Origin of the sequence: Streptomyces tateyamensis, assembly GCF_003205575.1 — a bacterium.
Taxonomy (GTDB): domain Bacteria; phylum Actinomycetota; class Actinomycetes; order Streptomycetales; family Streptomycetaceae; genus Kitasatospora; species Kitasatospora tateyamensis.
In genome coordinates this window covers 1-44806 of record NZ_PYBW01000110.1, presented here as the reverse complement: position 1 = coordinate 44806, position 44806 = coordinate 1, and the positions used below count along the sequence as shown (strand labels likewise).

Below are 44806 nucleotides of genomic sequence, written 5' to 3'. Positions count from 1 at the left end.
CTGCGAAGAACAAGGGATGGGGGCGGGGCGCAACCGGAGCGGCAACTCGCGGCGGTGGATCCTGACCGCCGTGGAGGAGAGCCTGCGCCGGCTGGACACCGAGTGGATCGACCTCTACCAGGTCCACCGGCCGGACCACACCACCGACATCGAGGAGACCCTGTCGGTGATGGGGGACCTGGTGCGGGCCGGGAAGATCCGCAGCTTCGGGATCTCCACCTTCCCGGCCCACGAGATCGTCGAGGCCCAGCACACCGCCGAGCGGCGGATGCTGGCCCGGCCGCGGACCGAGCAGCAGCCCTACTCGCTGTTGGCCCGGGGCGTGGAGGCCGGGGTGCTGCCGGTCTGCCGCCGGTACGGGATGGGCGTGCTGACCTGGAGTCCGCTGGCCTCCGGCTACCTGAGCGGGCGTTACCGGGCCGGGGCGCCGGTGGACCTGAGCCGGGGTCGGGCCGCGCTCACCCCCGCACGGTTCGATCCGGCGATCCCGCAGAACGCGGCCAAGCTGGCGGCCGCCGAACAACTGGCCCAGCTGGCCGAGGAACTGGGCTGCACACTGCCCGAACTGGCCGTCGCCTTCCCGCTGGTGCACCCCGCGGTGACCTCGGTGATCATCGGGCCGCGCACCCCCGAGCAGCTGGCCGGCCTGCTGAAGGGCGGTGAACTCGCGCTGGACGAAGCGGTGCTGGACCGGATCGACGAGATCGTGCCGCCCGGCACCGACCTCTACCCGCCGGACGGCGTCTGGCGGCCGCAGTCGCTGCTGGACCCCGCGCAGCGGCGCCGCCCGGTGGCCGAGCGGAGCTGACCGGGACGGCGCGGCCAGGACAGGAGCAACGGCCCGGTGGCCGAGCGCGCGGGAGGCGCTCGGCCACCGGCCGCCGGGGCGGGTCAGCCCGTCGTGGTGGTGCTGCCGCCGGCCGGGGCGGTCAGGTCGTAGACCGTGGCGCTGCCGACCGTCTTCGCGGTGAAGTGCGAGGCGACCCAACTGGCGATCTGCGAGCTGTCCGAGGAGCCGCCCTGGGAGGCGCCGAAGCCGCCGCCGCCGACGAAGTAGTGGATCTTCCCCTGCTGCACGTACTGCTGGAAGCCGGCCAGGCTGAGCGAGGGGTCGGAGCCGTTGAAGCCGCCCAGCGCCATGACCGGGACGCCGGAGGCGAGCTGGTAGCCGGCCGCGTTCTGCGAGCCGATCCCGGCGGCCGCCCAGGTGTAGTGGGAGGCGTCGGCCTTGATCAGGTCGGCGAGCTCGGTGCTGACCTTGGCGCCGTCGATCAGGCCGCCCATGCCGCCGCCCGTGCCGCCGCCCGTGCCGCCGCCCATGCCGCCGCCCGTGCCGCCGCCGGGGAAGCCACCCGAGCCGGTGCCACCACCCGGGAAGCCCCCGGCGCCGCCCGCACCCCTGCCGCCGCCCGGGAACCCGCCCCGCAGGCCCCCGCCGCCCTTGAGGTTGCCGCGGGTGAAGCCGCCCGGCCGGAACCCGCCGGGCCCGCCGTCGCCGCCGGACACCCGTGGCCCGGCCGTCGGGATCGACCCGGTGTGGGCCGTGGACACGGTGTCCAGCGCGTACGCGGTCGGCCCGCCCAGCGCCGCCGCCAGCGCGACCAGACCGGCCACCGCCGCCAGCCGCCCGCCGGCCCGCCCGGCCACCCGGCCTGCCGCCACCAGGGCGGCGGCCGCCAGCAGGCCGCCGACCAGCACCGCCCAGCGCAGCCACGGCAGGAACTGCGAGCTGCGGCCCAGCAGCACCCAGGCCCAGAGAGCGGTGACCGCGACCACCACGGCCAGCAACGCCGCGTACGGCAGCCGGCGCCGGGCCCGCCAGAGCCCGTCCACGCCCATCCCGACCAGCGCCGCCACGGCCGGGGCCAGCGCCACCGTGTAGTACTGGTGGAAGATGCCGGACATGTAACTGAACGTCAGGCCGGTGGCCAGCAGCCAGCTCCCCCAGACCAGGAAGGCGGTGCGGGCCGAGTCGGTGCGGGCGTACCGCCGGGTCGCCCAGAGCCCGAGGACCAGCAGCAGCAGAGCGGTCGGCAGCAGCCAGGCGATCTGGCCGCCGATGTCGCCCCCGAACAGTCGGGTGATCCCGGTGCTGCCCCAGCCGCCACCGCCGCGGCCGCCGCCACCCGGGCCGCCGCCCGGGGCGAAGCCGCCCTGCGCGCCGCCGCCCAGTGCCTCCACCGCCCGACCGGCGAGCCCGCCGGCCCGGCCGCCGCCGCCCACGCTGCCGGTCTCGTCACCGGTCAGCCGGCCGAAGCCGTTGTAGCCGAAGGTGAGCGAGAGGAAGCTGTCGTCCTGCGAGCCGCCGACGTACGGGCGGTCCTTGGCCGGTACCAGCTGCACGATCGCGACCCACCACCCGCCCGCCAGCGCCATCGCCAGTCCGGCCGCCAGCAGCTGGCGCACCCGGCGCCACACCCCGGTGGGCGCGACCACCAGGTAGACCAGTGCGAAACCGGGCAGCACCAGGAAGGCCTGCAGCGTCTTGGTGAGGAAGGCGAAGCCGAGCAGGGCCCCGCACCAGAGCAGCCAGCGGGTGCCGGCCCGCTCGGTGGCCCGGACCAGGGCGTAGGCGGCCAGCGTCATCAGCAGCACCAGCAGCGCGTCCGGGTTGTTGAACCGGAACATCAGCGCCGCCACCGGGGTCAGCGCCAGCACCGCGCCGGCCACCAGGCCGCCCACTGCCGAGAACCGCCGGCGCACCGTCGCGTAGACGGCGGCCACCGTGGCCACGCCCATCAGGACCTCGGGTAGCAGCACGCTGAACGAGCTGAGCCCGAAGAGGCGGGCGGACATCTCCATCGGCCACAGCGACATCGGCGGCTTGTCCACCGTGATGAAGTTGGCCGCGTCCGAGGAGCCGTAGAAGAAGGCCTTCCAACTCTGGCTGCCGGCCTGCACCGCCGCCGAGTAGAAGGCGTTGGCCCAGCCGGAGGAGGTCAGGTTCCAGCAGTAGAGGACCGCGGTGAGCAGCAGCAGCGCCCAGAGCGCGGGCCGGGCCCAGGCCGGGTCGTCGGGTCGGCCGCGCCAGGCCCGTCCGGGCAGCGTCCGCAGCCGGCCGGCCCAGCTGCCCGGGCCCTTGGGGCCTGTCGCCGGCAGCCCGGCGGGCGGGAAGATCGGCTCCGGAGCTGCCGGGGCGAGCGGCTCCGGGGGCGGGAAGTGCGCGGCCTCGGGCCACGGCACGCTGCTCTCGGGAACGGAACTGGTCGAGGTCATGCCCCATACGCTCGGGCGGGTGCCTGAGAGAGCGATGAACCCCGGCTGTGAGCGCTCTGTGATCTCCCGGGCCGGTCGGCTGACGCGGGGTCAGGCGGCGGCCGGCGGCAGCGCGAACTGCTTGCCGAGCCACTCCAGCGCGGGCGGGATCTCCCGGTTCCAGGTGTGGAAGTTGTGGCCGCCGCTGTCCAGCGTGATGGTGGAGAGCCTGGTGGGGGCCTTGAACGAGGCGATCATCTGCTGGGTCGCCGGGTAGTTGTCCTCGTCGCGGCTGGTGGCCAGCAGCAGCGAGACGGGGGCCGGCGGGGCGTTGCGCAGCCGCCAGAGCAGGTCGTTCTCCTGCTTGAGCTTCGGGTCGCCGCCGAACAGGTCGCCGGTGGTCGGGTCGTTGGAGGCGCTGTAGTCGGCCGAGAGCGAGACCGCGGCGCCGTAGGACTGCGGCTTGCGCAGGGCGAACTTCAGCGCGCAGTAGCCGCCGGTGGAGTCGCCGAGCGCGGCGTGCGCGGTGGCCTGCGGAGCGATCCGGTAGCCGGTGGCCAGCGCGCGCGGCAGGTCCTCGGTGAAGAAGGTCTCCACCTGCGGGCCGCCGGGCACGTCCATGCACTCGGTGTCCCGGTTGGCGACCGGGCTGGGCCGCATCATCACCAGCACGGTCGGTGGCAGCTGCTTGGCCTCGATCGCCTTGAGGGTGCTGGCCGGCCACTGCATGAGCGAGATCAGCTTCTCGGCCGAGCCGGGGTAGCCGGAGAGCACCAGGGCCATCGGGAACTGGTGGCCGGCGTACTCGGGCTGGAAGTACTGCGGCGGCAGGTAGACGTAGCCGTCGCTGCTCAGCCCGGAGGCGGCACCGGTGAGGCGGACCTGCTGGATCACGCCGGAGCGCTCCTTGGCCGAGCCCTGCGAGCTGTAGACCTTCTGCTCGCCGGTGACCGAGAGCGCGTTGCTCGGCTTGTGGTCCACCACGGTGCCCGGGCCGCCCGCGGTGCCCAGCAGGTCGGTCCAGGTGGTGTAGAAGCCGAAGTAGGAGTTGGCCACCAGGGCCATCGCCACCAGTACCAGCGCCTGGGTGCCGAAGAACGCGCCGAGCCGGGCGAGCAGCGCCTTCCAGCCCTTCCCGCCCAGGCGCGGCCAGAGCCACATGGTGGCCGCGAAGGCCAGCACGGCGAGCAGGCAGGCGACGATCTGCAGCGGGATTCCGGTCAAGGCGAGCACCCGGTGATCCTAGTTGACCTGGGAGGAAGCTGAGAGCCGCCCCCGGCTCCGGGCGCCGGGTACGCAGTTGACCCGGGTGCGCCCGCTGCGGGACGCTGACTGCGCACGCGCACCACGAAACAGCGCCTGGGGGGCTTGAGTTGCTCATGGGGAACCACGACACGGGGAACCGCCGCACCACCGCGCAGCACCGCCGGCTGGCCGGCACCGCGCTGCTGGCCGGGGCGGTGCTGGTGGTCAGCGCCTGCAGTTCGGGCCCGCACCACACGGTCGGCTCCGGCAAGGACTCGATCGGCACCGTGATCACGCCCAGCCCGACGCCGACCCCGTACGGGGAGAGCCTGAACACCCTGGTCGGGCCGGTCAACGACGCGCTGGCCCAACTGCCCAAGGCCGGCAGCCTGAGCGAGGTGAAGACCGCACTGGACGACGTGCAGCGGGCGGCCACCTCCGCGGCCACCGGGCTGCAGGGGCTCAACCCGCCGTCCGGCGCGGGGGACGCGAACCGGCAGCTCTACGTGGCGATGGACACCCTGGCCACCAACTACTCCACGGTGAGCGGCGACATCGACGGCAACAAGGTCTGCGCCACCTCCTCGGCGCTGGCCGAGGCCGGCGGTGTGCAGGGGCTCAAGGACGTGCAGACCGCGGTGACCGCGCTGGCCGCCGCCGGGTACACCGCGACCTTCTCGGCGCCGCAGACCGGCCAGCTGCAGCACCGGGCGCTGGACAACGGCCACAAGATCCGCGAGGGCCAGACCAACGGCGACGGCGAGCTGACCGTGGACAACGGCGGCGGCAGCGTGGACGCGGTGCTGACGCTGACCCAGAGCGGCCAGGCGGCCTACTCGTTCTACGTGGTCAAGGGAGAGACCGCCAAGATCACCGGGATCCGGGACGGGAAGTACGACGTGTACTTCGCGGGCGGCTTCGACTGGGACGACGGCACCAAGAAGTTCACCCAGAGCTGCGCGTTCACCAAGTTCGACGACGGGCTGGACTTCACCACCACCTCCAGCACCTACTCCACCTGGACCCTCACCCTCAAGCCCGCCATCGGCGGCAACGCGAGCACCAGCACCGTTCCGCCGGACCAGTACCCGGTGCCGTAGCGCACCCCGGCCCGCTGCGGGCAGGTCCCCGACCGACGGTCGGGGACCTGCCCGCAGCTGTTTCACGAGTCGGCAATCAGGATGTAGTTGCGAATGACTTGCAACTACATAAGGATGTAGCGGTTCCCACCGACGGACCGAAAGCAGAGTCAGATGAGCGGCACCACCCGGTGGACCAGTCGGCTGACCCGGGAGGAGTGGCTGCGCCTGGCCGGCATGGGCGGCTTCGTGCTCGCCCTGCACGTGGTCGGCTGGTTCACCCTGCTCGCCGTGATCGCACCGCACCACTACTCGATCGGCAACCAGGCCTTCGGCGCCGGACTCGGCCTGACCGCCTATACGCTCGGCATGCGCCACGCCTTCGACGCCGACCACATCGCCGCCATCGACAACACCACCCGCAAGCTGATGGGGCAGGGCAAGCGCCCGCTCTCGGTGGGCTTCTGGTTCTCGCTCGGCCACTCCTCGATCGTCTTCGGCCTGTGCGCGCTGCTGGCCTTCGGCGTGCGCCAACTGGCCACCTCGGTGGAGGCCGACGACTCGGCCCTGCACCGGACGACCAGCCTGATCGGCACCACCGTCTCCGGGGTGTTCCTGCTGCTGATCGGCCTGATCAACCTGGGCGCCTTCCACGGCATCCTGCGGGTGTTCCGCACGATGCGCGGCGGCGCCTACGACGAGGCCGAGCTGGAGCAGCAGCTGGACAAGCGCGGCTTCCTCAACCGGATCCTGGGCCGGGTGACCCGGGCGGTCACCAAGCCGTGGCACATGTACCCGGTGGGCCTGCTGTTCGGCCTCGGCTTCGACACCGCCACCGAGGTCTCGCTGCTGGTGCTGGCCGGCGGCGCCGCCGCCTTCTCGCTGCCCTGGTACGCGCTGCTGGTGCTGCCCGTGCTGTTCGCGGCAGGGATGAGCCTGCTGGACACCATCGACGGCTCGTTCATGAACTTCGCCTACGAGTGGGCCTTCGCCAAGCCGGTCCGCAAGATCTACTACAACCTCACGGTGACCGGGCTCTCGGTGCTGGTCGCGCTGGTGATCGGGCTGATCGAGCTGACCGGGCTGCTGGCCGACCGGCTGGAGATCACCGGCGGCCCGATCGGGTGGGTCGCCTCGCTGGACCTGAACAACGTGGGCTTCGCGATCGTGGGCCTGTTCGTGGTCACCTGGGCCGGGGCGCTGGCCTTCTGGAAGTTCGGCCGGGTGGAGCAGAAGTGGTCGGCCGGGCTGCCCGAGGGCGAGTGAGCCGACGGGACGCCGGCAGCTGAGCCGACGGGCCGGCGGGGGTGCCCCCGCCGGCCCGTCGGCTCCTGCGGCGGTCAGCAGCCGAGCTGCGGCGCCAGCCAGTCGGCGTGGTCGCTGTTGTTGCCGTCACCGCCGTCGGTGACCACCAGGTGCACCTCGTCGGCTCCGGTCAGGTCGGCGGTCAGGTGCCTGACCCCGCTCGCCGGGGTGACCGGGCCGGAGTCGGCCACCTTCACGCCGTCCGCCCAGACCTGGAAGTCCACCGAGCCGCGCCCGCGGGTCTCGTCGTCGAGGCCCAGGTCGGTACTGAACGAGTGGCAGGAACCGCCCAGGTAGTAGGCGATGTCGCTGGGCGCGTTGGTGCCCAGGCCCTTGGCGTAGCCGGTGCCGTGCACGGTCAGCGGGCCGCCGTCGCGGGTGTAGTCCTCGCCGACGCTCATGTCCTTCTCCACCGGACCCCAGCCGTTGCCGGCCGAGGACCAGACGAGGTCGGAGACCTGGTGCGGGCCGGCCGCCGGACCGGAGCCGCAGGCGATCCTCGCCCCGGCCCAGTCGGCGTGGTCCCAGGTGTTGGCGCCGGCCCCCGGCAGCACGACCAGGCGCAGCTGCTGGGCCCCGGACAGGTCGGCGGTCAGCCGCCTGGCCGGGTCGCTGCCGGTCAGCACGCCGCTGTCGGCGACCTTGACGCCGTCGCGGAAGACCTGGAACTGCGCCGAGCCGTTGCCGCCGGTCTCGTCGTCCAGGCCAACCTCGGTGACCAGGTCCTTGCAGGCGCCGCCGAGCAGGAAGGAGACGTCACTGGTCGCGTGCACGCCCAGCCCCTTGTCGTACCGGGTGCCGCGGAGGGCCAGGGTGCGGCCGTCCCGCGGGTGCCAGTCACCCACGCTCTGGTCGCGCTCCACCGGGCCCCAGCCGTTGGTCTCGGTGGCGAAGGACAGGTCGCTCAGGTAGTCGATCCCGGTGGCCGGCTGCACCGGGCGGTTCGGGGTGACCCGGACCATCACGGTGCCGTGGCCGGGCACGGTGGCGCTGACCGTGTCCGTGGCGTGGCTGGTCTGCTTGGACCAGAGGTCCTTGACCGTGTAGTCGGTGGCCCCGGCCAGGCCCAGCTGGGCCGTGCCGGCGCTGATCGTCGCGTCGTAGGAGCCCTCGTTGGTCAGGGTCACCGCGCGGCCGCCGTCGGCCAGCGGCTTGGACATGACGACCAGTCCGTCGGCGTTGGAGACCACCGAGCCCTGCTTGCCCAGCGGGTCCTGGTCGACCGCGATCACGTCGGTGTTGGTCAGGATGGCCAGGGTCTCGGGCGCCGCGGTGCGCAGGTCGGTGCCGATCATCAGCGGGGCGGCCATCTCGGACCAGAGGCTGAAGTGGGTCCGGTACTCGGTGCCCGTCATCCCGCCGTTGCCGACCTCCAGCATGTCGGGGTCGTTGAAGCCCCCGGGCTTGGCGTACGGCGCCAGGCCCATGTTGGCGGTGGCCCGGGAGATCATCGACCACCAGTTGTCGCTGATGTCGCCGGTGGTGCGCCAGGAGTTGCCGACCCGCGGCGCCCAGGTCCACGGCGAGGTGGAGCCCCACTCGCAGATGCTGTACAGGATCGGGCGGCCGGTGGCCTTGAGTGCCTCGCCCATCGTCCGGTACCGGGCCTGGGCGTCCTGGCCCTGGTTGTTGCAGTTGTCGTACTTGAGGTAGTCCACGCCCCAGGAGGCCCACAGGTTGGCGTCCTGCTGCTCGTGTCCGAGCCCGCCGGGGAAGCCCTGCACGTCGCAGGTGTGGGTGCCGGCGCTGGAGTACAGGCCGAACTTGAGGCCCTTGCCGTGCACGTAGTCGGCCAGCGCCTTGATCCCGTGCGGGAAGCGGACCGGGTCGGGGACCAGGTTGCCACCGGCGTCCCGGTCGGGCAGCGCCCAGCAGTCGTCCAGGTTGACGTACTGGTAGCCGGCCGCCTTGAGGCCCTTGCTGACGAACAGGTCGGCGATGCCCTCGATCATCGCCTCGTTGAACTGGGTGCCGCAGTGCGTCGAGTTCCAGTTGTTGAAGCCCATCTGCGGGGTCAGGTCGAGCCCGTTGTCGACGGCCAGCGCGGGTGGGGCGGCGGCCAGTTGCAGACCGACCGCGAGCGCGCCGCCACCGGTGAACAGGGCCAGTGCGGTGGTGGCGGCCGTTGAGCCGCGGGTCATTCTGCGGCGCAGTGGAACGTCCATGGGGGTCCTCTCCAGCGGGAGGTCGGGGTGACGAACGAACAGAATCGAACGGATCCGAATGGAACATCACATATGACAGTGCGGTTCTGTTGGAGTGTCAAGAGATTGACGCGTAGTCGCCGAAGCCCGAGGATCACCGGAGGACCCCGCACCACCTCCGAGGAGCCCCGATGGCAGTGGACGCCGACGTGATCGTGATCGGCGCCGGCCTGGCGGGGCTGGTCGCCACCGCGGAACTGGCCGAGGCCGGCCGCCGGGTGATCCTGCTCGACCAGGAGCCCGCCGCCTCGCTCGGCGGTCAGGCGCACTGGTCCTTCGGCGGCCTCTTCCTGGTCGACTCGCCCGAGCAGCGCCGGCTGCGGATCCGCGACTCGCCCGAGCTGGCCTGGCAGGACTGGCTCGGCACGGCCGGCTTCGACCGCCCGGAGGACCGCTGGCCGCGGGCCTGGGCCGAGGCCTACGTGGACTTCGCGGCCGGCGAGAAGCGGGCCTGGCTGCGGGCCCAGGGGGTGCGGTTCTTCCCGGTGGTCGGCTGGGCCGAGCGCGGCGGGCTGCTGGCCAGCGGCCCGGGCAACTCGGTCCCGCGCTTCCACATCACCTGGGGCACCGGACCCGGGCTGGTCGAGCCGTTCGGCCGCCGGGTGCGGGCGGCGGTGGCCAAGGGCCTGGTCGAGCTGCGGTTCCGACACCGGGTCACCGAACTGGCCGCCACCGCCGGGGTCACCGACACGGTCCGCGGCGAGCTGCTGGTGCCCAGCGCGGTGCGGCGCGGCGCGGCCAGCTCGCGGGAGGTCGAGGGCGCCTTCGAGCTGCGGGCGCAGGCCGTGCTGATCGCCTCCGGCGGGATCGGCGGCAACCACGAACTGGTCCGCCAGGCCTGGCCGGCCCGGCTGGGCACCCCGCCGGCCAAGCTGCTCAGCGGCGTGCCCGCGCACGTGGACGGGCTGATGCAGCAGGCGGCCGGCCGGGCCGGCGGCCACCTGATCAACGGTGACCGGATGTGGCACTACACCGAGGGCATCGAGAACTGGGACCCGATCTGGGCCATGCACGGCATCCGGATCCTGCCCGGCCCGTCCTCGCTCTGGCTGGACGCCCGTGGCAACCGGCTGCCGGTCCCGCTCTTCCCCGGCTTCGACACCCTGGGCACGCTGGAACACATCATGACGACGGGTCACGACCACACCTGGTTCGTGCTCACCCAGAAGATCATCGAGAAGGAGTTCGCCCTCTCCGGCTCCGAGCAGAACCCGGACCTGACCGGCCGCAGCGTGCGCCAGGTGCTCGGCCGCGCGCTGCCCGGCGCGCCCGGGCCGGTGGAGGCGTTCAAGAAGCACGGGGCGGACTTCGTGGTGGCCGACACACTGACCGAGCTGGTGGCCGGGATGAACGCGCTGACCACTCGTGACGGGGCCGGGGAGCCGCTGATCGAGGAGGCCGCGCTGCGCCGCGAGATCGAGGCCCGGGACCGCGAGGTGGCCAACCCCTTCACCAAGGACCTGCAGCTGACCGCGATCCACGGGGCCCGCCGCTACCTGGGCGACAAGCTGATCCGCACCGCCGCCCCGCACCGGCTGCTCGATCCCAAGGCCGGGCCGCTGATCGCGGTGCGGCTCAACATCCTGACCCGCAAGTCGCTGGGCGGCCTGGAGACCGACCTGGACGGGCGGGTGCTGCGGGCCGACGGCTCGGTGCTGGCGGGGGTGTACGCGGCGGGCGAGGTGGCCGGCTTCGGCGGTGGCGGGGTGCACGGCTACCGCTCGCTGGAGGGCACCTTCCTGGGCGGCTGCCTCTTCTCCGGACGGGTGGCCGGGCGGGCGCTCGCGGCGGCCACCGGCTGACCGTGCCGGCCGGTGCCGGCGCCGCCGCGGTCACCGGCTGACGCCGGGTGAGGGAGAATCGCTGGTGAGGGGCCGTCCGGTCCCGCGCGGTGAACGAAGAGTCAGGACTGGAAGATGCGGCAGCTGCCCCCGGAACCGGAGATCGAGCACCTGGTCACGGCGGGGGACCCGGATCCGGACGGCCGGCCGGTGGAGAGCAACGTCTGGATCATCGCCAACGAGGACGAGGCGGTGGTGATCGATCCGGCGCACGACGCCGAGCTGATCGCGGACCGGCTGGGTGACCGTCAGGTGCTGGCGATCCTGTGCACCCGGGCCGAGCCGGACCAGGTCGAGGCGGTGCTGTCGCTGGCGGCGATCACCGGTGCCCCCATCCACCTGCACCCGGCCGACCTGTTCCGCTGGCCGGCCGACGACCGGCCGGACGAGGAGCTGCGCGACGGCCAGCGCCTGGTGGTCGGCGGCCTGTACCTGCACGTCCGGCACACCCCGGGGGTCACTCCGGGCAGCGTGAGCATCTACCTGCCGGCGCTGGACGCCGTCTTCACCGGGCAGACGCTGGATGCGGACGGGCCGGGGGCCGGGGCCGACCCGCAGACCGTCCGGGACCGGCTGCTCGACCTGCCGCCGGACACGGCGGTGCACGCGGGGCACGGGCCGAGCAGCACCATCGGTGAGCTGGTCGCCCGGGTCTGAGGCCGCGGGTGAGTCACCCCGGCCCGGGAGGGATCCCGGTCCGGGGATGACACGGTGTCAGAGCGCGGCGAGGGCCTCGGTCAGGGTGTCGGTGTTCTGGAAGGTGAGCCCGGCCAGCGCGATGTGGCGCCAGCGGACCGTGCCGTCGCCGTCCAGGATGAAGACCGAGCGGCGCAGGCCTAGGCCCGGGACGGCGATGCCGAAGGCCTTGGCCACGGTGCGGTCCGGGTCGGCGAGCAACGGGAAGCGCAGGTCGTAGCGGCGGGCGAAGCCCTCGTGGCTGTCCAGGTCCTGCGGGCTGACCGCCCAGACGGCTGCGCCGAGGTCGCGGAACCGGTCCAGGTCCGAGGTGTAGGAGCAGAGCTGCTTGGTGCAGACCGCGGTGTTGTCGCCGGGGTAGAAGACCAGCACCAGCGGGTGGCCCTTGGCATCGGCGAGCCGGTAGTCGCGGCGCTCGGCGCCGTCCTCGCCCAGCAGCAGACCGGGCAGCGTGAAGTCCGGGGCCGGGGCGCCGAGCTCGGGGGACTTGGCCATGGTGCGGTCCTTCCGGGAAGGGGAGCGGCCGACTGGGCGGCTGCTAGACAGAACGTTCGTTCTCCCTTGGGGATGGTAGTACGGTCGACCTTGTGAGTACACCTTCCGCCGCCCGTGACCGGGTGCTCGACACGGCCACCCGGCTGTTCTACGCCGAGGGCATCCACGCGGTGGGGGTGGACCGGATCGTCACCGAGGCCGGGGTCACCAGGGCCACCTTCTACCGGCACTTCCCGAGCAAGGAGGAGCTGGTCCGCAGCTACGTCGAGCACTGGGACGCCGGCGTGCGGGCCCAGGTGGCGGCGGCCTTCCCGGGGCTGACCGCGGACCGGGCGCTGGAGCTGTTCGTGACCAGGCTCGGCGAGGAGATGTGCCGGCCGGGCTTCCGCGGCTGCCCGTTCATCAACGCGGCCGCCGAGTACCCGGACGCCGCCAGCCCCGTGGCGCAGGCGATCGCGGCGCACCGGGCCTGGCTGCGCGCGCTGTTCGTGCGGGTGCTCGCGGAGCTGGGGGTGGGCGAGCCGGAGCAGCGGGCCGGGATGCTGATGCTGCTGCGGGACGGCGCGATGGTGGGCGCGGCGCTCGGCGAGCCGGCGGTGGTGGCCGGTCAGCTGGCGGCGGCGGTCCGGGCGGTGGCAGCGGCCTGAGCAGACGTCAGCGGCGCGGGCCGTACATGATCACGCCGACCCCGGCCAGGCAGACCAGCGCGCCGAGCACGTCGTAGCGGGTCGGCCGGAAGCCGTCCACCAGTACGCCCCAGGCCAGCGACCCGGCCACGAAGACCCCGCCGTACGCCGCCAGCACCCGGCCGAAGTGGCTGTCCGGCTGCAGGGTGGCCACGAACCCGTACGCACCCAGCGCCACCATCCCCGCCCCGATCCAGCCCCACCCCCGGTGCTCCCGCACCCCTTGCCAGACCAGCCAGGCCCCGCCGATCTCCAGCAGGGCGGCGAGCAGGAAGAGCAGGGCGGAGCGGGCGACGGTCATGGTCCGGATCCTAGGGCCTGTCTTCCAGCGGTTCCTGATCGGTCACCCGTCATACTGGCGAACGCCCGTTCGTGTTGGATCGATCCACTAGGGGACGTTCACGTGCTGCACGCTTCGCTCCGGCGCGGCCGGATTCGCGGTCGTACCGCCTTTCTGACGGCTTCGGCCGCCGTACTCGCACTGGCCGGCCTGCTGCCGGCGGCCGGGCCGGTCGCCGCGGACACGCTGACCGCGGTGAGTTACAGCCAGGCGCCGACGACGCATCAGCTCTATCCGCGCGACCCGGCCGCGAACACCGCCGTGGTGCGGGTGGCCGGCCAGGTGACGCAGGGTCAGCCGAGCGCGATGCGACTGGACGTGACCAGGGACGGCTCGCCGTTCTCCAGCACCACCGTCCCGGTGGCCGGCACCGGCGCCGCGTTCTCCTTCGCCCCGACCATCACCGCGGGCCTGACCGCCTACACCTTCTCGCTCTACGCGGTCGGCAGCACCACCGTGCTGCAGAACAGCTGGACCGACGTCGTCGCAGGCGACGTCTACCTGGACGACGGGCAGTCCAACGGCGCGGCCCGCCAGCGCTACGACGGCGCCGCGGACAACAGCAGCGCCCCGGACCAGTCGCCCTGGGTGCGGACCTTCGGCTCCTCCACCGCTGACAGCGCGGCCTCCGCCGCGGACAACACCTGGCGGCAGGCCACGGGCGACGGCTACCAGGACGCCGGGGTGGTGGGCCAGTACGCGGTGCGGATGGGCAGGCGGATCGTGGACACCTACGGCGTCCCGGTGGCGGTCCTGCAGGGCAGCCAGGACGGCATGCCGATCGACGTCTTCAAGCCCAACCCGGCCAACCACGCTGACACCAGCACCAACTACGGCCGACTGCTCAGCCGGGCGCAGCGGGCCGGGGTGCAGAACCAGGTGCGCGGCATCTTCTGGTACCAGGGCGAGTCGGACAACAACGACGTGGCGGCCCAGACGTCCGGCTTCGGCACCGTGCTGACCGCCTGGCAGCAGGACTACCCCGGCCTGCAGCATGTCTACCCGCACCAGATCCGCAACGGCTGCATGCCGTACGGCTCCACCACCTTCCAGCGCTCCTACCAGGAGCGGGACGCCCAGCGCGGCTACAGCGACCTGCCCGGGGTGACGCTGCTGAGCACCGACGGAGTGGACCGCCAGGGCCTGGACGCGATGCCCAACAACAACTGCCACTTCTACTACCGCGGCGGCTACCAGGCGCTGGCCGACCACGACTTCGCCACCGTCGCGTACGACCTGTACGGCGGCAGCGCCACCGCGGCCACCCCGCCGAGCCCGGCCACCGCCTGGTTCTCCGCCGCCGACCACAGCCGGATCTCCATCGCGCTGCGCAACAGCACCGACCGGCTGAACCTGCCCTGCGGTCCGGCCGACGACTTCCTGGTCAACGGCAGCACGGCCAAGGTCAGTTCGGTGGCCGTCCAGCCCGGAATGGTGGTGCTGCAGCTGAGCGGGCCGGCCACCGGGGCCACCGGGGTCAGCTACCTGGGCCACGACGGTCCGGGGAACTGGATCACCAACGACAACGGCGCCGGCCTGCTGGCCTTCTACAACCTGGCGTTCACGGCCGACCAGCCTGCCGCGATGCCCGCGCCCGCCCGGACCTGCCCGCCGCTGCGCAGCTCCGTGCTGACGGCGGCCGGGGACTTCAACGGCGACGGCCGGACGGACCTGGCGGTCGTCGGCGACACCAACGACCTGCGGCTCTACCCCGGCAATGCCGACGGCACCCTGAATATCGGCCCGGGCGCCCAGATGTGGCCGCTCGGCGGGCTCTGGCAGGGCTTCAAGGCGATTGCGGCCGGTGACTTCAACGGTGACGGCAGGGCCGACCTGGCCGGCATCGACGCCAACAACGACCTGCGCCTGTACACCGGCGACGGCCAGGGCCACCTGAACGGCGGCGCGCTGATGTGGCCGGGCGGCGGGCTCTGGCAGGGCTTCAAGGCGATCGTTGCCGGTGACTTCAACGGTGACGGCAAGGCCGACATCGCGGGCATCGACGCCAACAACGACCTGCGCCTCTACCTGGGCAACGGCGACGGCACGCTGAACACCGGCACGGGCGGCTGGAAGATGCTGGCGGGCAACGGGAACTGGGTCAACTTCCACGGGCTCGCGGCGGGCGACTTCAACGGCGACGGCAAGGCCGACATCGCGGGCATCGATGCCAACAACGACATGCGGCTGTACGCCGGTAACGGCGACGGGACGATCAACACCTCGTCAGGCGGCCTGATGTGGCCCGGCGGCGGCCAGTGGGGCGGCTTCGGGGCGATCACGGCCGGCGACTTCGACCACGACGGCAAGGCCGACATCGCGGGCATCGACGCCAACAACGACCTGCGGCTGTACACCGGCCTCGGGAACGGCACGCTGAACACCGGATCGATGGGGATGCTCTGGGGCGGCGCCGGGCGGTGGGGCGGCAGCTGACGCTCGGTCACCCGAGGGTGCGGCGGGCCTGACCGGGGCCCGCCGCACCCTCGGTTCAGCGCCGGGCGCCGCTGGTGAGCAGGGTGGTGAGGAGCTGCGCGGCGGAGGTGCCGAGGCCGTTCGGGCCGGGGATCCGGAAGACGGGACCGGCGGTACCGGCGGTATTGGGCGCACCGGCGGCGGCCGCGGCCACCCGGGCCCGGTGGGCGGCGGGCTGGTACTCGAACTCGGAGTCGTGGTACCGGGCCACGCTCCGGTGCCAGACGTGGATGCCGCTCATCCAGTTCCGCAGATCGCCCACGTAGGCGTCGAGTTCCGCGCACTGCTCCGGGGTGAGGTCGAAGTCCCGGTAGAGCTGGGGGAGTTCGAGTGCCGTCAGGTGTTCGAACTGGCGCATCCGGGAGGTCTGCAGGTCGGTCACCACCCGCAGCGCGTGCTCCAGGTCGCAGCCGAGGAAGTTCTGCACCACCAGCACGGCGTTGTGCAGCTCGCCCTCGAACTGCACCTCCTTGCGGTAGGAGTGCAGGTCGTTGATCAGCCAGGCGTAGTCCGCGGCCGCCTGCTCCATCGCCTTGACGGTGCCGCTCGCCCAGACCTCGGCGGGCGTGGAGCGCCGGCGGCCGAGCCTGGTCAGGCTCAGGGTCATCTCCGACCCGAAGGTGTCGCGCCGCATCTCGATGTAGTCCACCGGGTCGGGGATCCGGTTCTCGGCGCGGTTGGCGATCTCCCAGACCCAGCTCTCCAGCATCCGGTGGATCCCTGCGGCGAAGGGCTCGCGCTCCGCCGGCCCCATCGGCCCGGCGGTGCGGGCCCACAGCTCGGCCAGGCCCTGCTCCAGCAGGGTGACCGGCTGCGGGACGGCGGTGACCTCGGTGGTCGGGGTGAACCGGGCCAGCCGGTCCACGCAGGCGCGGGCCCCGGCCAGGTCGGCGGGGTGGCCGTAGGCGATCGGGAACCAGTCGTCGGCGTAGGTGCCCCAGATCAGCCACTCGGCGGAGAGCTCCAACTCCTCCGGCGTGGCGTCCGGAGCGATGCCCGCCGAGCAGAGCGCCAGGTCGGCGGTGGCGAGCTTGCGCTCGTCCCAGACGCCCGAATCCGCCAGTCCGGGGCGGAAGTCGAGGTAGCCGCGGGCTCGGGCCCAGGCGGCGCTGGCGCGCCGGGCCCCTTCGAGGTGGGGGCTGAGCGCCGGGGTGAAGGGCTGGTACATGGCCGGCACCCGGTACTCGGGCACCGGCTGGTAGGGGACGTGGCTGAAGCTGCGCAGCACCTGGGGGTCGATCAGCCGGCGCAGGTCGGCGGCGGAGGTCCCGAGGCCTGCCGGGACCGCCGAGAAGGACGAACCTCGGCTGCCGACTCGGTCGTTCATGTAGCGGCTGGAGCGCATGTGCCACTCGTGGCCGCCGGACTGCCAGTCCTGCAGGCCCTTGGCGTAGGCCAGCACCCGGGCCATCTCCGGTGCGCTGAGCCGGTGTTCGGCGAAGAGCGGGGGCAGCTCGGTGAAGAAGGTGTTCTCGAACTGGTGCAGGCGGCTGGTGAGCAGCTCGTTGACCGCGTCGGCGGCCTGCTGGGTGGAGTAGTCGAGGAAGGTCTCCAGCACCAGCACGCCGTTGCTCAGCTCGCCCTCGGAACCGACCTCGCGCTGGTAGGAGAACAGGTCGTTGCGCAGGTGGACGCCGTCCGAGAAGGTGTCGCGCAGCACCCGCAGCGGGCGGCTGCGCGCCACCGAGGCGGGCACCTCGGCGCGCGCGGCGTACTCCACCAGACCGGCCGACCAGGGGGCGCCGCCGACCTTGCGGCGCATCTCGATGTACTCCACCGGGTTGGCGATCCGGCCCTCGTTGATGTTGGAGAGCTCCCAGAGCGACTCGTTGAGCAGGTGCTCGGTGGACTCGCGGAACCGGGCCCGCCAGTCCATCGACATGTGCGGCACGGTGCGGGCCCACAGGTCGGCGAGGCCGGCCTCGACCGGGTTGGTCGGCTCGGGGAAGCCGGCGGACCCGTCCTGCGGGGTCCACTCCATCGGCATGAAGAGCGGCAGCCGGTCCAGGTAGGCCTTGCCGCCGACCCGGTCCAGCGACCGCTTGAAGGTCTCCAGGAAGTGGTCGTCGAAGAAGAAGACCCAGACGTACCAGTCGGTGACCAGATCCAGCGCGGTGCTGTCGCACTCCGGGTGGGTGTAGGCGCACAGCAGCGCGTAGTCGTGGTCCTCCAGGTCCTGGAGGTCCCAGATGCCGGAGCCCTCCAGCATGCCCATCTCGCGCGCCCACACCCGGGTGTGCGCCCGGGCCGCCTCCAGGTGCGGGTTGAGCCGGGCCGGGTGCGGCAGGTAGAAGTCCGGCAACTGGAACGGTTGCGTGGTCACGGGAGCCCCCCAGGCATGAGTCGACCGTCGATCTTCCTCAGTCTCAGTGGAAGATCGACGGCCGGTAAGCCGCGTACGGCAGCGCGGGGGAGGCGTGCGCCTACGGGTGCGCAGGATCTTTCGAGTGAATGTCCGTCAGCCCCGGCCGGAGCAGGCGCTACTGACGGTAGGTCGCCAGGAAGCGGCCGATCCGGCTGATCGCCGTCTCCAGGTCCTGGGCGCGGGGCAGCGTGACAAAGCGGAAGTGGTCCGGGCGGGGCCAGTTGAAGCCGGTGCCCTGGACGATGTGGATCTTCTCGCGGAGCAGCAGGTCCAGGACGAACTGCTCGTCGTCGTGGATCCGGTGCACCGCCGGGTCCAGCTTGGCGAAGGCGTACAGCGCCCCCTTCGGCTTGACGCAGCTCACCCCCGGCAGCTCGTTGAGCGCCCGCCAGACCACGTCACGCTGCTCGGTCAGCCGGCCGTTCGGCAGCGTGAGGTCGTGGATCGACTGGTGGCCGCCGAGTGCCGCCTGTACCGCGTACTGGGCCGGCACGTTGGGGCACAGCCGCATGCCGGCCAGCATGGTCAGGCCCTCCAGGTAGTCCCTGGCGTGCTCCTTCGGGCCGGAGACCACCAGCCAGCCGCTGCGGAAGCCGGCCACCCGGTAGGCCTTGGAGAGGCCGTTGAAGGTGAGGGTGAGCACGTCGTCGGCGAGTGCGGCCAGGCAGTGGTGCTCGACGCCGTCGTAGAGGATCTTGTCGTAGATCTCGTCGGCCAGCACCATCAGCCCGTGCCGGCGGGCCAGGTCCAGGATCCCGGTGAGCAGCTCCTTCGGGTACACCGCGCCGGTGGGGTTGTTCGGGTTGATCACCACGATCGCCTTGGTGCGGTCCGTGATCTTGGCGGCGATGTCGTCGAGGTCCGGGTACCAGTCGGCCTGCTCGTCGCAGAGGTAGTGCACCGCCCTGCCGCCGGCCAGCCGGACCACCGCCGTCCACAGCGGGAAGTCCGGGGCCGGGACGAGCACCTCGTCGCCGTCGTCCACCAGGGCCTGGACGGACATCTGGATCAGCTCGGAGGCGCCGTTGCCGAGGTAGACGTCGTCCACGCCGACGCCGGTGACGCCGCGCTGCTGGTAGTACTGGACCACCGCGCGGCGGGCCGGCAGGATCCCGCGCGAGTCGCTGTAGCCGTGCGCGTTCGGCAGGTTGCGGATGATGTCCTGGAGGATCTCCTCCGGGGCCTCGAAGCCGAACGGGGCCGGGTTGCCGGTGTTCAGGCGCAGCACGCTGTGGCCGGCCTCCTCCAGGGCGTTCGCCTGGTCGACCACCGGGCCGCGGATCTCGTAGCACACGCCCGCGAGTTTGCTGGACTGCCGAAACTCCACTGCTGCCTCCCGGCCCGAACCGTGTGTGCTCTTGCTTTGTTCTACCAAGTAGCTGCTTGGAAAGTCCAACCTATTGGCTATGCTGATGGCATGTCACGCCGAAGCTACGACCAGTACTGCGCGATCGCCCGGGCCCTGGACGCGGTGGGAGAGCGGTGGAGCCTCCTGATCGTCCGTGAACTGCTCGGCGGGCCGCGCCGGTACACCGACCTGCACGCCGATCTGCCCGGGGTCAGCACGGACATCCTGGCCGCCCGGCTCAAGCAGCTGGAGGCGGAGGGGGTGGTGGCCCGGCGCCGGCTGGAGCGGCCGGCCAACGCCACGGTCTACGAGCTGACGGCGTGGGGCGAGGAACTGCGCCAGGTGGTGGCGGCGCTGGGGGACTGGGGGCTGGGCGCCCTGGGCGAGCAGCGGCCCACCGACGCGGTGCGCGAGCACTGGGTCACGGGTGCGGGCGCCACCCTGCACTGAGGTGCGCCGAACCCGCGGGTAGCATCGGTCCGCCATGACTACCTTCACCAGCTACGTGGCCCTCGGCGACTCCTTCACCGAGGGGATGTGCGACGAGCTCCTGCCCGACGGCCACTACCGGGGCTGGGCCGACCGCCTCGCCGCGGCCCTCGCCCGGGAAGTCGCCCCCGCCGACTTCCGCTACGCCAACCTCGCCGTGCGCGGCAAGCTGATCGGCCAGATCCGGGCCGAGCAGCTGGAACCGGCGCTGGCCCTGGACGGCGAGCTGGTGACGCTGGCCGGCGGTCTGAACGACGTGCTCCGCCCGGGCTGCGAGATCGAGCAGGTGCAGGCCCAGCTCGGCGGGGCGGTCGAGCGGCTGCTCGCCACCGGAGCCACCGTGGTGCTCTTCACCAGCACCGACCCGACCCGCCGGATGGCCGGCAGCGCCCGCCTGATGCCCGCGATCGAGCGCCTGCGGGCCTTCGTGGCACAGCTCGGCGAGCACCCCCGGGTGGCCGTGGTCGACCTGTTCACCGCCACCGTCTTCGACGACCGCCGGCTCTGGGCCGAGGACCGGCTGCACCTCTCCCCGGAGGGCCACCGCCGGGTCGCCGAGGCGGTCCGCCAGGCGCTCGGCCGCGAGCCCGCCTTCGACTGGCGCGCCCCGCTGCCCGCCGCCGAGGCCGTCGGCCGGGCGGCGAAGCTGCGCGCGGACCTGCGCTGGCTGCGGGTGCACGTCGGGCCCTGGGTGCTGCGCCGGATCACCGGCCGCTCCTCCGGCGACGGCCGCCCGCCCAAGCGGGCGGAACTGAGCCCGTATCAGCCCTGAAGCGTGATGCGGATCCCGACCGTACCGCCGAGCCCGCGGCGCAGGCGGCTGCCCAGCAGGGTCAGCCGCCCGAGCAGCCCGTACTTGCGCGCCAGCGCCTTGCGGTAACCGGCCGCGTCCACCAGTTCGGCCCGGGCCGGGACCGACTCCCCGGTCGGGTTGCCGCGCACGTCGCACGGCCCGACCAGCACCTCGGCGCGCCGCCGGATCCGCTTGACCTTCCAGCTGTCGGCCACCGTCCAGACCCCGAGCGCCGCACCGTCGGGAACGACCCACACCGGTGTGGCCACCGGCGTGCCGTCCTTCTTGTACGAGGTGACCAGCAGGTACTTGCCGCGGCCCAGCCGTTCCAACAGCGCCTCATCCATACCGGGACCCTATAGCTGCCAGAATGCAGGGCGTACCCGCAAGGCAACTCTGGAGAAGGTGACCGGCTTCGTGACCACGCCAGCCGAAGAAGCAGTCGGGCGACGGATCGCCGAGGAACTCGGGGTTCGCGAGGGGCAGGTGAGGGCGGCCGTCGAGCTGCTGGACGGCGGTTCGACCGTGCCGTTCATCGCCCGCTACCGCAAGGAAGTCACCGGCGAGCTGGACGACGCCCAGCTGCGCACGCTGGAGGAACGGCTGCGCTACCTGCGCGAGCTGGAGGAACGCCGGGCCGCGGTGCTGGAGTCGATCGAGGCCCAGGGCAAGCTGGACGACGCGCTGCGCGCCCAGATCCTGGGCGCCGACTCCAAGGCCCGGCTGGAGGACATCTACCTGCCGTTCAAGCCGAAGCGCCGGACCAAGGCCCAGGCGGCCCGCGAGGCCGGCCTGGAGCCGCTGGCCGACACGCTGCTGGCCGACCCGGACCAGGACCCGGCCGCGGTGGCGGCCGGCTACCTGAACGAGCAGGTGGCCGACACCGCCGCCGCGCTGGACGGAGCCCGGTCGATCCTGGTCGAGCGGTTCGGCGAGGACGCCGACCTGGTCGGTTCGCTGCGCGAGCGGATGTGGACCCGGGGCCGTCTGGTGGCCAAGGTCCGCAGCGGCAAGGAGCAGGACGGTGCCAAGTTCGCCGACTACTTCGACTTCGCCGAGCCCTACACCAAGCTCCCCTCGCACCGGATCCTGGCCATGCTGCGCGGCGAGAAGGAGGAGGTGCTCGACCTCGAACTCTCCCCGGTGGACGGCGAGGAGGGCGGCGACCTGCCCGGCGAGAACGACTACGAGCAGCGGATCGCCGCCCGGTTCGGCATCGCCGACCGCGGCCGGCCCGCCGACAAGTGGCTGACCGACACGGTGCGCTGGGCCTGGCGGACCAGGATCCTGGTCCGGCTCGGCCTGGACCTGCGCGGCCGGCTGCGCCAGGAGGCCGAGGACGAGGCGGTCAGGGTGTTCGCCGCCAACCTGCGCGACCTGCTGCTCGCCGCGCCGGCCGGCACCCGGGCCACCATGGGCCTGGACCCGGGCTTCCGCACCGGCGTCAAGGTCGCCGTGGTGGACGCGACCGGCAAGGTGGTCGCGCACGACACCATCTACCCGCACCAGCCGGCCAACAAGTGGGACGCCGCGCTGCACACCCTGGCCACGCTGGCCGCCAAGCACCAGGTGGACCTGGTCGCGATCGGCAACGGCACCGCCTCGCGGGAGACCGACAAGCTGGCCGAGGACCTGATCAAGCGTCACCCCGAGCTGAAGCTGACCAAGGCGATCGTCTCCGAGGCCGGCGCCTCGGTCTACTCCGCCTCGGCCTTCGCCTCCCAGGAGCTGCCGGACCTCAACGTGTCGATCCGCGGCGCGGTCTCGATCGCCCGCCGGCTGCAGGACCCGCTGGCGGAGCTGGTCAAGATCGACCCCAAGTCGATCGGCGTCGGCCAGTACCAGCACGACCTGAGCGAGGCCAAGCTGTCCCGCTCGCTGGACGCGGTGGTCGAGGACTGCGTGAACGCGGTCGGCGTGGACGTGAACACCGCCTCCGCCCCGCTGCTCACCCGGGTCTCGGGCGTGACCGCCACGCTGGCCGAGAACATCGTGGCGCACCGCGACGCGAACGGCCCGTTCCGCACCCGCAAGGCGCTCAAGGACGTGGCCCGGCTGGGCCCGAAGGCCTTCGAGCAGTGCGCCGGCTTCCTGCGCATCCCCGGCGGTGACGACCCGTTGGACGCCTCCTCGGTGCACCCCGAGGCCTACCCGGTGGTGCGCCGGATCCTGGCCAGAACCGGTGGCACGGTCAAGGAGCTGATCGGCAACGGCGCGGTGCTGCGCTCGCTCAGGCCGTCCGAGTTCGCCGACGAGACCTTCGGCATCCCGACTGTGACCGACATCCTGGGGGAGCTGGACAAGCCGGGCCGCGACCCGCGGCCGGCCTTCCGCACCGCCACCTTCAAGGAGGGCGTCGACACCATCGGCGACCTGGTGGTGGGCATGGTGCTGGAAGGGGTGGTGACCAACGTGGCCGCGTTCGGCGCCTTCGTGGACGTGGGCGTGCACCAGGACGGGCTGGTCCACGTGTCGGCGCTCTCCTCGCGGTTCGTCAAGGACCCGCGCGAGGTGGTGAAGTCGGGCGACGTGGTGACCTGCAAGGTGGTCTCGGTGGACGTGCCGCGCAAGCGGATCGGACTGACCCTGCGGCTGGACGAGGAGACGCCCAAGGGCGGCGGCTCCGGCCGGGACCGGGGCGAGCGCGCCGACCGGGGCGGGGAGCGGGGCGAGCGCGGTGACCGCGGGCCGCGGCCGCCGCGGCAGGACCGGCGCAGCTCCGCCGCGCCGGCGCCGGTGGCCAACAGTGCGATGGCGGACGCGCTGCGGCGGGCCGGGCTGGGCAAGTAGGCCGACGCCGCCGGGGGGGCGCGGGGCAGCGGCCTCGCGCCCCCCCGGGTGCGGTCAGCCGCCGTACTGTTCGGCGGCCAGCGTGATCAGCTCGGCCCGCCAGCCCTCGTGCTCCAGCAGCGCCGCGGCCTCGGCCACCGTCACCGCCCGCACCTCGACCACCTCCTCGCCGTCGTCCGGGTTGGTGGGCGCCGTGTCCACCAGTACCTCGGCCCAGCCCCAGAGCCAGGCCTTCTCCGGGTGCGGCTGCCAGGGCCGGTAGGGGACCGGCCGGTCCGTCACCGCGCGGTGCGCGCCCAGCCAGACCGGCTCGCCGAGCAGCCGGGCGCCGGCCTCCTCGCGCAGCTCGCGGACCAGGCAGTCCCGGACCGACTCGCCCGACTCCCGGGTCCCGCCGGGCAGGAACCAGTGGTTCTTGGCGTCGCGGCAGAGCACCACCCGGCCGTTCGGGGTGAACCCGATCAGGTGGATGTTGGTGATCAGTTCGTCCGGCGGCAGGACCACTGCGAACTGCGCGTCGATACCGCCCCACTCCCAGCGCTGCGGGGCGAAGAGCGCGGGGAATCGGTCCTCGGGTTGGCTGCTGAGCTCAGCGGTTTCGGTCATCGGGCGATCGTAGTCCGCGGACCGGGCGCGGTGGCGCCGCCCGTCACTCACCGTATGCGCACCGTATGCTTATGGTGATGTGTCAGGTGATATGGCTGTGGCCGAGGAGGCTGAAGGTATGGCAGTGCTCTGCAGGCCGGCGACCGAGGTGCCGGAACACGTCATCACCATGGACGACACCCTGGCGATCGCCCGCGACCTGCACCGGGACCACCCGGACCTGGAGCTGGTGCTGCGGCTGATCAGCCACACCGGGGTGAGCAAGCGCCACCTGATCCAGCCGGTCGAGCGGACGCTGAGCCACCCGGGCTTCGAGGAGCGCAACCTGCTCTTCACCAGCGAGGCGAAGAAGCGGGTGCCGCCGGTGGTCCGCCGGGCGCTGGACCACGCGGGGCTGACGGCGAGTGAGATCGACCTGATCGTCTTCGTCTCCTGCACCGGGTTCAGCATGCCCTCGCTGACCGCCTGGCTGATCAACGAGCTGGGGTTCGACCCGCACACCCGCCAGCTGCCGATCGCCCAGCTCGGCTGCGCGGCCGGCGGTGCGGCGATCAACCGCGCGCACGACTTCTGCCTTGCCTACCCCGGGCGCCACGCGCTCGTGGTGGCCTGCGAGTTCTGCTCGCTCTGCTACCAGCCCACCGACCTCGGGGTCGGCCAGCTGCTCTCCAACGGCCTGTTCGGCGACGCGGTGGCGGCCGCCGTGGTGCGCGGCGAGAACGAGGGGTACGGGGTGCGGCTGGAGCGCAACGGCTCCTACCTGATCCCGCACACCGAGGAGTGGATCTCCTACGCGGTGCGCTCCACCGGCTTCCACTTCCAGCTGGACAAGCGGGTGCCCGGCACCATGGAGCCGCTCGCCCCGGTGCTGGTGGAGCTGGCCGAGCAGCAGCAGTGGAAGGCCTCGAAGCTGGACTTCTACGTGGTGCACGCGGGCGGCCCGCGGATCCTGGACGACCTGGGCACCTTCCTGGACGTGCCCAGGGAGGCGTTCCGGCACAGCCGGGCCACCCTCACCGAGTACGGCAACATCGCCAGCGCCGTGGTGCTGGACGCGCTGGGCCGCCTCTTCGAGGAGGGCAAGGCACTGGACGAGCACCGGGGCATCCTGGCCGGCTTCGGCCCCGGGATCACCGCCGAGGTGGCGCTGGGCACGTGGACCGACCGCCGGCGCAACCGGCCGATGTGAGCGGAGGGCTACCGATGGAGCGAGGGCCGGTCACCGAGTGGACCGTGGACGACCTGGACGAGCTGGCCTACGACCCGGTGATGGCGGACGCGCTGACCCGCGAGCGGCTGGGCCTGGTCCGGCTGCCGCACGGCGAGGGGGAGGCCTGGCTGGCGGGCAAGTACGCCGACGTCACCAGGGTGACCTCGGACGCGCGGTTCAGCCGGGCCGCGCTGCTGCGGCAGAACGTCACCCGGCTGGCGCCCAACCCGGTCCCGCTGCACGACGCGGTGGGCTTCGCCGACCCGCCCGAGCACGCCCGGCTGCGGCGCTCCGCCTCGCAGGCGTTCACCCACCGCCGGATCGAGCAGCTGCGCCCGAGGTGGCGGGAGCTGGCGTCGGATCTGGTGGCCGCGATGGTGCGGGACGGGGCACCGGCCGACCTGGTCGCCCGGGTGTACGCGCCGTTCGCGATGCACGGGATGAGCGAGCTGATGGGCATCCCGGAACCGGACCGGGAGCAACTGGTCGCCTGGGCCGGTCAGATCATCAGCGGCGCGAACCCGCCGGAGGTGAGCGAGCGCGCCAAGCACGAGGTCAGCGCCTACTTCGACCGGCTGGCCGACCAGCGGCTGGCCGAGCCGCAGGACGACCTGATCAGCCACCTCCTGGAGGGCGAGCGGGCGGGGGAGCTGACCCGGGACCAACTGGTGGGCTTCGCCGTGCTGATGCAGCTGAGCGGCATGATGGCGGTGCGGTGCAACAGCTCCACCATGGCCTACACCCTGCTCACCAGGCCCGAGTTGTGGCAGCGGCTGGTCGCCGAGCCGGCGCTGGTGCCGCAGGCGGTGGAGGAGCTGCTGCGCTGGGTGCCGCACCGCAACGCCGTCGGCCAGGCGCGGATCGCCACCGAGGACGTGGAGTTGGGCGGGGTGCTGGTGCGGGCGGGGGAGGCGGTGCACTCCTCGTACGTGGCGGCCAACCGGGATCCGGAGGTCTTCGAGCGCCCGCACGAGCTGGACTTCGACCGGGCGCCCAACCCGCACCTGGCCTTCGGCCACGGACCGCACTACTGCGTGGGCGCGGCCTTCGCCCGGATGGAGACCCAGGTGCTGCTGGCCACCCTGCTCGACCGGCTGCCGCAGTTGCGGCTGGCCGTGCCGCCGGAGCAGGTGCCGTGGCGGCGGGGTGAGTTGATCCGCGGGCCGCGTGAGCTGCCGGTGGCCTGGTGAGCGGGCTGGTGCTGCCCCCGGGGGGCGGGCGGAAGTTGATCGGGCCGGCCCAGCACGTCACCTTCAAGATCACCGGAGAGCGCAGCGCGGTGGGCTCGCTGTTCGAGGTGGTGGTCCCGGTCGGCTTCGACGTCGGGGCGCACCGGCACCAGCGCAGCGAGGAGTTCTTCTACGTGCTGGAGGGGGAGGTGGACATGTTCGCCTTCGAGCCCGAGGTACGCACGGCCGGTGGCTGGGAGCACTGGCGCTCGGCGGAGGGCGAGACGGTCCGCCGGGGCACCCCGGGCGCGCTGATCCACATCCCCGCGGGCGTGCCGCACGGCTTCGCCAACGCCGGGCCGGCCCCCGCCCGGATGCTCTTCCAGGCCGCGCCGCCGCCGGACCACGAGCGCTACTTCGAGGAGCTCCTGGACCTGCTGGCCGACGGCCCGCCCCCGGAGGGCGCGGTGGACGCGCTGCGCCGCCGCTGGGACATCGAGCAGCTGACCCCGCTGCGGCCGGGGGTACCGCTCGTGTGCGTCGATGGGGCACAGTGAACCCGACACCTAGACCCTCCGGCCATTGGGGGGCGGCGTCGCGACGCCCGGACTCTCGCCTGGACGGCTTCTCCTCAGTCGCCGATGCTCCGCATGGACTCCTTCGTCGGCGCCGCCCAGACTCGGCCCGGACGCCGCTCCTTCATCCACCCCCCAATGGCCGGAGGGTCTTCCTCACGAGTAGGGAGCCGACCGTGCCGCACACCCACGAGGTCACCAACCAGGTCCCGCTGCCCTACGGGCACAACACCGCCGAGGACCCGGCCCTGCTCGCCGCGCTGCACCGGTCCGGCGCCGGGTGGGCCGAGGCGGAGCTGCGCGAGCTGGGCGCGCTGGGCGGCAGCGAACAGGCCTGGGAGTGGGGGCGGCTGGCCAACGAGCACGAGCCGGTGCTGCGCACCCACGACCGGTTCGGGCACCGGATCGACGAGGTGGAGTTCCACCCCGCCTGGCACCAGCTGATGACGGTCGCCGTGGAGCACGGCCTGCACGCCGCCCCCTGGCGAGACCCGCGACCCGGCGCGCACACCGCGCGGGCCGCCAAGTTCTACCTGTGGAGCCAGGTCGAGGCCGGCCACGGCTGCCCGGTCTCGATGACCTACGCGGCCGTGCCGGCGCTGCGCACCACCCCCGCGTTGGCCGACTGGCTGGAGCCGCTGCTGGCCTCCCCCGTCTACGACTTCGGCCTGCGCGAGCCGCACGGCAAGCGCGGCCTGATCGCCGGTATGTCGATGACCGAGAAGCAGGGCGGCTCGGACGTGCGGGCCAACAGCACGGTGGCGCTGCCGGCCGGGGACGGCAGCTACCACCTCACCGGCCACAAGTGGTTCACCTCCGCGCCGATGTCCGACGTGTTCCTGACGCTGGCCCAGGCGCCGGGCGGGCTCAGCTGCTTCGTGCTGCCCCGGGTGCTGCCCGACGGCACCCGCAACGGGCTGCGGATCCAGCGGCTGAAGGAGAAGCTGGGCAACCGGTCCAACGCCTCGGCCGAGCTGGAGTACGAGGAGGCGGTCGGCTGGCTGGTCGGGGAGGAGGGGCGCGGGGTGCGGACCATCATCGAGATGGTCAACATGACCCGCCTCGACTGCACCCTGGGCGCCGCCGCCGGGATGCGCTACGGGGTCCAGCGCGCGGTCCACCACGCCGACCACCGGCGGGCGTTCGGGACCGAGCTGGTGCACCAGCCGCTGATGCGCAACGTGCTGGCGGACCTGGCGGTGGAGTCGGAGGCGGCCACCACGGTGGCGCTGCGGCTGGCCGAGGCGACCGACCGCTCGCTGGCCGGGGACGAGGGGGAGGCCGACTTCCGCCGGTTGGCGCTGGCCGTCACCAAGTACTGGGTCTGCAAGCGCGGCCCGATGCACGCGGCCGAGGCGCTGGAGTGCCTGGGCGGCAACGGGTACGTCGAGGAGTCGGGGCTGCCGCGGCTGTACCGGGAGGCGCCGCTGGTCTCGATCTGGGAGGGCTCCGGGAACGTGGCCGCGCTGGACGCACTGCGCGCGATGGCCCGCAGCCCGCAGTCGGTGCAGGCGTACTTCGGCGAGCTGGACGCGGTGGCCGGCGCGGACCGGCGGCTGGACCAGGCGGTGGCCGAACTGCGCAAGGAGCTGGGCGACCTGGCCGAGGTGGAGTACCGGACCAGGCGGCTGGTGGAGCGGATGGCGGTCACCCTGCAGGCGGCGCTGCTGGTGCGCCACTCGGTGCCGGCGGTGGCGGAGGCGTTCATCGCCTCGCGGGTGGCGGGGGACCACGGCGGGGCATTCGGCACGCTGCCGGTGGGGGTGGACACGGAGAGCATCCTCGCGCGGGCCCGGATGGCCGGCTGAGCCCGGCACGGGGGCCGCGAACGCGTCCGGCCCGCCGGGTGGGGGCCGGCGGGCCGGAGTTTCGGGGCGGCTGACGCAACGTCAGCCGGTGCAGCGCCGTCGGTCGTGGGGTGCACCAAAAATGGCCCAGGCCGACTCGGCACGTCAAGGCTCGATCCGGCGCCGAAGACTGTGTTACGCCCCCCTTAAGACGGCCGGCCGCCGGCCGGCGTCAGCAGCCGGCCCGCTCCTTGATCCAGATCAGCTTCTGCCCGGTCTCGGCGGGCGCGGCCGGCACCCTCTCGACCACCCGGTCCAGCCGGTAGTCGAGCTTGCGCGGCACCGCGGCGCTGGCCGCGTTGGCCTGGTCGCAGTGGATCTCCACCCGGTCGACGTCGGGCAGCGCCAGGGCGGCCTCGGTCAGCGCTGCCGCGCCGTTGGTGGCCAGCGAGCGGCCGGTGTACTCCTTGGCGATCCAGTAGCCGATCTCCAGCGCGCCCGGCCCGACCCGCCGGTGCAGGCCGAACATGCCCAGCACGCTGCCGGGTTCGGCCTGGTGGCTGAGCACGTACAGGAAGTCGGTGCGGTCCTCCCAGAGCTGCCAGCCCGCCTTGGTCATCTCGGCGGTGCGGGCCAGGCTCGGCACCTCGGTGGCCCAGGGCATCCAGGGGCGCAGGTGGTCGATGTTGCGCACGATCACCGCGTTGACGGCGGGTACGTCGGCCAGCGTGCGGCGGCGCAGCTGGTACCCGCCGGGCAGGTCGATCAGCTCGGGGGGCGGGACGGCGGCCGAGGTGGGGGTCGGCGGTGCGGTGCCGCTGACAGGGCCGTCGGTAGAGTCGTTCATGACAGAAATCATCGCAGCAGGACCGCGCCGCCGACCAGGAAATTTCACGGGGCGTCAGAGCCGGACCAGCACCTCGTCAAGCTCCTTGCGGTGAAGATCGGGCACCACCGCGCCGTCCGCCGGGTAGCCCACCGGGATCACGTAGGCGGCGCGCTCCTGCGGCGGGCGGTCGCAGACCTCGTTGAGGAACCGCATCGGGCTCGGCGTGTGGGTCAGGGTGGCCAGTCCCGCCTGGTGCAGGGCTGCCAGCAGCAGGCCGACCGCGATCCCCACCGACTCCTTGGTGTAGTACGGGCGCGGCGAGTCGGGGCCCTTGTGCACCTCGAAGACCACGATCACGGCCGGCGCGTCCTCCAGGAACGGCTTGTGCCAGTCGGTGCCGATCGGGGCCAGCGCGGCCAGCCACTCGGCGGAGGCGCGGTGCTGGTAGAACTCGCGCTCCTCCGCCTCGGCCGCCTCGCGCAGGCGCCGCTTGCGCTCCGGATCGGTGATCACCACGAAGCGCCAGGGCTGGACGTGCGCGCCGCTGGGTGCGGTGGCGGCGGTGCGGATCGCCCACTCCAGCACGCCGTCCGGCAGCGGGCGGCGGGAGTAGTCGCGGACGGTGCGGCGCTGCGCCATCACCTGGTGGAAGCTCCGGGCGCGGTCCGCGGCCTGGTGGGCCGGGACCGCGTGCGGGCGGAGCGGGACGGTCGGATAGGTCGTCATACGACGCAGTATTCGATGCCCCGCTGTGGTCTAAACCTCTGTCAGCCTGCCGTCGGCGACCGCGATCCGCCGGTTCACCGAGACCGTCTCCAGCATCCGCCGGTCGTGGGTGACCAGCAGCAGGGTGCCGGTGTAGGAGGCCAGCGCCTGCTCCAACTGCTCGATCGCCGCCAGGTCCAGGTGGTTGGTCGGCTCGTCGAGCACCAGCAGGTTCACCCCGCGGGCCTGCAGCATGGCCAGCGCCGCCCTGGTCCGCTCGCCGGGCGACAGGGTGCCGGCCGGGCGCAGCACGTGCACCGCCTTGAGCCCGAACTTGGCCAGCAGGGTGCGGATGTCGGCCGGGTTCAGCTCCGGCACCGCCAGGCCGAAGGCGCTCAGCAGGGGCTCCTCGCCGAGGAAGAGCCCGCGCGCCTGGTCCACCTCGCCGATCACCACGCCCGAGCCCAGCGCGGCCTGGCCGGAGTCGAGTTCGAGCCGGCCCAGCAGCGCGGCCAGCAGGGTGGACTTGCCGGCCCCGTTGGCACCGGTGATCGCCACCCGGTCCGCCCAGTCGATCTGCAGGTCGACCGGCCCGAAGGCGAACTCACCGCGCCGCACGGCAGCCTGACGCAGCGTCGCGACCACCGAGCCGGACCGCGGGGCCGCGGCGATCTCCATCTTCAGCTCCCACTCCTTGCGCGGCTCCTCCACCTCCTCCAGCCGCTCGATCATCCGCTGGGTCTGCTTGGCCTTGGCGGCCTGCTTCTCCGAGGAGGAGACGGCGGCGGCCTTGCGGGCCTTGTCGCTGTCCGGGCTCTTCTTCAGCGCGTTCCGGGTGCCCTTGTCCGACCAGGCCTTCTGCATCCGGGCCCGGGCCTCCAGGCCGGCCCTGGTGTCGGCGTACTCCTCGTAGTCCTCGCGGGCGTGCCGGCGGGCCCGGGAGCGCTCCTCCAGGTAGGAGTCGTAGCCGCCGCCGTACTGGTTGACCTGCTGCTGGTGCAGGTCCAGCTCGACCACCCGGGTCACCGTGCGGGCCAGGAACTCGCGGTCGTGGCTGATCAGCACCGTGCCGGCGCGCAGCCCGTGGACGAAGGCCTCCAGCCGCTCCAGCCCGTCCAGGTCCAGGTCGTTGGTCGGCTCGTCCAGCAGGAAGACGTCGTAGCGGGAGAGCAGCAGCGAGGCCAGCCCGGCCCGGGCGGCCTGGCCGCCCGACAGGCCGGTCATCGGCTGGTCCAGTCCGACCGCCAGGCCGAGCGAGTCGGCCACCTGCTCGGCCCGCTCCTCCAGGTCCGCGCCGCCCAGGTCCAGCCAGCGGTCCAGCGCCTCGGCATAGGCGTCGTCGGAGCCCGGGCGGCCCTCGACCAGGCCCTCGGTGGCCTCGTCCAGCGCGGCCTGCGCGTCGGCCACCCCGGTGCGGCGGGCCAGGAAGGCGCGCACCGACTCGCCGGGGCGCCGGTCGGGCTCCTGCGGCAGGTGGCCCACCGTGGCGGTGGGCGGGCTGAGCGAGATCGAGCCGCCCTCCGGCTGGTCCAGGCCGGCCAGCAGGCGCAGCAGGGTGGACTTGCCGGCCCCGTTCACCCCGACCAGGCCGACCACCTCCCCGGGGGCGACCACCAGATCCAGGCCGGTGAAGAGGGTGCGCTCACCGTGGCCGGCGGCGAGGTCCTTGGTGACGAGAGTGGCGCTCATGATGGCTCGATCGTATCGGGCGGCGCGCAAACCCTTTGCGTCCCCGGGGGCGGGCTCGTACTCTCGATCCCGTTGCCCCTTTCTGATCGGAGAAGGCCGTTGCTCTACTGAGGTCCTGAGACACCGCTCCCGCGCTGTTGAGTCGCGCGGTGATTCCGGAGTGTGCTCGCGATCTCGGTACGAGGCCTTCTGCGGCCCGGCCGTCCTGCGTCAGCCTTCCCGCCGCTGCGGTGTCTCCCGTGTTGCTCATCCCCTTGTCAGCAACCCCGTAGGAGGCCACCTTGGCACCGAGCACCACCACCGCGATCCTGTGCACCGACCTCAGCTTCGAATGGCCCGACGGCAAGCCGGTGCTGGAGGGGTTCCACCTGGCCGTCGGCCCGGGCCGGACCGGCCTGATCGGCCTCAACGGCGCCGGCAAGTCCACCCTGCTGCGCCTGCTGGCCGGCCGGCTCACCCCGACCAGCGGCACCGTGCGGATCGGCGGCGAGGTCGGCTACCTGCCGCAGGACCTGGCCCTGGAGACGGGGCTGCGAGTCGACGAGGCCCTCGGCATCCGGGCCCAGCGCGAGGCGCTGCACGCGATCGAGTCCGGTGACGCGGCCGAGCAGCACTTCACCGTGCTCGGCGACGACTGGGACGTCGAGGAGCGGGCCCGCGCCGCGCTCGACAAGCTGGGCCTGGCCAAGCTCGATCTGGACCGCACCACCGGCGAACTGTCCGGCGGTGAGGCGGTGCTGCTGCGGCTGGCCGCCGTGCTGCTGCGCCGCCCGGACGTGCTGCTGCTGGACGAGCCGACCAACAACCTGGACCGCTCGGCCCGGCAGCGCCTCTACGAGGCGGTGAGCAGTTTCGGCGGCGCGCTGCTGCTGGTCAGCCACGACCGCGAGCTGCTCCAGTACATGGACCAGATCGCCGACCTGCGGGACGGCGAAGTCACCCTCTACGGCGGCAACTTCGCCGCCTACGAGGCGGCGGTGGCGGCCGAGCAGGAGACCGCCGAACGCCTGATCCGCAATGCCGAGGCGGATGTCCAGCGCCAGCAGCGGGACCTGGTCGAGGCGAACGTCCGGCTGGCCCGCAGCGCCAGCTACGGCAAGCGCAAGTCCGCCCAGCGCAACGACCCGAAGATCCTGGCCGGCGCGTTCAAGCGCAAGGCGGAGAACACCGCGGGCCGGGTGCGCGGGCTGCACGCCGAGCGGCTGGCCGAGGCCAGGGAGCGGCTGGTTGCCGCCGAGGAGGCGTTCCACGAGGACGCCGAGATCCGGATCGACCTGCCGCGTACCGAAGTCCCCTCCGGGCGTACGGTGTTGAGCACCGAGAACCTGCGGCTGAGCACCGGGGCGGCGGTCAAGCTGGAGCTGCGCGGCCCCGAGCGGATCGCCCTGGTCGGCCCGAACGGCGCCGGCAAGACCACCCTGCTGCGCACCATCGCGGGCGAACTGCGGCCGCTGGAAGGCGTGGTGAACACCATCTCGGCCACCCGCTACCTGCCGCAGCGCCTCGACCTGCTGGACGACGCGCTGAGCGTGGTGGACAACGTCAAGGCGCTGGCCCCCGGCATCGGGGACAACCTGGTCCGGGCCAGGCTGGCCCGGTTCCTGTTCCGCGGCGCCCGGGCCGAGCAGCCGGCCGGCACGCTCTCCGGCGGCGAGCGGTTCCGGGCCACCCTGGCGGCCCTGCTGCTGGCCGACCCGCCGCCGCAGCTGCTGCTGCTGGACGAGCCGAGCAACAACCTCGACCTGGCCAGCATGCGGCAGCTGACCGAGTCGCTGGAGTCCTACCGGGGCGCACTGGTGGTGGTCAGCCACGACGCGGAGTTCCTGCGCCGGCTCGGGCCCACCCGGTGGCTGCGGCTGGACGAGTCCGGGCTGGCGCCGGTGGATCCGCTGTAACGGCCGTCGGGGGCCGGCCCGGGGCCGGGCGGGCCGGCCCCCCGACGGTGCGTCACCCGGCTCAGCCCTGGCGGTGCGTCACTTGGCAGGCCCGTGCCAGTTCGGGCTGAGGGCGATCGCCTTGAGCTGGTTCACCGTCAGGGTCGGCTCGGCGCGGGTCACCGAGCCCTTGTAGTCGGTGCTGTTGAAGCTCTCCACCCGGACCAGCAGGTGGTCCGGGCGCAGCACCGACACCTCGCTGTGGATCACGCCCGGGTACCCGGAGAACTCCGGCTGCTGATCGGTGGTCAGCACCTTGGTGCCGTCCGGCTGGGTGGTGGCGTCGGTGAACTGGTTGGCGATGTCGCCCCCGGTGTACGGGCTCTGCTGGTAGACGCTCCAGTCCTCCACGTTCACCCGCACCAGGCTCCGGCCGTGCCCGTCGTCCACCTGGAAGGTGGCGAAGGAGTCCTCGCCGCCCGCCTGGAGCTCGGTCAGGCCGGCCGGCAGCAGCGGGGCGGTGGTCTGCAGGATCTGCTGCAGCGGGAGGGGGAGCCAGAGGTGCGCCGCCGGGTCCAGCGCGATCGGGTCGCTGTGCACCCCGGTGGTGACGGTCAGCCAGAGCGGGTTCTTGGCCAGACCGGGCAGCAGGAGGCCCAGCGGCGGCTCCGGGCGGGTCACCACCATGTCCCGGCCGGTGTTGTGCGCGGCGGCGGTCACCACCACCCCGTCCGGCTGCTGGAGCTGGACCTCCCAGTCGATCGCGGTGTGCCCGTTGAGCTGGCTGCTGGTCGTCATGTCGCGCAGGTACGCGCCGCCCGGCATCGTGGTGCGCTCGCAGGTGAGGGTGGGCACCGGCTTCTCGGGGCACTTCAGGCCCTTGACGCCGAGGTCCAGCGGGCTCGGGTAGGCCCGGACGTTGATCGAGATCAGGCCGGAGCCCTGGCCGTCGGTGACGGTGTACTGGGCGAACGGCCCGTCGACCTTCAGCTGGGGGTCGTGCACCGCGCCCTGGGCGGTGCCGTCGGAGAGCTTGGCATCGCGCGGCAGTTGCTGCTTGAGCAGGTCGAGCATCTGGGCGGCGGTCACCGGGTCGGCGAGCTTGGCGGGCGTGGGGGGCGGGGAGGCGGCCGGGTCGGACGGGCCGGGGCTCGGCGAGGTGGCCGCCACCAGCCGGTGGCCCGGGCCGGTGGGACGCAGCTGGGTGGCGAGCACCCCGGTGCCGGCCACCACGGCCACGGCCGCGGCACTGGCCAGTACGGCGCGGTGCAGCTTCTTGCGCCGGCCGCGCCGGTGCGCGCCGGTGGCCAGCTGTTCGGGCTGCGGGACTGGGCAGGCCGCGGCTGCCGCCCGCAGGGCATCACTGAGTTCGTCCGAAAAGTCCGAAAAAGGAGTCTCGTCCTCAGAAGGCATGGTGGAACACCGCTTTCAGGATCGGTGAAGTGAAGTCTCGCGCCCCGGCTCAGCGGCGGGCGGGCTCGTCCGCGAAGGAGGCGAAGGAGTCGCCGAGCAGCGCGCGCATCCGGCCCAGCGCGCGGTGGGTGCGCGAGCGGACGGCGGTGGAGCTCAGCTGGAGGTCGGCGGCGGTCTCCTCGACACTGCGGTCCTCCCAGAATCGCAGTACCAGTACCGCCCGGTCCTGCGGCGAGAGCTGCCGCAGGGCCTGGAGGAGAGTCAGCCGCAGTGCCGAATCACCGTCGGTGACGGCGAGTTCGGGGAACTCCTCGGTCACCTTCTCGGTGCTGCTGCGCCGGCGGCGCAGCGACAGGAAGGCGTTGGCCAGCACCGTCTGGGCGTACCCGGCCGGGTTCTCCAGCCGGGAGAGCCGGCGCCAGCGCACGAACATCCGGCTCAGCGCCTCCTGCACCAGGTCCTCGGCCAGATGGGCGTCGCCGCCGGTCAGCAGATAGGCCGTGCGGAACAGCTGGGGGCTGCGGGCCCTGGCGAACTCCAGGAAGTCCAGCGGACCCGGTGGTTCGCCCTGCTCGATCGTCGGTGACTGGTCCATGCCTCGGTAACGCAATGGGTGTTCGGTCCTGTTGCAGGGATCGGGCAGGTTTTCGCAGGCTTTCCGGGAGGCCCTGCCGGGCCCGGTACCGCTCCGGTACCCTGAGCCGCATGCCGGCTCTCAACATCGAGTACACCGAGGCGGAACTGGCCGCCATCCGGGAGGCCGCCGCCGCCGACGGAAAGACCGTCAAGGCCTACGTGCACGATCTGAGCGTGCGTGAGCAGCAGCGCCGGACCTTCGTGAACCACGCGGTGGCGTTCTGGAACGCGCACCTGGAGGAGTTCGACGCCGCGTTCCCCGAGGACGCCCCCGGCGCCAACCGCAGCGCGGCCTGACCGATGACGACCATGCTGCGTGTCGACATCCGGTGGCTGCTGGACGTCCAGGAGCAGGCCTCGCCGGAGGACCTGAGCGTGCGTGACTACTCCGCGCTGCAGGCCGCGGTGGCCCGGCACCGGGTCAACACCGCACAGTTGGGCCACGACGCCGACGCGGCGTGGTGCGCGGCGGCACTGATGCACACCATCGTCCTGCTGCGCCCGCTGCCGGTGCGCAACAACCTGTACGCGTGCATGGCCACGGCCGCCTACATGCACGCCGCCAAGGAGGGCATCGACCCGCCGTACGGCGCCCTGGTCGAACTGGCCCGCGACGTGGCCGACACCAAGGCGGACGTCTTCGCCGCCGCGGACCGGATCCGCGGCTGGCGGATCTAGGGAACCTGCTCGAGCGGCTGCGGGGCGCGGCGGAGCCTGGTGCCCAGGCGGTCCAGGCCCACCACGAGGGCGGCCAGGACGACGAACTCCACCGTCAGCTGGGCGATCTGCAGCCACACGTAGCCGTAGCCCTTCTCGGTGGGGTCGAAGAAGAAGTACGGGTACTTGTTCTCGAACCCCGGGAAGAGCGCCGCCCGAGCCATCGTCACCGCGGCGTAGCCGAGCGGGAAGGCGAGCCAGAGCGGGATGTCCCGCCACCGCGAGGCGTTGCGCGGGCTCAGCAGCAGCCAGTCCAGCAGCACCATCACCGGGGTGGTGTAGTGCAGCAGGAAGGTGGACCAGTTCTGCAGCCGGTCCGGCCCCGAGGTCAGGCCTGGCAGCGGGTTGGCACCGTGGTTGAGCAGGATGTGCGCGACCAGCCCGGTGATCAGCAGGTAGAGCGTGGCCGCCCCGCGAAGCCGCGGCGCGGGCGCGTCCACCGTGCCGCGGCGGACCATCCAGTACACCGCGCCGGCGAAGGTGCCGAGCGCGATCACGTTGCTCTCCACCGTGAAGTAGACGAGCGAGCTGGTGCCCAGGGCCAGCCCGAGCCCGGCGGACAGCACGATGGCCAGGCGCCACCAGAGGGCGGGGCGGGTCCAGATGTTCATCAGCGGGTCACCAGGGGATCGGGGCGGGCGGATCGCCGTACTCTACCCGCGAGTAGGGTGCGGGCGCTCTGCGGTGCTCAGGCCGGTGGCGAGCAGCGCCGCCCCGGCGACCGCACCCGGCATCAGCACGACGGTGGCCAGCGGCACCAGGAAGGCCAGCACCAGCGGTGCCCCGAACCCGACCGCCAGCGCCCGCCGCCCGCGCAGCCGTTCGGTGGCCGGCACCCCGTGCAGCTCGAACGCCATGCCGGTCAGCTCCACCGTCAGGAAGTACCCCGAGACCAGCACCCCGAGCACCGGCGCCAGCACTTGGCCGACCACCGGCACGCAGCCCAGCAGGAAGAGCCCGACCCCGCACCCGGCCGCCCGCAGCGCCACCCTGAACCCGCCGACCAGGGAGTCGAGGATGCCGACTTCCGGCGCACCGGGCGGCGGCGCCACCTCGCGGACCAGCCGCTCGTAGAACGGCTGACCGATCGCCAGGGTCAGTCCGGTGAAGGCGACCACGCCGAGCAGCAGCGCGCCGGCCGCCGTCAGCACGGTGACCAGGTCGCGGAACGAGCGCTGCCAGCCCGGCGACCAGTGCGCGGCGAACGGGGTGGCCCAGTCCACCAGGTCGCCGAGCCACCAGAAGAGCGCCGCCAGTGCCGCGCCGATCAGCACCAGCGCGACCAGCGCGGGCACCATCCCGAACACCCACCAGCGCGGATGGCGAGCCACCCACCGCTGGCCCCGCCAGAGTCCCGCTATGCCCGCCACCAGGTCCGTCATGGCGGTCAGGGTAGTGGACCTTGATCCCGGTGGGTGCGGGGGTGGGCGCGGGGCGTGGGGGACCCCAGCTGCTGCGGCGCCCAGGTCCCGCGACGCTCTGACCCCCGCCACCCTTGTTACTGGCGAGTCACCGGCATACCATCCCGAGTGTTACAGCTCCACTGTCATGCTCCGGGAGGCGAGGGCGAGGTGCCGACACCGCAGAGCGCGAGCGGCCCGCTGGCCGGAGTCCGGGTGGTCGAACTGGCCGGCATCGGCCCCGGCCCGTTCGCCGCGATGCTCCTCGGCGACCTGGGCGCCGATGTGGTCCGGGTGGACCGCCCGCACGGCTCGCCGCTGGCCGGCGACCCGGCGCTCGACCTCACCAACCGCAACAAGCGCTCGGTCTTGGTCGACCTCAAGTCCCCGGGCGGCGCCGCGACGGTGCTCGACCTGGTGGCCCGCGCCGACCTGCTGATCGAGGGCTACCGCCCCGGCGTCGCCGAGCGCCTTGGCGTCGGCCCGGCGCAGTGCCTGGCCCGCAACCCCGCGCTGGTCTACGGCCGGATGACCGGCTGGGGCCAGGACGGCCCGCTGGCCGCCACTGCCGGCCACGACATCGACTACACCGCGCTGACCGGCGTGCTGTCGATGATCGGTCCGCCCGACGGTCCGCCCGCGATCCCGGTCAACCTGCTCGGCGACTACGCGGGCGGCTCGCTCTACCTGGCGGTCGGCCTGCTCGCCGCCCTGCAGCACGCCCGCAGCACCGGCACCGGCCAGGTGGTGGACGCCGCGATCGTCGACGGCACGGCCCATCTGGCGACCCTGTTCTGGGGTCTGCTGGCCCAGGGCCAGTGGCAGGAGCGGCGCGGCGCCAACCTGCTGGACGGCGGCGCCCCCTGCTACGCCACCTACCAGGCGCGTGACGGCGGCTGGTTCGCGGTCGGCGCCCTGGAGCCGCAGTTCTACGCCGAGTTCGCCCGCCTGCTCGAACTGCCCGCCGACGCACCGGCGCAGTACGACCTGGCCCGCTGGCCGGAGTTGCGGGCGCTGATCGCGACCCGGTTCGCCACCCGCACCGCAGCCGAGTGGTCCGCGGTGTTCGCCGGTTCGGACGCCTGCGTGACCCCGGTGCTGACACTTCGTCAGGCAGCCGCCGACCCGCACCTGAGCTCTCGCGGCACCTATCTCGAACACGACGGGCTCACCCAGCCCGCCCCCGCGCCGCGGTTCTCCGTCACCCCCGGGGCACTGCGCCGCGCGCCGGCCCGACCCGGCGCCGACACCGCCGAGGTCGCCCGCGACTGGCACGTCCCCGCTCTGCTGGACCCTGACCACTGTGAGAGGAAGCCGTGAGCACCGAAGCGTTCATCTACGAGGCGATCCGCACCCCGCGCGGGCGCGGCAAGCAGGGCGGCGCCCTGCACGGCACCAAGCCGATCGACCTGGTGGTCGGCCTGATCAAGGAGATCCAGCGCCGACTGCCCGGCCTGGACCCGGCCGCGATCGACGACATCGTGCTCGGCGTGGTCAGCCCGCTCGGCGACCAGGGCTCCGACATCGCCCGGATCGCCGCCGTCGCGGCCGGCCTGCCCGACACGGTGGCCGGCGTGCAGGAGAACCGCTTCTGCGCCTCCGGCCTTGAGTCGGTCAACCTGGCTGCGGCAAAGGTTCGTTCGGGCTGGGAGGACCTGGTGCTGGCGGGCGGAGTCGAGTCGATGTCGCGGGTCCCGATGGGTTCCGACGGCGGCGCCTGGGCGATGGACCCGATGACCTCCTTCGACGTCAACTTCGTGCCGCAGGGCATCGGCGCCGACCTGATCGCCACCCTCGGCGGCTTCTCCCGCGCCGATGTGGACGCCTACGCCGCCGAGTCGCAGGCCCGCGCCGCCAAGGCGCAGGCCGACGGCCTGTTCGACCGCTCGGTGGTCCCCGTGCTGGACCGCAACGGCCTGGTGGTGCTGGAGCGCGACGAGTACCTGCGCCCGAGCACCACGGTGGAGACCCTCGCCGCCCTCAAGCCCGCCTTCGCCACCATCGGCGAACTCGGCGGCTTCGACGCCATCGCGCTGCAGAAGTACCACTGGGTCGAGAAGATCGACCACGTGCACACCGCCGGCAACTCCTCCGGCATCGTGGACGGCGCCTCGCTGGTGGCGATCGGCAACCGCGAGATCGGCGAGCGGTACGGGCTGCGCCCGCGGGCCCGGATCGTCTCCGCCGCCGTCTCCGGCTCCGAGCCGACCATCATGCTGACCGGCCCCGCGCCCGCCACCCGCAAGGCGCTGGCCAAGGCCGGGCTGACCGCCGCCGACATCGACCTGGTCGAGATCAACGAGGCCTTCGCCTCCGTGGTGCTCCGCTTCATCGGCGAACTCGGCTTCTCGCCCGAGCAGGTGAACGTCAACGGCGGGGCCATCGCGCTCGGCCACCCGCTCGGCGCCACCGGCGCGATGATCCTGGGCACCCTGATCGACGAGCTCGAGCGCCGCGAACTGCGCTACGGCCTGGCCACCTTGTGTGTCGGCGGCGGCATGGGCATCGCCACCGTCATCGAGCGCATCTGACCACCCCTTCTGTTCTGGAGACAACTCTCATGAGCGAGACGACCGTTATCCGCTGGGAGCAGGACCAGGAGGGCATCGTCACCCTGGTCCTGGACGATCCCCAGCAGTCCGTGAACACCATGAACGCCGCCTTCACCGCGGAGTTCGTGGCGGTGGTGGAGCGGCTGGCCGCCACCGACGGCCTGCGCGGGGTCATCATCACCTCGGCTAAGAAGACCTTCTTCGCCGGCGGCGACCTGAAGATGCTGGGCAAGGTGGACGCCGAGCGGGCCGGGGAGTTCCTGGCCGGCTCGCTGAAGCTGAAGCAGGCGATGCGCACCCTGGAGACCCTGGGCAAGCCGGTGGTCGCCGCGATCAACGGCAGCGCGCTGGGCGGCGGCCTGGAGCTGGCGCTGGCCTGCCACCACCGGGTGGCGCTGGATGTGAAGGGGAGCAAGCTGGGCTTCCCCGAGGTGACGCTGGGCCTGCTGCCGGGCGGCGGCGGCGTGGTGCGCACCGTGCGATTGCTGGGGCTGGCGGACGCGCTGCTGAAGTGGCTGCTGACTGGGCGTCAGTATGCCCCGGCCGCAGCTGTCGAGAACGGGCTGGTCCACGAACTGGCCTCGTCGCCTGAGGAGTTGCTGGCGAAGGCGCGCGCCTTCGTGGTCGCCCACGAGAGTGCCCAGCAGCCGTGGGACGTCAAGGGATACAAGATCCCGGGCGGCACCCCGTCGACCCCGGCCCTCGCCGCGCAGCTGCCCGCGTACCCCGCGAACCTGCGCAAGCAGCTGAACGGCGCGCCGTACCCCGCGCCGCGCAACATCCTGGCGGCGGCGGTGGAGAGCAGCCAGGTGGACGTGGACACCGCGTTCGTCATCGAGGCGCGCTACTTCACCGAGCTGGCGGCCGGGCAGACCGCGAAGAACATGATCCAGGCGCTCTTCTTCGACATGAACGCCGTGAACGCGGGAGCCTCGCGGCCGGCCGTCGAGGGGAAGCCGGTCACCCGGGTCGCCGTTCTGGGCGCCGGCATGATGGGCGCGGGCATTGCGTACTCCTGCGCCCGGGCCGGGCTGGACGTCGTCCTCAAGGACGTCTCGCTCGACTCCGCTGAGCGTGGAAAGGCTTACTCCGCAGGCCTGTTGGACAAGGCGGTGGCCCGTGGCCGGAAGACCGCCGCCCAGCGCGACGAGTTGCTCGCCCGGATCAAGCCGACCGCCTCCGTGGCCGACCTGGCGGGGTGCGACGTCGTCATCGAGGCGGTCTTCGAGAACGTCGAGCTCAAGCACCAGGTGTTCCAGGAGGTGCTGGGCGTCGTCGCCCCCGACGCGCTGCTCTGCTCCAATACCTCCACGCTGCCGATCAGCCTGCTGGCCAAGGCGGTCGACCGCGACCAGGACTTCATCGGCCTGCACTTCTTCTCGCCGGTGGACAAGATGCCGCTGGTCGAGATCATCCGCGGCGAGCGGACGGGGGAGGAGGCCGTCGCGCGCGCCTTCGACCTGGTCCGCGCGATGGGCAAGACCCCGATCGTGGTCAACGACTCGCGCGGCTTCTTCACTTCGCGGGTGATCGGCCAGTTCATCAACGAGGGCGTGGCGATGGTCGCGGAGGGCATCGAGCCCGCCTCGATCGAGCAGGCCGCCGCCCAGGCCGGGTACCCCGCCAAGGTCCTCTCGCTTCTGGACGAACTCACCCTCACCCTGCCGCGCAAGATCCGCGCTGAGGCGCGGCGGGCCGTGGAGGAGTCGGGCGGTGTCTGGGAGCCCCACCCGGCCGAGGCGGTTCTCGACCGCATGGTCGAGGAGTTCGACCGCCCGGGCCGCAGCGGCGGCGCCGGCTTCTACGACTACGCGGAGGACGGCAGCCGCCTCGCCCTCTGGCCGGGCCTACGCGAGCACTTCGCCCGCCCCGACCACTCGATCCCCTTCACCGACATGAAGGAGCGCATGCTCTTCGCCGAGGCCCTGGACTCCGTCCGCTGCCTCGACGAGCGCGTCCTCACCTCGGTCGCCGACGCCAACGTGGGCTCCATCCTCGGCATCGGCTTCCCGGCCTGGACGGGCGGCGTCCTCCAGTACATCAACGGCTACGAGGGCGGCGTCGCCGGCTTCACCGCCCGCGCCCGGGAGCTGGCGGCTGCGTACGGGGCGCGGTTCACCCCGCCGCCGCTCCTGGAGCGGCTGGCGGCGGAGGGCGGCACCTTCACCGACTGACATCCCCCTCGCGGTGCTGGTGGACCCACACCACCAGCACCGCACCTACCACCCGGTGCGCCGAACTCCCGCCACCACGGCCTTCCCCCGCACCGCACGCGGGGCCACGCCCCATACCTCGCTCAGGGCCTCCACCAGCACCAACCCGCGTCCGCCACTCGCCTCCCCATCGGACGTCCTGAGGCGCGGCCACCCCTCCCCGGGATCGGAAACGGCGAGCCAGTAGTACCCGTCGGCGGTCCAGAAGACGAGCTCGATCGTCTCGTCCTCGCCGGCCGACGCACCGTACTTGATCGCATTCGTCGCCAATTCCGAGGCCAGCAGCCGCAGCTCGTAGGAAAGCTGGGGAGGGCAGGGCTTGGGAAGCGCATCGAAGATCGCGCGCCGGACGCGCGGGACAGAGGCGAGCTGGGCGGGGAACCGCCAACTGCGGGGGATGGCGGGGATCTCGATTCCAGGCATGGCGGACTCCTCGCGGGAGGCGAATGCCGACTGTGATCAGTGGCTACTCGAAGCTAGCCACGCCCGGGGCAAAGCGCCACCGATTCAGTGGCAATTGCCACCATTGAGTTGGACTGAACCCGGCCACCCACGGCACACTGGCCCCAACCTCAGTCCGAGAGGATGGAATGGCTACCCGTCAGACCCCAACGGAGCGGCAGCGCCGCCTCGGCGCAGAACTTCGCAAGCTCCGGACTGCCGCCGGGGTGAGTACCGACTACGCCGCAGGCCTGCTCGGGGTGGACCGTACGAAGATCTCCAACATGGAGTCAGGCATCCGCGTCATCACGCCGGAACGCGTGCGCACACTGACCAGCAACTACGACTGTGCCGACTCTGCGTACATCGACGCCCTGTCCGCCATGGCCGACGGCTCCGAGCAGGGCTGGTGGGAGCAGTACCGGGGCACCCTGCCGTCCGGTCTGCTGGACATCGCGGAACTGGAGTGGTGCGCAGCGCGCCTTCAGACCATGCAGACCGTCCACGTCCCAGGTCTGCTACACACGGAGGACTATGCTCGGGCGATCTTCGCCGCAGTCCTTCCGCCGCTGTCCCGTCTGGAGATCGAACTGCGCGTGACCCATCGGATGGCCCGTCAGCAGGTTCTCGACCGAGCGGCCCCGCTGCCGTACATCGGCTACGTCCACGAGGCCGCCCTCCGGATGCACTTCGGCGGCCGCAAGGTGATGCGCGCCCAACTCGACCGCCTCTGCGTCGAGTCCGAGCGCGACAACCTCACCATCCGCGTCGTCCCGGTGGAGTGCGGCAGCTTCCCCGGCGCCGGTCACGCCCTCCTCTACGCGGAAGGCGCGGTACCCCAACTCGACACGGTGCAACTCGACTCCGCACATGGCCCCGAATTCCTGGGAGCCGAGGCCCAGTTGGCCAAGTACCGCGCACACCTCGACTGGATGGCCGCCGCAGCCCTCCCCACCACCGAGTCACGCGACTTCATACACGCCATCGCCCACCAGCTCTAGGAGCCCCCGATGCCTGACATCACCTGGGAACCCCCCTTCTGCGGCGAGGGCAACAACTGCTTCCGCCTGGGCACGGACGCCGCCGGCAACGCGTACATCGCGGTCGCCGGCCAGGAGGAGCGGCCACTCACGGACTCCCGCGCTGCGCTCCGCGCCCTGATCCAGGACATCAAGGCGGGGAAGGCGGACCATCTCCTCTGACACCAAGCCTGCACTCGGCAGGTGGAGCTGTAGTCAACTTCCTGGCCGGTGCTGGAGCGTGGCCACCTGCTGCGAGACCACTGTAGGCGCATCGTCAGCGCGTACGGATTCGACGTTCGCAGGGGAGCCGGTCGCTACCGGTCCGACGATGCTGAATCGCGTCGCAGCCGATCCGCTTGCTACAGCGCCGGCCGCTTGGTCGAAGGCAGGGCCGATGGTGACAACGAGATCGCAGTGCTGGCTCACCAGACCCGCCAGGTAGGGCGCGGCCTTCGCGGCGGTATCGGCCGGTTGGATGACCTGCTGAACGTTCTTGCTGCTCTGCGCGGCCGTGGTCTGCATCGCCGCCCAGAGCTTGGAAACCTGGTCGTCCTTGCTCGCGGTAGCGCTGTCGGTGGCCAGGCACGCGGTTGCGCGGCTGGCCTCGGGTATTCAGCGGGTC

General features: G+C 72.4%; 39 protein-coding genes and 1 pseudogene. 22 read left to right on the top strand and 18 right to left on the bottom strand.

Annotated features, from left to right (window positions below; translation table 11 throughout):
* The coding region (locus tag C7C46_RS26765) for an aldo/keto reductase (RefSeq protein WP_110672507.1) at window positions 1-808 on the top strand (808 nt) is incomplete at its 5' end.
* Window positions 809-891: 83 nt separating this feature from the next.
* Here C7C46_RS26765 and C7C46_RS26760 read toward each other — a convergent pair.
* Entirely contained in the window at window positions 892-3216 is a 2325-nt protein-coding gene (locus C7C46_RS26760; RefSeq protein ID WP_110672503.1) for a glycosyltransferase family 39 protein, read from the bottom strand.
* A gap of 90 nt (window positions 3217-3306) precedes the next feature.
* Complete coding sequence (locus C7C46_RS26755) at window positions 3307-4428, bottom strand: alpha/beta hydrolase (protein WP_110672502.1); 1122 nt, start codon at window positions 4426-4428, stop codon at window positions 3307-3309.
* Between the two features lie 146 nt (window positions 4429-4574).
* Between C7C46_RS26755 and C7C46_RS26750 the strand changes: the two genes are divergently transcribed.
* Both C7C46_RS26750 and nicT read left to right on the top strand, forming a co-directional pair.
* A complete protein-coding gene (locus tag C7C46_RS26750) occupies window positions 4575-5540 on the top strand; it encodes a hypothetical protein (RefSeq protein ID WP_110672501.1) in 966 nt (321 codons plus the stop codon).
* Between the two features lie 153 nt (window positions 5541-5693).
* Window positions 5694-6785 carry a Nickel transporter NicT gene (nicT, locus tag C7C46_RS26745; protein WP_181442537.1) on the top strand — a complete coding sequence of 364 codons (1092 nt, stop codon included), beginning with the start codon at window positions 5694-5696 and terminating at the stop codon, window positions 6783-6785.
* Between the two features lie 74 nt (window positions 6786-6859).
* Here the strand turns inward: nicT and C7C46_RS26740 are convergent, their stop codons facing one another.
* Window positions 6860-8965, bottom strand: a complete 2106-nt coding sequence (locus C7C46_RS26740) for an NPCBM/NEW2 domain-containing protein (RefSeq protein WP_110672500.1) — start codon at window positions 8963-8965, stop codon at window positions 6860-6862.
* Window positions 8966-9159: 194 nt separating this feature from the next.
* Here C7C46_RS26740 and C7C46_RS26735 point away from each other — a divergent pair, with 194 nt between their 5' ends.
* Together C7C46_RS26735 and C7C46_RS26730 are read left to right on the top strand one after the other, a co-directional pair.
* A complete protein-coding gene (locus C7C46_RS26735) occupies window positions 9160-10830 on the top strand; it encodes an FAD-binding dehydrogenase (RefSeq protein ID WP_110672499.1) in 1671 nt (556 codons plus the stop codon).
* A 114-nt stretch (window positions 10831-10944) separates the two neighbouring features.
* Complete coding sequence (locus tag C7C46_RS26730; protein ID WP_110672498.1) at window positions 10945-11526, top strand: MBL fold metallo-hydrolase; 582 nt, start codon at window positions 10945-10947, stop codon at window positions 11524-11526.
* A 57-nt stretch (window positions 11527-11583) separates the two neighbouring features.
* On the opposite strand, the gene C7C46_RS26725 is transcribed toward C7C46_RS26730, so the two are convergent.
* Window positions 11584-12060, bottom strand: coding sequence for a peroxiredoxin (locus C7C46_RS26725; RefSeq protein ID WP_110672497.1), 477 nt, complete (start codon window positions 12058-12060; stop codon window positions 11584-11586).
* 92 nt (window positions 12061-12152) lie between these two features.
* On the opposite strand from C7C46_RS26725, the gene C7C46_RS37435 reads away from it, so the two are divergent.
* A complete protein-coding gene (locus tag C7C46_RS37435) occupies window positions 12153-12707 on the top strand; it encodes a TetR/AcrR family transcriptional regulator (protein ID WP_110672496.1) in 555 nt (184 codons plus the stop codon).
* 7 nt (window positions 12708-12714) lie between these two features.
* Here the strand turns inward: C7C46_RS37435 and C7C46_RS26715 are convergent, their stop codons facing one another.
* A complete protein-coding gene (locus tag C7C46_RS26715) occupies window positions 12715-13047 on the bottom strand; it encodes a YnfA family protein (RefSeq protein WP_110672495.1) in 333 nt (110 codons plus the stop codon).
* Window positions 13048-13149: 102 nt separating this feature from the next.
* On the opposite strand from C7C46_RS26715, the gene C7C46_RS26710 reads away from it, so the two are divergent.
* Window positions 13150-15522: an FG-GAP-like repeat-containing protein gene (locus C7C46_RS26710; RefSeq protein WP_110672494.1), complete on the top strand. Its 2373-nt coding sequence runs from the start codon at window positions 13150-13152 to the stop codon at window positions 15520-15522.
* 55 nt (window positions 15523-15577) lie between these two features.
* Here the strand turns inward: C7C46_RS26710 and C7C46_RS26705 are convergent, their stop codons facing one another.
* Together C7C46_RS26705 and C7C46_RS26700 are read right to left on the bottom strand one after the other, a co-directional pair.
* Window positions 15578-17884, bottom strand: coding sequence for a terpene synthase family protein (locus C7C46_RS26705; RefSeq protein ID WP_220040694.1), 2307 nt, complete (start codon window positions 17882-17884; stop codon window positions 15578-15580).
* Between the two features lie 157 nt (window positions 17885-18041).
* Window positions 18042-19253, bottom strand: coding sequence for a pyridoxal phosphate-dependent aminotransferase (locus tag C7C46_RS26700; RefSeq protein ID WP_110672493.1), 1212 nt, complete (start codon window positions 19251-19253; stop codon window positions 18042-18044).
* Window positions 19254-19343: 90 nt separating this feature from the next.
* On the opposite strand from C7C46_RS26700, the pseudogene C7C46_RS26695 reads away from it, so the two are divergent.
* A pseudogene (locus C7C46_RS26695) lies at window positions 19344-19694 on the top strand (winged helix-turn-helix transcriptional regulator); the annotation flags it as partial.
* A gap of 64 nt (window positions 19695-19758) precedes the next feature.
* The gene (locus C7C46_RS26690; protein ID WP_110672491.1) at window positions 19759-20535 is read left to right on the top strand and encodes an SGNH/GDSL hydrolase family protein; all 777 of its coding nucleotides are present in this window, start codon (window positions 19759-19761) and stop codon (window positions 20533-20535) included.
* Here the strand turns inward: C7C46_RS26690 and C7C46_RS26685 are convergent.
* Window positions 20526-20903, bottom strand: a complete 378-nt coding sequence (locus C7C46_RS26685) for a PPOX class F420-dependent oxidoreductase (protein ID WP_110672490.1) — start codon at window positions 20901-20903, stop codon at window positions 20526-20528. The genes C7C46_RS26690 and C7C46_RS26685 overlap by 10 nt on opposite strands.
* A gap of 70 nt (window positions 20904-20973) precedes the next feature.
* Between C7C46_RS26685 and C7C46_RS26680 the strand changes: the two genes are divergently transcribed.
* Window positions 20974-23346 carry a Tex family protein gene (locus C7C46_RS26680; RefSeq protein WP_245984967.1) on the top strand — a complete coding sequence of 791 codons (2373 nt, stop codon included), beginning with the start codon at window positions 20974-20976 and terminating at the stop codon, window positions 23344-23346.
* Between the two features lie 54 nt (window positions 23347-23400).
* On the opposite strand, the gene C7C46_RS26675 is transcribed toward C7C46_RS26680, so the two are convergent.
* Window positions 23401-23952 (bottom strand): NUDIX hydrolase, encoded by a 552-nt coding sequence (locus C7C46_RS26675; protein WP_110672488.1) that lies wholly within the window; start codon window positions 23950-23952, stop codon window positions 23401-23403.
* A gap of 91 nt (window positions 23953-24043) precedes the next feature.
* On the opposite strand from C7C46_RS26675, the gene C7C46_RS26670 reads away from it, so the two are divergent.
* The 4 genes from C7C46_RS26670 (at window position 24044) to C7C46_RS26655 (ending at window position 28714) form a co-directional block, all read left to right on the top strand.
* Window positions 24044-25141 carry a type III polyketide synthase gene (locus tag C7C46_RS26670; RefSeq protein ID WP_110672487.1) on the top strand — a complete coding sequence of 366 codons (1098 nt, stop codon included), beginning with the start codon at window positions 24044-24046 and terminating at the stop codon, window positions 25139-25141.
* A gap of 14 nt (window positions 25142-25155) precedes the next feature.
* Window positions 25156-26352, top strand: a complete 1197-nt coding sequence (locus tag C7C46_RS26665) for a cytochrome P450 (protein WP_110672486.1) — start codon at window positions 25156-25158, stop codon at window positions 26350-26352.
* Window positions 26346-26888 (top strand): cupin domain-containing protein, encoded by a 543-nt coding sequence (locus tag C7C46_RS26660; protein WP_110672485.1) that lies wholly within the window; start codon window positions 26346-26348, stop codon window positions 26886-26888. The genes C7C46_RS26665 and C7C46_RS26660 overlap by 7 nt, the downstream gene beginning before the upstream one ends.
* A gap of 194 nt (window positions 26889-27082) precedes the next feature.
* A complete protein-coding gene (locus C7C46_RS26655) occupies window positions 27083-28714 on the top strand; it encodes an acyl-CoA dehydrogenase family protein (protein ID WP_110672484.1) in 1632 nt (543 codons plus the stop codon).
* A gap of 211 nt (window positions 28715-28925) precedes the next feature.
* Here the strand turns inward: C7C46_RS26655 and C7C46_RS26650 are convergent, their stop codons facing one another.
* From C7C46_RS26650 to C7C46_RS26640, 3 genes are read right to left on the bottom strand one after another with little or no spacing between them, the layout of a single operon-like run.
* A complete protein-coding gene (locus tag C7C46_RS26650; RefSeq protein WP_181442536.1) occupies window positions 28926-29540 on the bottom strand; it encodes a GNAT family N-acetyltransferase in 615 nt (204 codons plus the stop codon).
* Between the two features lie 54 nt (window positions 29541-29594).
* Entirely contained in the window at window positions 29595-30248 is a 654-nt protein-coding gene (locus C7C46_RS26645; RefSeq protein WP_110672482.1) for a nitroreductase family protein, read from the bottom strand.
* A gap of 30 nt (window positions 30249-30278) precedes the next feature.
* Window positions 30279-31916, bottom strand: coding sequence for an ABC-F family ATP-binding cassette domain-containing protein (locus tag C7C46_RS26640; RefSeq protein ID WP_110672481.1), 1638 nt, complete (start codon window positions 31914-31916; stop codon window positions 30279-30281).
* Between the two features lie 281 nt (window positions 31917-32197).
* Here C7C46_RS26640 and C7C46_RS26635 point away from each other — a divergent pair, with 281 nt between their 5' ends.
* A complete protein-coding gene (locus C7C46_RS26635; RefSeq protein ID WP_110672480.1) occupies window positions 32198-33811 on the top strand; it encodes an ABC-F family ATP-binding cassette domain-containing protein in 1614 nt (537 codons plus the stop codon).
* A 78-nt stretch (window positions 33812-33889) separates the two neighbouring features.
* Here the strand turns inward: C7C46_RS26635 and C7C46_RS26630 are convergent, their stop codons facing one another.
* Window positions 33890-35203, bottom strand: a complete 1314-nt coding sequence (locus C7C46_RS26630) for a hypothetical protein (protein WP_110672479.1) — start codon at window positions 35201-35203, stop codon at window positions 33890-33892.
* Between the two features lie 49 nt (window positions 35204-35252).
* Complete coding sequence (locus C7C46_RS26625; RefSeq protein WP_110672478.1) at window positions 35253-35798, bottom strand: SigE family RNA polymerase sigma factor; 546 nt, start codon at window positions 35796-35798, stop codon at window positions 35253-35255.
* 110 nt (window positions 35799-35908) lie between these two features.
* On the opposite strand from C7C46_RS26625, the gene C7C46_RS26620 reads away from it, so the two are divergent.
* Together C7C46_RS26620 and C7C46_RS26615 are read left to right on the top strand one after the other, a co-directional pair.
* Window positions 35909-36136, top strand: coding sequence for a hypothetical protein (locus tag C7C46_RS26620; protein WP_181442535.1), 228 nt, complete (start codon window positions 35909-35911; stop codon window positions 36134-36136).
* Window positions 36137-36139: 3 nt separating this feature from the next.
* Complete coding sequence (locus C7C46_RS26615) at window positions 36140-36517, top strand: toxin Doc (protein ID WP_110672477.1); 378 nt, start codon at window positions 36140-36142, stop codon at window positions 36515-36517.
* Here C7C46_RS26615 and C7C46_RS26610 read toward each other — a convergent pair.
* Window positions 36514-37167: a Pr6Pr family membrane protein gene (locus tag C7C46_RS26610; protein WP_110672476.1), complete on the bottom strand. Its 654-nt coding sequence runs from the start codon at window positions 37165-37167 to the stop codon at window positions 36514-36516. The two genes, C7C46_RS26615 and C7C46_RS26610, sit on opposite strands and share 4 nt — an antisense overlap.
* Before the next feature lie 42 nt (window positions 37168-37209).
* Window positions 37210-37938 carry an EI24 domain-containing protein gene (locus C7C46_RS26605; protein WP_110672475.1) on the bottom strand — a complete coding sequence of 243 codons (729 nt, stop codon included), beginning with the start codon at window positions 37936-37938 and terminating at the stop codon, window positions 37210-37212.
* A 189-nt stretch (window positions 37939-38127) separates the two neighbouring features.
* Here C7C46_RS26605 and C7C46_RS26600 point away from each other — a divergent pair, with 189 nt between their 5' ends.
* Genes C7C46_RS26600 through C7C46_RS26590 form a run of 3 tightly spaced genes read left to right on the top strand, consistent with a single transcriptional unit; the run spans window position 38128 to window position 42682 of the window.
* Entirely contained in the window at window positions 38128-39276 is a 1149-nt protein-coding gene (locus C7C46_RS26600) for a CaiB/BaiF CoA transferase family protein (RefSeq protein ID WP_110672474.1), read from the top strand.
* A complete protein-coding gene (locus C7C46_RS26595; RefSeq protein ID WP_110672473.1) occupies window positions 39273-40487 on the top strand; it encodes an acetyl-CoA C-acetyltransferase in 1215 nt (404 codons plus the stop codon). The genes C7C46_RS26600 and C7C46_RS26595 overlap by 4 nt, the downstream gene beginning before the upstream one ends.
* A 29-nt stretch (window positions 40488-40516) precedes the next feature.
* Window positions 40517-42682, top strand: coding sequence for a 3-hydroxyacyl-CoA dehydrogenase NAD-binding domain-containing protein (locus tag C7C46_RS26590; protein ID WP_110672472.1), 2166 nt, complete (start codon window positions 40517-40519; stop codon window positions 42680-42682).
* A gap of 45 nt (window positions 42683-42727) precedes the next feature.
* On the opposite strand, the gene C7C46_RS26585 is transcribed toward C7C46_RS26590, so the two are convergent.
* Window positions 42728-43144, bottom strand: coding sequence for an ATP-binding protein (locus tag C7C46_RS26585; RefSeq protein ID WP_110672471.1), 417 nt, complete (start codon window positions 43142-43144; stop codon window positions 42728-42730).
* A 167-nt stretch (window positions 43145-43311) separates the two neighbouring features.
* Between C7C46_RS26585 and C7C46_RS26580 the strand changes: the two genes are divergently transcribed.
* A complete protein-coding gene (locus C7C46_RS26580; RefSeq protein WP_110672470.1) occupies window positions 43312-44163 on the top strand; it encodes a helix-turn-helix domain-containing protein in 852 nt (283 codons plus the stop codon).
* A 9-nt stretch (window positions 44164-44172) separates the two neighbouring features.
* Window positions 44173-44364 carry a hypothetical protein gene (locus tag C7C46_RS26575; RefSeq protein ID WP_110672469.1) on the top strand — a complete coding sequence of 64 codons (192 nt, stop codon included), beginning with the start codon at window positions 44173-44175 and terminating at the stop codon, window positions 44362-44364.
* 33 nt (window positions 44365-44397) lie between these two features.
* Here C7C46_RS26575 and C7C46_RS26570 read toward each other — a convergent pair whose 3' ends face one another.
* Window positions 44398-44706: a BMP family ABC transporter substrate-binding protein gene (locus C7C46_RS26570; protein ID WP_110672468.1), complete on the bottom strand. Its 309-nt coding sequence runs from the start codon at window positions 44704-44706 to the stop codon at window positions 44398-44400.
* Window positions 44707-44806: the final 100 nt, after the last annotated feature.

What these genes read in the sequence shown, in the direction of transcription:
- C7C46_RS26760 (WP_110672503.1), bottom strand. Translation starts at nt 3,216, where the DNA reads ATGACCTCGACCAGTTCCGTTCCCGAGAGCAGCGTGCCGTGGCCCGAG.
- C7C46_RS26750 (WP_110672501.1), top strand. Translation starts at nt 4,575, where the DNA reads ATGGGGAACCACGACACGGGGAACCGCCGCACCACCGCGCAGCACCGC.
- nicT (WP_181442537.1), top strand. Translation starts at nt 5,694, where the DNA reads ATGAGCGGCACCACCCGGTGGACCAGTCGGCTGACCCGGGAGGAGTGG.
- C7C46_RS26740 (WP_110672500.1), bottom strand. Translation starts at nt 8,965, where the DNA reads ATGACCCGCGGCTCAACGGCCGCCACCACCGCACTGGCCCTGTTCACC.
- C7C46_RS26735 (WP_110672499.1), top strand. Translation starts at nt 9,160, where the DNA reads ATGGCAGTGGACGCCGACGTGATCGTGATCGGCGCCGGCCTGGCGGGG.
- C7C46_RS26730 (WP_110672498.1), top strand. Translation starts at nt 10,945, where the DNA reads ATGCGGCAGCTGCCCCCGGAACCGGAGATCGAGCACCTGGTCACGGCG.
- C7C46_RS26725 (WP_110672497.1), bottom strand. Translation starts at nt 12,060, where the DNA reads ATGGCCAAGTCCCCCGAGCTCGGCGCCCCGGCCCCGGACTTCACGCTG.
- C7C46_RS26715 (WP_110672495.1), bottom strand. Translation starts at nt 13,047, where the DNA reads ATGACCGTCGCCCGCTCCGCCCTGCTCTTCCTGCTCGCCGCCCTGCTG.
- C7C46_RS26690 (WP_110672491.1), top strand. Translation starts at nt 19,759, where the DNA reads ATGACTACCTTCACCAGCTACGTGGCCCTCGGCGACTCCTTCACCGAG.
- C7C46_RS26685 (WP_110672490.1), bottom strand. Translation starts at nt 20,903, where the DNA reads ATGGATGAGGCGCTGTTGGAACGGCTGGGCCGCGGCAAGTACCTGCTG.
- C7C46_RS26675 (WP_110672488.1), bottom strand. Translation starts at nt 23,952, where the DNA reads ATGACCGAAACCGCTGAGCTCAGCAGCCAACCCGAGGACCGATTCCCC.
- C7C46_RS26670 (WP_110672487.1), top strand. Translation starts at nt 24,044, where the DNA reads ATGGCTGTGGCCGAGGAGGCTGAAGGTATGGCAGTGCTCTGCAGGCCG.
- C7C46_RS26665 (WP_110672486.1), top strand. Translation starts at nt 25,156, where the DNA reads ATGGAGCGAGGGCCGGTCACCGAGTGGACCGTGGACGACCTGGACGAG.
- C7C46_RS26650 (WP_181442536.1), bottom strand. Translation starts at nt 29,540, where the DNA reads ATGAACGACTCTACCGACGGCCCTGTCAGCGGCACCGCACCGCCGACC.
- C7C46_RS26645 (WP_110672482.1), bottom strand. Translation starts at nt 30,248, where the DNA reads ATGACGACCTATCCGACCGTCCCGCTCCGCCCGCACGCGGTCCCGGCC.
- C7C46_RS26640 (WP_110672481.1), bottom strand. Translation starts at nt 31,916, where the DNA reads ATGAGCGCCACTCTCGTCACCAAGGACCTCGCCGCCGGCCACGGTGAG.
- C7C46_RS26630 (WP_110672479.1), bottom strand. Translation starts at nt 35,203, where the DNA reads ATGCCTTCTGAGGACGAGACTCCTTTTTCGGACTTTTCGGACGAACTC.
- C7C46_RS26625 (WP_110672478.1), bottom strand. Translation starts at nt 35,798, where the DNA reads ATGGACCAGTCACCGACGATCGAGCAGGGCGAACCACCGGGTCCGCTG.
- C7C46_RS26620 (WP_181442535.1), top strand. Translation starts at nt 35,909, where the DNA reads ATGCCGGCTCTCAACATCGAGTACACCGAGGCGGAACTGGCCGCCATC.
- C7C46_RS26615 (WP_110672477.1), top strand. Translation starts at nt 36,140, where the DNA reads ATGACGACCATGCTGCGTGTCGACATCCGGTGGCTGCTGGACGTCCAG.
- C7C46_RS26610 (WP_110672476.1), bottom strand. Translation starts at nt 37,167, where the DNA reads ATGAACATCTGGACCCGCCCCGCCCTCTGGTGGCGCCTGGCCATCGTG.
- C7C46_RS26605 (WP_110672475.1), bottom strand. Translation starts at nt 37,938, where the DNA reads ATGACGGACCTGGTGGCGGGCATAGCGGGACTCTGGCGGGGCCAGCGG.
- C7C46_RS26590 (WP_110672472.1), top strand. Translation starts at nt 40,517, where the DNA reads ATGAGCGAGACGACCGTTATCCGCTGGGAGCAGGACCAGGAGGGCATC.
- C7C46_RS26585 (WP_110672471.1), bottom strand. Translation starts at nt 43,144, where the DNA reads ATGCCTGGAATCGAGATCCCCGCCATCCCCCGCAGTTGGCGGTTCCCC.
- C7C46_RS26580 (WP_110672470.1), top strand. Translation starts at nt 43,312, where the DNA reads ATGGCTACCCGTCAGACCCCAACGGAGCGGCAGCGCCGCCTCGGCGCA.
- C7C46_RS26575 (WP_110672469.1), top strand. Translation starts at nt 44,173, where the DNA reads ATGCCTGACATCACCTGGGAACCCCCCTTCTGCGGCGAGGGCAACAAC.
- C7C46_RS26570 (WP_110672468.1), bottom strand. Translation starts at nt 44,706, where the DNA reads ATGCAGACCACGGCCGCGCAGAGCAGCAAGAACGTTCAGCAGGTCATC.